A 57,671-nucleotide genomic window follows, 5' to 3' on the forward strand; every position below is an offset into this window, starting at 1 on the left:
TACGGTTTTTCCTCGTTTGTTTCACTTTTCCTTGTTTTTCGCATGTTTGGGATTGTCTCTTTTGAGGGGTTTTCAGTCTTTCGGGATGTTTTTTGACGAAAATTTAAGGTTGCTAAATGCACTTTGCACCGTTTTTAATCCCGCAGAGCCGCCAGGACGCCGAGTTTTTTACTTCCGCTTCTTCTGGAAAACCATCCCCCTAGCCCCGATAGGAGCGGAAATCCTTTTTATGGCGGGGTTCGCCGTAAAAAGATTGGAGCGCATAGCGGGAATAAGCTCCTTATTATTATTCAAATTACAAAACTTAAAACTTCGCTGCGCTCAGCATGACAAGCTCTACTTATATAGTATATATGTACAAACAACAAACCCGACAGGCTTTAGGAAGCTGTCGGGTTTTACACTATTATATATAGGTAGAAATCATTGAGATTTATTATAAAGGTATGATGTCATATGTTTTCCCTTTTTTGGCATCAAACACTATTGTGTAACCAATATTAGATTTTTGACTTTTTATATTACTATTTTTAAGTAAAAAAGGTTCTGCAGATCGCACCCTGCAAGTTCCTCCTTTATTAGATACAATTTTTACCTCACTCATTTTACCAGCGTTCCATTTGATATCCACAGTAAAATTACCTTTGGCTGTGATACCTTTTATTTCACCGTCAGTCCACGCATCTGGTAGCGCAGGAAGTAAATGTATTTCTTTATTCTGACTTTGCATTAACATTTCAATGACTCCAGCTGTTCCAGCAAAATTTCCATCTATCTGAAAAGGCGGATGGGCATCAAAAAGATTCGGATAACAACCTCCATGTCTGCTATATTCTGTATTGTTTTCTTTAGTCAATCGTAATTGATTTTTGAATAATTGATAAGCATGATTTCCATCTAGAAGTCTTGCCCACATGTTTACTTTCCAGGCCAGACTCCAACCCGTTCCGTCATCACCACGAAGCTCAAGTGTTTTCTTTGCCGCTGCCGCTAATTCTGGAGTTTTCAAAGGAGAAATCAAATTGGCCGGATGCAATGCATAAAGATGCGAAGTGTGTCTGTGATGCGGATCTTCTTCTTCAAAATCTTTATACCATTCTAACAATTGCCCTTTGCCTCCAACTTGAAACGGGAATAATTCACTTTTAGCTTTATTTATAGTTTGTCTGAACTCTAAATCGGTATTTAAAATTGTAGAAGCTTCGATTGTATTTTCAAACAAATCTTTTATAATTCCGATATCCATTGTAGAAGCGGTCGTTACGGTACCTTTCTTTTTGCCATCATAATAATAGATATTTTCTGGTGAAGTCGAAGGCATTGTCACCAAATACCCATTTTTATCTTTCTGAAGCCAATCTAAACTAAATTCTGCTGCTCCTTTTATAATTGGATATACTTTCTTTAAATATGCGATATCGCCAGTATATTCATAATGTTCCCACAAATGTCTGCTTAACCAATTGGCACCCATATACCAGTTGGCCCACATTGGATCTCCTTGTCCAAAATCACCAACAGGATTGGTCATTGCCCAAATATCTGAGTTATGATGCAAAACCCAACCATTTGCATGATAATAACTTTTGGCTGTTTCTGCTCCTGTAACCGAAACATTTTTGATGAAGTCATTTAATGGAAAAAACAATTCAGACAAGTTTCCTGATTCTACAGGCCAATAATTCATCTGCACATTAATGTTGGTCGTATAATTACTGCTCCAAGGCGCACGAAGTTTTTGGTTCCAAATTCCTTGTAAGTTTGCTGGTGCATTGTGCGTGCGTGAGCAAGAAATCAATAAATAACGTCCGTATTGAAAAAACAAGGCTTCCAATCCTGCATCTTTTTCTCCTTTTGCATATTTTTCTAATCGGATATCGGTTGGAAGATTAGCTTTACTGGTTTCTTTTTCATTTAATTTCAATGAAACTCTATTGAAGAATTTTTGAAAATCTGCTTTATGTTCTTTTAATAATGCATCGTACTTTTTAGCAACCGCTTTTTTAATCGTAGCTTCGGCAAATTTATGTTCGTCTTTTCCTTCGCTATCTGGGCATTTATCAAATCCGTTAAAACTTGTGGCTGCCGAAACAAAAAGCAGTATTTCGGATGCATTTTTAATCACTAATTTATTTCCTTCCGCAGTTACTTCACTGTCTTTTACAATTGGTTTTACAATCAATTCAAAACGCATTCCTCTACAGCCCGAAGCATCTTCATAAATAACCGGTTCTTTATTATAATCAATATAACTTGGATCAGAATGAGAAGGTGCTTTTCCTTTTAAAACCAAAGATTCATTCTCTACTAATTTTTCATTTCTTAAAAGACTTGCCGCATCAATTGTTATAGAAAGTTTCTTTACTTGATCTGCCGAAAGTTTAATGACAATACATTGCGCAGGTGCCGAGGCAAAGATTTCTCTTTTATAATTTACGCCTTCCACTTTAAAATTGGTTACCGCTAATCCGGTTTGAATGTCAAGACTTCTGTTATAAGATTCTGTTTTTTTTCCACCGAAATCCTGTTTCAAAATCAGATCTCCTAAAGGCATGAAACTTTCGCTGTAAGGCCCTTGCATGTTTTTAGTTAAGGCATTAGCTTTTTCGAAATCTTCTTTTGTTAACGCTTCTCTAATTAAAGCCAGATTCTTAAATGCATCGGGATTTACGTTTTTCTGTACAGGTCCGCCGCTCCATAAAGTAGCTTCGTTTAGTTGAATCAGTTCAGCATCAACTCTTCCAAAAACAATTGCGCCCGATGTACCATTTCCAATCGGCAATGCTTCTGTCCACTCCACAGCAGGTTTATCGTATTGCAGTTTTAAATCCTGCGCATAAACAGAAAACCCAAGAATTACAGAAATAAATACAAAAGCCTTTTTAAAGAAATGATGAAGCATATATTTTTAATTAATAATTTATAATGGACAATTTGCAATTAATTAGTTCATTTTCAATTTTAAAACCGTTACCGAATAAGCAGGAAGATTTAAATCTTGTTTTCCTTTTGTAATTTTGTATTCGCTTTGTTTTGGAGTAATTTTTTTCGGATCTGCAAATGTATTTTCGTCTTGTGTACTTGCACTTGCCAATCTAATCAAAGTTCCTTTTGAACCTAATTTCGTTCCTTTCAAATCAATATTTACTTCTTGACTTGTTGCCGCTGTATTGACCAATTTCACAATGATTTCTTTGCTGTTCACATCTTTTACGGCCGATGCGTACAAATCATTCTGACCAATTAAAGCTTTTCCGTCTTTTGTAATATTTAAAAGATCTGTTCCTTTATTGGTTGAAAACAATTGTTGTACATAATAATTGGCAGAACCATATGATTGTAAATTATTAAACCAAATCATGTCTGGTGTCCATTGCCAAGCCTCTTCATGAGCCATCAAAGGTGCATAAGAAGTTAGCTGAACCACTTCTGCATTTCTTTCTAAACCTGTCATAAAAGCAGCTTCAGAAAATGCACATTCCCAGTTATTTCTGTTGTTCGGATTAGCGCCAGAAACACTTTGTGCAGCATATTCTCCTGCAAATATTTTCGGCCCTTTTCTATCATAATTATCGTAACGTCCTGCGTTTTCTCTAAACCATTTCGGACTTTCGTAATAATGTTCGTCTACCAATTCTGCATTGAGTTTTTTAAGCTCTTTCATTGCATAGTCAAAATGCTCGCCTTTTGGAGAAGGTCCGCTTCCTGATACAATGATAATATTTGGATATTTTGCTTTTATCGCTTGTTCAAAAACTTTATATCTTTCAATATATGCAGGTCCCCATTGTTCATTTCCAACTCCGATATATTTTAAATTGAACGGTTTTGGATGTCCCATATCCGAACGGATTTTCCCCCAATTTGTAGTAACCGCACCATTAGCAAATTCAATCAAATCTAAAGCATCTTGAATATAAGGATCCAATTCGTCCATCGGAGCCAATTCTCCAGTATTGTATTGACATGCCATTCCACAACTTAAAATTGGAAGCGGTTCTGCACCAATATCTTCTGAAAGCTGGAAATATTCGTAAAATCCTAATCCGAAACTTTGAAAATAATCTGGAGTTTGTTTGTGGTTGAATTCTACATTCCAACGGTTCATCATTGTTTTTCTTTCTTCTACATTTCCAACCGATTTTTTCCATTGGTAACGATCAGATAGCGTTCTTCCTTCGACAATACAACCACCCGGAAAACGTAAAAATCCTGGTTTCACATCATCTAAAAGTTGAACTAAATCTTTTCTCAATCCGTTTTTTCTACCTTTCCAAGTATCTTCAGGAAATAAAGAAATCATATCTAAATCGATAATTCCATTTCCTTCAAAAGTCAATTTTAGTTTTGCTTTTGCTTCTGTTTGTGTACCAATAATTTGTGCAGAATAATTTGTCCATTGATCCGATTTTGGAACAATGCTCGTTTCTCCAATTACTTTTTGGTCTTTGTCTATTAACTGAATGATGATTTTTTTGATTGCTCCATTATGATTTGCCGCTTTTAAGGAAAGATTGTATTTTGCATCTTTCTTTACTCCCATTCCTCTGAAGCCTTCATTTATTAAAGTATAACCTTTGTCATTGTATATTTCTACTCTGCAAAAATTAGTATTATTAGCCGCTAATTTCATTGGCGAAGCGCTTCCTGATTCTTGGTTCATCGAAGATCTTTTGGTGTTTGGTTGTTCCCATCCCATCAAAGGTTTATCGAATTCGAACGATCTGTTTTTAATCATTTCGGCATACAATCCTCCATCTGCCGCAAAGTTGATGTCTTCAAAAAACAAACCGAACATCGTTGGCTGAATTTTAGTAACTGTTTTGGAAGCATCAACTTCCAAGGTCGTTTTTTGAGCATTTACACAAATACCGCTAAATAATAAACCTCCTATGATTATTCTAGAAATTACGTTTTTTTTCATTGTACTATTTTATATTGAGAATATACTTGCAATATATTAATTAATCCTTTTAAAGTCTATCTTGAAAGTTCCAAAAGTGTAACACTATTAGGGCTTATCGTGACTTTTATCTTTTTAAATTCTCTATTCGCTTATATTACTTTTTAACTGCCTCATATTTATTTGGAAAAGCTGCTTCTCCATCTAAATTAACTACTTTCAAAACATCAACATTTTTGCTTTCTACGGCATATTTAAAATATTCTGGTTTGTTTTTTCCCCATTGAACGGTACAATTCTGAACTTTTATACTTTCTGCCGTATCAAAATAAAATCCTGAAGTACTTCCTTTTACAAAACCTTCCACATTTGCAGGGCGTCTGTCATATAATCCGCCAGGAAAAGAAGTCGTTTTATCCATAAAAACACTTACGTTTTCAAAAACAATATTCTTGATTTTATCTTTAGATTCTCCGCTTACAAACACACCATTTTCTCCTGTACATTGAATATTATTGAAATAAATATTTTTAATTTCTCCTACTTTTCCCTCTGTTGCGCCTTTTGGAAAACGCCAATTCGCATCTTTATGATTCCCTTTTGCTCTGCTGAAAGCCGTTACATAAATTGGTTCTGCTTTTCCCCACCAAGTATCGGTGTTCAATTTGCTTTCGATAATAATGTTAGAAAAAATAACATCGCTTACTGTTCCTTCATCTCTGTTCTGAATTCCTAAAGCACGATTGCTGTTTTTAATGATACAATTATTAAAAACGACTTGTCTGATTGCATCCATATTTTCTGAACCAATTTTAATCGCACAACTGCTGCTCGTCATTGTACAATTGGTTACTGTAATATTTTCGCAAGCACCAAATTCTTCAAACTCTCTTCTGTTTTTCAGACAAATACAATCGTCACCACTTTCGATATAACAATCGCTGATTCTAACATTTTTAGAATGATCCAAATCGATTCCATCGCTGTTGCGCACTTTCAGACTGTTTAATAAAGTAATTCCACTGATGACAACATCATTGCAGCCAATTAAATGAACGGTCCAATAAGCTGAATTTCCGATATGAACATCTTTAATTCTAATATTTTTTCCTCCAATAATCGTCAAAACGTGAGGTCTTGGATCTAATACATTAAAAGGTTTCAAAATATAAGCATCATCTTCTTCTGCTCCCATGAAAGAAATTCCGTTTCCGTCTATTTTTCCGCTTCCGCTAATGGTAAAATCCTCGATATTTTCGCCACCAATCCAAATGGTTCCTTCTCCCGGATTGGTTCTAAAAGCACTTTTTGTATATAGTTTTTCATCTGGACTTGCCAATAATTTAGCGCCTGCTTCGATATGCAAATCGACTTTTGATTTCACATCAATTGGTCCAGATAGAAAGGTAAATGGTGCCGGAATCAAAACTCTTCCGCCCGTTTTAGTACAGGCATCAATTGCTTTTTGAATAGCAACTGCATCGTTGGTTTTTCCGTCTCCTTTTGCTCCGTATTTTTTAACGTCGTAAATCTTTTGTGCTGAAACAGTTAGGGAAATACAGAAAATAAGTAACGTGATTATGGATTTCTTTTTCATTATATTTTGTTTTAATCTTTATTTTGAATCTCGCAAAGTCGTTTTTTTTTGTTTCACGCAGATTTAAAAGGATTTGAGCAGATCACGCAGATATTTTATAAAAAAATCTAATCAAATCTGCCTCAATCTGCTTTATCTGCGTGAAACAAAAAACTTTTTGCCTTAGCGCCTTTATGGCCAACTCTCAATGAGCAGGTAATTCAAATTTATTTTGTTCTGGTTCTATTTTTCTTTTTAAAGCTTCAGTGTCCAAATTGCTTGACAAAACATCTTTAAAAACAATCTGATTGCTTTTATCTGATGGAATATCAATTTTTTTCATGGTTAGATTTTTAACATCATCAAAAACAAAAGCGGGACGGAAATCTTCTTTTTCTAAAATCAATTTAATGTTCTTCATTTCGATTCCGTTGACGTGGCGAACGTAAAATCCCCAAGAAGGCAATTCTCCAAACATGGTAAATTCAGGATAACCTTTTATATTTTCTTTTACATCTTTTAATCGGCTTAACGGATGATATGCCATTCCTTTTGAAGCTCTTCCTGGATATACGATTTCAATGTTTTCTAAAGTCACGTTTTCGATCAAATGTCCCGGAATTCCAGCAATCGAAGCAGGAAACGGATTGTGGAAATAATCGACTTCTGGTCCACGCATATCGTAATCAATATCAGGTCGGCCAAACGGAATTTGTGCTTTTACATTTTTAACCGACACATTTTTGATGTAACCTGGTTTATCTCCGTTTCTATGACCCAAACGAATCAATATTGCATTTCCAGTATTTACAGCTGTTATATCAGAAACTTTGATGTTTTCTATTTCTGCTCCATCCACAGATTCAATGGCGACTGCCGATCTGAAAGTGTCAAAAACTTTGATGTTTTCAATCGTTACATTTTTGAAACTTCCATAAGAACCTGTTCCAAATTTTACGGCATTGGCACTCGATCTTATGGTACAATTTCCGATATAAATATTATTGTTGTGTAATCCCGGTTCTTCAGATTTTAAACAGATTCCATCATCTGCGGCATTTACATTGCAGTTTGTGATTCGAACATTTTCGCAGCCGTCAACGTCGATTCCGTCATTATTCCAATAGGCTCTGCTTTCCACTTTCATAAAATCAATTAGAATGTTTTTGCATTCTCTAAAACACTGCACCCAACCTGGACTGTTTTTTAATGTAATATGAGTCATGGTAATCGAATCACATTTTACAAACGAAATCAATTTTCCTCTACCATCTTCTGGACGCATTCTTCTGTAATTGTACTTTGGATCAATTCGAACTCCTGTATGATGCAGACTGTCGATTGCCAAAGCCAATTCTCGTCCTTGTCCGTCTATAATTCCTTTTCCGTTTACGGCAATATTTTTGGAGTCATTTGCAATAATCAAAGCTCTAATGCCTTCATATTTTGGATAATCATCTGCATTTGTACTACCTAATAAAACTGCTCCATCTTCAAAAAACAATTCTACATTATTTTTTAAAACAATACTTCCTGATAGAAAAGTTCCTTTAGAAAAAACAACTTTTCCGCCATTGTTTTTATTAGCCGCATCAATTGCTTTTTGAATGGCTTTTGTATTTAATGTTTTACCATCGCCAACGGCACCGTATTTTTTAATATCAAAAACCTTTTGCGCCGAAACAGTCAGCGAAAGGCAAAAAATAATTAAGGTAATTATAGAGTTCTTCATGTTTTTATTTTTTTAATATCGCAAAGGCGCAGAGTCGCAAAGTTTGTTTAAAATCATAAGAAAAAACTTTGCGCCTTCGCGTCTTTGCGAGCAATAAATTATAAGCTTTTCAAAATTTTACCAGAAAACCGTGTACAAAGCCACTAAAACTCCACTGATAATAAAAGAGCCAATAATAAATTCTGATGAAACTTTAAACATCGATTTATCTACTTCAATTTCATGTGTTTTAGATTCTTCATCTGAAACTGGACTTGCCAAACTAATTCCAATCATTATAAATACGATAATGAAGAAAACGATCGTCATTCTATCTAAAAAAGGATAATCTGGGAAAGCACCTTCTGTCCACATTGGAAGAAACTTCAAAACTGCGGCAAGTGGCACGGTTAATAATGCCCCTGCCAATCCAGCTGCTGGAGTTGTTTTTTTCCAGAACATTCCCAACAAGAAAATCGCCAAAACTCCTGGTGAAAAGAACCCAACATATTCCTGAATAAATTGATATGCTTGATCTAATGATTTTAATGCCGGAGCTACAAAAGCGGCGATAATCATACAAACTACAACACACCATCTTCCTGTGCGAACTAATTTCTTTTCTGATGCCTGTGAATTGAAATATTTTTTATAGATATCTAAAGAAAAAATCGTCGAAATACTATTTGCTTTTCCTGCCAAAGAAGCTACAATTGCTGCAGTTAAAGCTGCTAACGCCACTCCTTTTAATCCTGCAGGAAGTAAATTCATTAAAGTTGGATACGCATGATCTGGTTTTAAAACACCTGCTGCATCCACCATTTCCTGTTGAAACATTCCGTTTTCGTGCATTACAAACATGGCGATCCCTGGTAAAACAGCAATAATTGGAACTAAAAGTTTTAGAAAAGCAGCAAATAAAATTCCTTTACGTGCGGTTTTTAAATCGGCTCCTAAAGCTCTTTGAACTATATATTGGTTGCATCCCCAATACGCCAGATTATTAATTAACATTCCGCCAACCAAAACCGACATTCCCGGCAATTCAGTGTAATGTGGATTGGATTCGTCTAAAATCATATGCAAATGTCCAGGCGCTTCATCAGCAATAATCGAAAGTGCTTTTAGAATATCTTTTCCAAAACCAAATTGATCTGAAAGTAAGGTTAAAGCTAAATAAGTTGTCACTAATCCACCGAGAATTAAAACGATAACTTGAAACATATCGGTATATCCAATTACTTTCATTCCGCCTAAAGTTACGATTACTGAGAACAAACTCAAACCAATAACGCAAAACTGAAAACTTACAGGCGCAATCGAAGAAATAGCCAAAGCTCCCAAATAAATAATGGAAGTAAGATTAACGAATACATAAATTAAAAGCCAAATAATAGCCATAATAGTACTTACCGTTCCGCTATATCTTTTGGCTAAAAACTGTGGCATCGTGAATATTTTATTTTTCAGATAAACTGGTAAAATAAACATCGCCACGATAATCAATGTTGCAGCCGACATCCATTCGTAAGAAGCAATTGCCAATCCGATAGCGAAACCCGAACCGCTCATTCCGATAAAATGTTCTGCTGAAATATTGGAAGCGATTAAAGAAGCTCCAATTGCCCACCAAGTAAGCGATCCTTCGGCTAGGAAATATTCGTTAGAACTTGTTGCTGCATTTTTTTTGCTTCTATAAATATACATTCCATAGGCGGTTACTATGACAAAGTAAATAAAGAAGACAATGTAATCTGCGGTTTGTAATACATTCATAATAGTGTGGTTATGTGTGGTTAGATAGTAAAATGTATTTTAAAATTTGATTGGTATCAAATCTTGAGAAACCATTTCTTTTTATATAAAAAGTACAGTAAAATGAGCTGTACGACGGTAACGGATAATGCGGCAAAAAAAGGCTGCCAATCAATCGGCGTAAAATTTATTAGTCCGCCGAAAACGTACTCTGCGGTGTGTTTAAAATCGACTAAACCTTCTGCGGCGATATAAATTAGAATAGAATTTGAACCGATTAGAATTAATGGAAATGCCCATTTATGAAAACCAAACAAATCGATAATCACATAAAAAAAGACAAAAAATAAAATACTAAATCCACCAACAAAACAAACAAAAGAACTGGTCCACAAATGTTTATTGATTGGAAAATTGATATCCCAAATTAAACCAGCAATAATCAAAACAACAGCTGTTAAAGTCATTAAAAGCAACTTTACATTTATTGAAAATGGACATTTTGCTTTTAAAAATGTTCCGATAAAAACACCCAACAAAGCTGTAGCAATTGCAGGAATTGTTGAAAATATTCCTTCAGGATCATAAACGGTACTATGCAATCTTCCAGGCAAAAACAAACGATCAATGTAACCTTCTAGCGAACCTTCTTTGGTTAAAACTCCTGCTCCAAAATGGGGAACTGGAATCCATTTCATTGCCACGTAATACCCAATTATAATCCCAAAAAACCAGATTAATTGTTTTTTAAAATCAAAATTCAAAAAGATGATTCCGGCAAAAAACCAAGCCAATCCGATTCTCCCTAAAACACTCGCAAAACGCGTTTGATCAAAACCGTCAAAGCGCAATAATCCATTTACCACAAATCCTAGAACCAATAAAATGCAGGTTCTTCGTAACATCGATATGTATATTTTTCGCTTTTCGTCTTTTGGTAAATCATTTGGAGATTTTACTCCTGCCAATTTCATTTTCTTTTCAAAAGAATACGGCATTGAAACTCCGGCAACAAATAGAAACACTGGAAAAATCATATCATAGAAGGTAATACCGTTCCATTCCGCATGATGCAGTTGCGATGACATCCAGACAAAAACGGGAATTGGAGCCGCTTTAGCCAGAGCATGAACAATATGTTCGCCGCTCATAATCCAAAACATCACAAATCCGCGCAGTGCATCTAAAGAAATTAATCTTCCACTTGTAGTGTTACTCATTTTAGTCTTCAGTTTTGGTTTAGTTTTTCAGTCACAGTCGCAGTTTTCAGTTCTAACTATGACTGAAAACCGAAACTGAAAACCGAACTTATTTAAGTTAAAGTGGTTTAATGATAAATCCGTAGCTGTATTCGCTTTGGGTTAAAGTGTATTGTTCGTGTGGTGGCAATCCCCAGCTGTTGTCACCTCCTAATCCGCGTTGGGTTAAGTCGACACAAACAACCACTTCATTTCTTGGAGTAATATCGCTGGAGTGAATGTTCTTTTTAGAAATTCCGCCATCAAAATCACTCGGATAGTTATTTAAAGTACTCATACCTAAAGCTTGCAGACCTTTTATTTCCAAGCCATTTCCATTATTGCTTGACAATTTAAACCAGCGTATATCCGTCTTGTATCCATTTTCTTGTGGGCGTGTATAAGGCACATATTGGTCTGCAACTTTACTAGTATAAATTCCTTTAAATGAAGAAGTTTTTCTGTCAGGATAATTTTCTAATGGTCCTCTTCCGTAATAATCCAGATTCTCTAGTGTATTTTTTAAAGTGAAAATCATTCCGAAACGCGGTAATTCTGGCAACGGATTATTTCCTTTTTTATAAGAAGCCTGAATCTCTAAAGCGCCATTATTTCCTAATGCGTATTTAATTGTATAATCAGAAGCAACATCGTTCAGTTTTAATTTCGCAATGATATATTTCTTGCCGTTTTCTTCTGTTTGCTGAATACTTTCTAACGAAGTATTTTTTCCAGCCGTTCTCCAAATATTCGTTCTAATCTGCATTTTATTTCCAATGTCATTATCGGTTGGCGCTCTCCAGAAATTCGGCTCCGGATATTGTTTGAAATATTCTTCGCCTTTTAAACTGTAATACGAAATCAATCCCGTCTTCTTGCTGATTTTTACGATAACATTATCAGAACTCAATACAAATTGTTCGTTTTCATCTTGAACTTTTGCTGTACTTGCTTTCTCTATTTTAACGAAATATTTACCGTCTTCAATTACAAATTGTTCTTTCGCAATTTCGAAGTTCTGAGGCAATAATTCTGAACCTGTTTTCGTATTCGCAAAAACATTCAATACATATTCTGTTCCTTCTTTTGATTCTAATTTTGGCAAATCAATTTTGAACTGTTTTTTAGATTTTGGTTCTAAAGCAATATTCAAAGTTCCTTCTTTAATTACTTTTCCATTTTCTAAAACTTCATATCTAAAATTGTATTTGTTCAGATTCGTAAATCCAAAATCGTTATTGATTTCGATAATTCCGTTTTTGAGATCAACCGCTTTGAATAAAATATCCTGATAGACTTTTTTTACTTCAAAAGCTCCCGGATGTGGTTTTCTGTCAGGAAAAACCAAACCGTTATGACTGAAATTTTCATCGTTTAAATAATTCTGACTTCCCAAATCTCCGCCGTAAGCCCAGTATTTTCTTCCTGCTTCATCAGTAGCTTCAAATCCTTGATCTACCCAATCCCAGATAAATCCACCTTGCATGTTTTTGCTTCCGCGAATGATATCCCAGTATTCTTGGAAATTTCCACTGCTGTTTCCCATTGCATGCGAATACTCACACATGATATACGGACGACTTACTTCTTTTCTTGCAGCATATTCTTTCATGTATTCAATCGTTGGGTACATTGGGCAAACTATATCTGTGTTTTCGTTTTCTTTGGCTTGTTCAAACTGAACCAAACGACTATTATCTCTCTTTTTGATCCATTTGTACGCTTCATGAAAAACAGGTCCGTTCGCACTTTCATTACCTAATGACCAGATAATGACAGATGGCATATTTTTATCTCTTTCGACAAGGCTGTAAATTCTGTCCAAATGTGCTTCTCTCCATTCTGGAAGATGACCAGGATTCGTATTTGGATTCATCCAAATTAACGGTTGACCTTCTACTCCCATTCCGTGGCTTTCGATATTGGCTTCATCCACCAAAAACAAACCGTATTTATTACACAATTTTACCCATAAAATATTGTTCGGATAATGACTGCAACGAACGGAATTAATATTCAGTTGTTTCATCATTTTGATGTCTTTCATCATTGTCGCTTCGTCCTGATAATGACCCGTTTCTGGATTATGTTCGTGAATATTAACACCATGAACCATTAATCGCACTCCGTTTACCAATAATTGGCTTCCTTTTAATTCTACTTTTCTGAATCCGATTTGTGTTCCAACGGTTTCTACAATTTCTCCTTTTGCATTTTTTAAAGTCAAAACCAAAGTGTATAAATTAGGCGTTTCGCTACTCCATAATTTTGGACTTGATACATTTTGAGAGAAATTTAAAGTCTGAGTTTTTGAAGCTTCTAAATTGACATTCACTTCTTTTACAAATACATTTTTTCCAGATGCATCAACCAATTTTGCAACCAATTTTTGGTTGTTGATTGAAGTCGTTGCCAGATTTTTTAAACTCACATCCACATTCAGACTTCCGTTTTTGTATTTGGCATCTAAATCTGGTTTGGCAAAAAAGTCTGAAATGCGAACATTGTCTGTACTGTACAAATACACATTTCTATCAATTCCAGAAAGTCGCCACATATCTTGATCTTCCAGATATGAACCATCGCTCCATCTGTAAACTTCTATGGCAACATCATTTTTTCCAGGTTTTAAATATTTAGAAATATCAAATTCTGCTGGACTTTTAGTGTTTTCTGTATAACCAACTTTTTGTCCGTTTACCCAAATGTACATGGCTGAAGTTCCTGCTTCGAAATGCAGAAAAACATGTCTACCTTTCCAGTTTTCTGGCAGCACAAAATCTCTTTTATAAGATCCAACCGGATTGTCCCAATGATTGATAAATGGCGGATTTTTTTCGAAAGGATACGTAATATTCGTGTAAATTGGCACACCATATCCGTTCAACTCCCAGTTTGAAGGCACTTGAAGCTCTTTCCAATGCGACGTACTGAAATCCGTTTTATAAAAATCTTTTGGGCGCTCGTCTGGTGTTGGCGACCAAGAAAATTTCCATTTTCCGTTTAAAGAAAAATACCACGGTGAGTTTTCATATTTATCCATAATAACAGAACTTTCATCTGCATAAGGAAGAAAAGCAGCGCGGGCTGGTTCTCTATTAATTTGAAATACCTCTGGATTTTCCCAATCGTTACGGTCTTTTTCCTGAGCCGAAACAACTGCAACACAAAGTTGTAATAGGCTTATAAAAAATATTTTGATTTTGGTTATCTGCATTATTTTGGTTTTTAGATAGCTGGCAATTATTTTTCTAACACATAGAAACATAGTTTTTCTTTGTATTAAAAGACATAAACATTTATTACAAAAAACATAGCTATGTGTGGGAAACTAGTTTCTCTAATTAATGTTTTTTATGCTCAAAAGAAAAATCTATGTTTCTATGTGTTTAAATAAAATTTTAAAACTTCAATTTTTCTGGCAAATATTTAGCAACTAATTCTTTATAATAAGGAAGTAGTGCCTGAACATCTGGTTTTACTGGAGCTTTTGTATACAAATCGTACGGATTGAATTTTCGAACCCAGTCAAACATTTCGATGTCTTTCTCATTCATTAAATGTGCGTAAGCATTTTCTTTATGCTGCGAATAAAATGAATGGTAGCGAATCATGTATAAAGCTGGATCCGGAAGATAATCTTTCATAATCTGATACAGATATTCATCGTGCCCCCAACTCATTTTCACCTTATCCAATCCGCAGTTTTCGGTGTAAACACCAAATTTGGTATTGAATCTTTCGTCTGTAAAATCTGGATTTTCTTTAAAAAATTCTGAGTAAACAATTTTATCTGAATATGCACATCCAACTGGAAATGTATCTCCTACAACCGCCCACTGTGGTTCTCCAAACAGACATAAAACTTTACCTAGATCGTGAATAAAACCTGTCAATACAAACCAATCTGGGTGACCATCTGCACGAATGGCTTCTGAAGTCTGCAAAAGGTGTTGTGTTTGGTCTAAGTCAATATCCGGGTCACTGTCGTCTACAAGCGTGTTTAAAAACTCAACAGCTTCCCAGATTGACATTTCTTTTCTATTAAATTGCAGAAAGTCTTGCTCTTTACTGCATACAAAATCATAAGTCTGATAGGTGTGGTTTATTCTATAAAACTCTTTAACTGTTTCTACTCTTTCCGAATCGACATAGTTTCTGAATTCTTCTTTTTGCTTTTCTTTTACCTCTTCATTTTCTTCAGATGGATCTGGATATCGCATTAACAAATCGTCTTCCCACTCATCTAAATTATTCAACGGATTGTCTGTGTCTATATGCTTTTTCATAATGGTAATAGTTAAAAGTTACAAGACAAAAATAGAATTACATCTCTTTTTCAAAATGGATTAATACATCAAAAACATGGATAAATTCGATTATTGTAGGATTTTTATATATTAAAAAGGATAAAATACTGTTTTTGTCATTTCGACATAACCTAAGGTTTCAACCTTTGGAACGCTCAGAATGACATCCCTTGTGTACCCAAGGTTGAAACCTTGGGCTATATTTTAATATTACTGCTAAAATCTTTGTGGAGTAATTTGTGGAGATTCCTCATTCCTCGGAATGACAAACAGTACGTAAAAAAAACTTTGTCAAAGTTTAAAACTTTGACAAAGATCTAATCCAATAGAAATTTGTGTGAATTTGTGAAATTCGTGGCAAAGAAAGAATCCCTTTAATCAATTTAATCTGTGGCAAAAAAACTAATTAATCAGCTTACTTGGCGGGAAACCAAACTGCTTTTTAAAACAACGACTGAAATACAACGGATCATTAAACCCAACTAAATCAGTTACTTCAGAAACATTGTATTTCTTCGTTTTGAGCAGTTCTGCTGATTTTTTCAAACGAATGGTTCTAATAAACTCATTAGGAGCCAAATCTGTTAGTTCTTTTATTTTTCTGTATAATTTAGAAGAACTCACACCCAGTTTATCACAAAGAAAATCGGTTGAAAGATCAACATCACTTAAATGATCGTTGATTAAATTGGTTATTTTCTCCATAAACTCTTCATCAATTGGAGAATGTGTAAGCATACTTATTTTGCTTTCTACTTCTCCTGAGAATTTCTGTTTGAGTTCAAGCCTCGATTTGATGATATTTTCAATAACCGTCTTAAGCAACAAAGGTTCAAAAGGTTTTGCTAAATAACCATCAGCTCCCATTTCATAACCTTTAACTTTGTCCATGTTTTCACCAAGTGCGGTCAACATTACAACCGGAATATGACTAATAAATTCATCATTTTTAAGTTCACGCACAAATTCTAAACCGTCCATAACTGGCATCATAACGTCTGCAACACATAAAATCGGTTTAATTTGACGACAAATTCTCAAACCTTCCTCTCCATTTTCTGCATCATAAACTTTATAATAATCCGATAAATAGTCAACAAGGTATTTCCTCAATTCACTATTGTCCTCAATCACCAATATTTTTTCTTTCATATCAGTGTTTTGAATGATTTTCTTAGCCGCTTTTTCTGGAATAAGCATACTTAGATTATCATTTTTCAAAGCATATTCAAACACTTCTTTATGTTCGTAAGAAGCACGATCAATCGGAATTTCAACTCTAAACGTACTTCCTTTTCCAGCCGTACTTTCTACAGAAATAATTCCTTTATGAATTGACACTAGAGATTTTACCAACGAAAGACCAATTCCCGATCCTGTGTTATTGTCTTTGCTGTTTGAAGCCTGGTAAAAACGTTTGAAGATTTTATCCATACTTTTTAACGGAATACCAATTCCGTCATCAACGACCTCTATCACTAAAATATCTTCAACGGTATCTTTCAGTCTGATATACAAATCGACATTCCCATTTTTATTGGTAAACTTCAAAGCATTCGACAATAAATTATATAGAATTTTGTCGTACTTATCATTATCCAACCAGCCGTTTATTTCATCATCTTCAGAAATAAAATTGAGCTTAATCTTTTTGTTATAAGCCATTTCTTTAAATGAATCAAAAATATTTTTAGAGTACGATAAAATATCGGTTTTAGTCACTTTTAGTTTTAGTTCACCCGATTGCGCTTTTCTAAAATCTAAGACCTGATTTACAAGATTCAATAATCTGCTGGCATTTTGATAAATCAGATTGTATCTGCTTTTTTCGTAATCTGTAGCATGGCTATTTTCGTCTAAAAGCTGTTTTGCAGGACCTAAAATCAGCGTTAAAGGTGTTCTTAACTCATGAGAAATATTGGTAAAAAAACGTAATTTTTCATTGTTCAATTTAACATCATGCTCTCTGTTTACCTTTTCTGTAAGCAATTCTTGTTTTAAACGAATACGGTTTTTGATTTCTTTTCTAATGAAATAAAAGATTCCAAACAAAATCGCAAAAAATAGTAGAAACGAAGTTGGCGTTAACCAAAATGGCGGTAAGATTTTTATTTTATAAGAAACCGTTTTACTCCAATATCCGTCGCTGTTGCTAGATCTTATTTTAAACACATAATTTCCAGGATAAAGGTTCGTATACTGCACAATTCTGGATGTACTATTTGCTGTAATCCAATGTTTGTCAAAACCTTCTAGCATATACTGAAACTTATTAAGCTTTTCATTTGCAAATGACGGTGCCGAAAACTGAATCGAAAAGTTGCGGTTTTTATGGCTTAATTCGATTTCATTACCATAATTCAAATCTTTAGAAAGCGGAATTTCTCCGTTGATTTCCATTTCTGGAAAAACTTCTTCGTTCTGAATTTTAAATTCGGAAATAACAGGCAATGGTGACCAATTATTTCTTTTCATTGTAGGAGGAGAAAAAGAAATAATTCCGTTTTTTCCACCTAAAAATATATTCGAATTATTAAAAAGAAAAAAACCGCTTGAACTAAAAACATCTAGTCTGTTTCCGCTGTTTACATGATAAATACTAATATCTTTTAAATTCGATTTAACAAAAGCAATATTATTGTTATTGATATTAAGCCATAAATTTCCATTGGCATCTGATAAAATATCTGTAATCCATTTTCCTGAAAGTTCTTTAAGATTTTTTACCGGTTCAAATTCATTAATTCTCGGATTGTACAAACACAGACCAAAACGCGTCGAAGCCCATATTTTACCTTTTTGATCTACTAAAACGTCACTTACGTTTTCATCATGAGGCACTCCTTTCTCTTTGATAAAAAGTGACGAATAAGTATCAATCTTTCCTGAATTGATATTGTATTTTACAACTCCAGTTTCAGTAGCAAACCAAACATTATTTTTAGCATCTCTTTCTATAGCATTAATCTGAAAACCAGGTAAAAGTTCGCTTGAAGTCTGGACTTGTAATGTTTTAGTATTCAGGATAACTGCACCTTCACCAAAAGATCCTACAATCATTAAATCATTTCCTATTTTACTAAAAGCAAAAACAGGCGATTTCTCAAATCCAACTTTAATTTCTCTGGACGAATTTGTAGCATAATTGTAAACCAGAACATTTCCATCCCAAAGACCACAGTAAAAAATTCTTCCATCATCAGAATAAATGCTGGCAATGTCTTTTCCAGTATTGTGTAATGGTGTCGAACCTTTTGTATTGGAAAGATAAAGTCCGTTGTGATAAGTTGCTACAATAATTTTCTCATCGTAAGTTTTGGCAAAACCTCTAATACGAGGCGCTTGATTGCCAATAGATCTTGAGATATCTTTATTTAAAGTAAACTGATTTTCGTATGGATCGTATTTGTCCAATCCGTCTTCAGTTCCAATCCATAAAACGCCGGATTTATCAAAGTAAAGTGATGAAATTAGGTTATCGACAAGAGAAGTATCATCAGACAAAATAGAATAATACCATTTGTAATTTCCTTTCTGAATGTCTTCCAGTTGATCACAAACTAAAAGTCCACCTAAAGTTCCAACCCAATATTTACCATCAGGAGCACGCGCAACGGAAAGAAAATACGGACCTAAAGCGCCTCTAACTTGTTTGTTTTCAATATATAAATTAACAAACTGATTAGTCGTTTTATTCAATTTATACAAACCTTCACGAGTTCCAACAAAAATATCTGATTTAGCATCTTCGTAAATGAAGTTGATATACGGATTCTTTATATTCGAGTTGGGCACAGAAAGCGTGTAATTGTTAATTCTAACAATTGCCCCTTTTGAATCCATCGTAATTCTTGCGACAGAAGATTTTTCATAACTTCCAATCCAGACGTTTCCTTTTTTATCTTCAAAAATTTCTTTGACGTATTCAAAACCTTTTAGCTTAATTTTCTCGAATCGGTTTTCCTTCAAAAAGAACAAATAAATTCCTTTTGTTTTTGTACCTACCCAGACTCTTTCGAATTTATCAACATAAACCGATCTGACTTCATCATCTGGCAAACTGTTTGGATCATCTTTTTTATGGAAAAAAGTAGTAAAAACATGTGTATCCATCTTGAAAAGCGTCAAACCTTTTCTCGTTCCAATCCACAAAAAGTTGTTTTTTTCGTCCAGTTCTAAAGCTGTGATATCATCATTGTATAATTTATTTTTTCCAGGCGTAGAACTCATGTAGTTTTTAAACTGATAACCGTCAAAACGATTTAAACCAGAGAATGTTCCAAACCACATAAAACCCTTTTTATCCTGCACAATATGGCGTACGGAATTATGAGACAATCCGTTATTATCATTATAATGCGCAAATTTTATATTCTGTGAATGTGAATAATAAAATGCCGCAAAGAATAAGAATAGAATAAAGGTTTTTTGTTTCATGGAAATAAATTATAAATGCAATTTAATCTTTTTGATTTAATAAATATCAAAATTATTTAACAGATAAATTATCAATTTTACTGTTTTTCAAATCAATCAGAAAGTGATCGGAAGGTTCACCATTCATGGTTTTACGAAATATATCTGCCCACAAAATCAGTTTTGGATCACCGGACTTTTTTAACTGCTTACAAATCAATTCGTACTGTTGTAATTTCTTCTTTCCAATTTCAGAAAAAGCCAATTCATCAGCATTTTTTAATCGGTAGAAATCGAAAATCATATCGAAACCTGTCCAAGACTCAAAATCAGAAAGTGTTAGCGAATTCTCTTTCAAATCTTCCTTTACGTCTTGCGCTTTTTTATTCATTTCTAATAAATCCCTGCCGGAAAGTCTTTCAATTGATTTTAAGAAATCAACTGGAAAATCTTCAGGCAAGAATCTTAAACGAACTAACTCTTTTAAATGCCAATTGGTAAACTCTTTATAATCTTTAGCTTTAAGTATTGCTTTATCCCAAATCGTATTGCTTTTAATATCTTTCAAGTGTGCATATTCTTCTTCATAAAAAGGAAACAAACTATCAAATTTTTCCACTTTGCCTACAACAATTGTTTCTACTTCAAGTTTATAATCAGAATGAATCGTCAATATTTTGTAAGCTGGCATATAAGCCGCAAGTGAAGGCGTTTGAATATTGAAAAGCGTATTCCCTTTTGCTGTTGTTCGAATACCTGTGTCGTTGATGTGCATGTGTCCACCAAAGTGAATCTGAATTCCGGCATCGGCAAATTGCTGCGCTACCTCTTCATCTGGAACTCTTTGCAATTGCATTTTATTAGCACCAAAAAGCTGTTTTAATTCGGGTGAAGCATCATCATTAAATTCAACCATCGGATAATGACTAAAAGCAATCAATATTTTTCCTTTTTGTTTCGCTTCCGCGGAAACCTTTTTGACCCAATTAGTTAAATGACTTTTATAAATTAGAACGTTATTATAACCTGTATTGGCTCCCGAAAAATCTTTTGGATTATTCAGTTCACCTGATAATTTCTCATTAGGAACATACGCATTCGCATCAATTGCCAAAAGCCAGATTCCTTTTATCGGTTCGACCAAATAACTTGCATCGGGAAGATGCAAATTGGTGTTTTTAATTACATACGTTCTTTTTTCTAAAGCAGATTCTTTTAGTGCTTTTTTAAAGTTATAATCTTGATAATTGTAGTTTGAAAATGGGGTTTCCCAATATAAATCGGTCTTTTTGGGAAAGAAGCCAAAATCACGCATTTCCTGAATCGTTTCTTTGTAACCCCAGTTTTTTATGTCGGCTGTAATGATGGGTTCTAGTTCCGTTTTACTTTTATCAAAATTGTTTGGTGAACTGCTGATAATCTGTTCTTTTCCGTCTTTTCCTAAAAAATCGGTTTTAACAGCATCTTGTGCAAAAGGCCTTACTACATCATGATTTCCTGTAGTAACAAAGAATGAAAGTCCGTATTTTTGTGAATATTCATTAAGAATTTTTCGCAATCCGCGAACGTGGACAGGCTGTCCATCATCGCTGAAATCACCTGGAAGTACGACTTGTTTTATGCCTCTTTTTACGATGTCATTTAAAGCTTCTAAAAAAGCAAAATAGTTTTCGTTGAAAATTCTCGTAGAATGCAATTGAGCATTCATCGTTCTGATATTGGCATATTCGCCTGTTACTGGATTCGGAATTCCCTGATAACTATTATCGTCAAATTTTGCATAAATATCTTGTAAATGAGCATCGGCTATAAAAGCAATCTGAGTTTCTTTTTTAACGTTCTGTTGCGATTTGCAAGAATTTAAAGAAAATAAAATTAAAAATATAGCCGATATTCTAAACATGTATTTTGTTTTTAATTTTATGATTACCCGTTCTTTGTCCTATTTTTAAAAATAGAAAACCTGTAAAATCAGACGCGGATTAAACAAATTCGCTAATGCGAAGACGCGGATAAAAACGGAGTTTTATTAATCTTTTTAAAAATATAAATAGATTATCCGTTTTTATCCGCGTCTTTACGAAGTAAATCTGTTTAATCCGCGTCCGTACTTAACGGATAGTTCAATTATTTTTTAATAAATGCTTCCAATTTATCTAAAGTGTTTAATTCTGTTTCTCTTGCACTCGAAGATATAATTGAAGTTTCTAAGCTTTTTGCAGGTTTTGAAATCAATAAATATTGTGTTCCGTCGTCTTTAGTTGTTTCATAATCTTTCGGATTGTACATAATTGCAGCTCCAACTTCAACAATTTCAGCAGCTACATCTTCTGGGTGTTTTCCCCAAACTGCTATGTAATTCGTTCCTTTTTTAGTGGCACAATCTTTAAAGTAATTTACTCCTGTTGCAAATTGTACTTTTTCTCCGTTTAAAGAAACTGCTTCCACTTTTGCTTCTCTTTTACCAGAAAACACCGTAACGCGAACCAAAATATCAACTTTTTTTCCTTTGTATGGAACGCCTCTCGAAATCATTTCCATCCAAGAAGTATTTTCTGTTTTTCCAACACGAGCCAAACGATTCGTTACCGGATTCAAAGGCACTACTTTTTCGCCATCCCAAAGTTTTACACCACCTAAACCTACGGTAGATGCAACTTTATAATAATCAGCTCCCCATCCTTCTTTTTGTTGTTGCGGCGTCGGGTACCAATTTGCTTTTCTTAATTCTAAACCTGGTTTTGCTTTAGAATACACATCGATTGCAACTTTATTACTAAAGTAAATTCGCAACGCCATCCATTCATTTTCAACTGCAGGTCCGTGATGTCCGATCGTTTTATATAAATCTCCTGACTCTGAGCCAATATCTGTCAGATATGTAATTTTATCAGACTTCATATACAAACTGGTGTCTGTATTATTTTGCCCGAAACAAATGCAGCTAAAAAGTAAAGAGGTTACGATAGATAATTTCATAATTTAAATATTATAGTTTAAGTGTAATTCCTGTAAATTTAAAAACAACTTTCAACAATCTACCAAGAATTCTGCCTAATGTTCAGAAATTATCATTTTATAGTGAAAATGTGATTTTTTTAAATTAATCTTCTTTCTCTTCTTTCTCTACAAATATTTTGGATTCATTTATTTTAAACACATAGAAACATAGATGTAAATATTTTAAAAGGCGTTTCACTTGCATCAATTCACATAGCTATGTGTAAAAACTAGTTTTTCTAAAAAACTCTCTTTTTATAAATTACAAGTCTATGTTTCTATGTGTTTATTATAAATCCATCTTATTTATCGATTACTTTTACCAACGTCGGATTTATTCCCAACGGATTTTTGATGATTTTGCAGATTAACGGAAACTCGGGATTTTTCACAATCCACATCTCAGTTTCATCGATTTGAGCAATTACATGCAAAGTTTCTACCGTTTTTCCATCAATTGAAATACTATTCTTGTCGTTGTTTTTATCTAAAACATAAGTCGTTTTATTATAAACAAATGAATTATTTTTCACTAAATTCTGATAGGCAGACCTTGAAATCATAAAAAAAGTTTCTGTTGCCTTTAAGTTTAGTACTGGAGCATATTCTCCCTGATTAAAACTTAGTTCAGTTCCATTTTTTAAAGCTTCAGGCAACATTACGATACTACTTTTTACACCTCTTGTTTCTAATTTGAAAGTCAATCCGTCATTTGCTAATTGAGCAATTAAAGTCAGTGTTCTGGTTTGCCCGTGAAGTTTACAGACATAGTTCAATTCTGTATTATTTTTTATTGTCGGTATGTAATTCTGAGCTATTCCTTTCTGATAAACAATGCAGAAAAGAATCATTAAAAATATATTTTTCATCTTGTTTATCCTTTTATTTTTTTGGTGGTAAAATTGTTGTTCCCCAAGAAGAAGGTTTTGAATCCATTTCTAAAATCAATTCTCCTCCGTTGTTAATATCATCGTGCATAATCCACGCTTTATTGTACGTTTTTCCGTTTAAAGTAGCCGATTTTATGTATTTGTTTGTATCACTCATTTTTTTAGTTGTGATTTTGAAACTTTTACCATTCTCTAATTTTACAACTGTTTCTTTAATCAGCGGTGTATTAATCAAATAATAAGGCTGCCCAGCATTTGGATACAATCCCATCATATGGAAAGCCAGCCAAGAAGACATTGCGCCAGAATCATCATTTCCTGGTAAACCGTCATGTTTGGTATTGAAACTGCTTTTAATGATTGTTCTAATTCTGTCACTGCTCAAATACGGTTTTCCTATCCAATGATATAAACAAGGGGTTAAAAACGATGGTTCATTGGCAACATTGTACAATTCTGAATCAAATAAAGTATTTAACCTGTTTTCAAAAGCTTTTTCTCCACCTGATTTTTTAATCAATTCTGGAACATCGTGTGGAATGCTCAATGAATATTCCCATGAATTTCCTTCGTAAAAGAAAACACACCAATGGCAAACATACCAAGGCGATTCGATAATGACTGGCGTATATTTAAAGGTTGGTTTTTGAATTTTTGATTCTCCGAAAACAACATCATCCAACCAATTCCCATTTGCATCTTTTGGCATAATGAATCCTTTTGATCCGTTATTTTCATAATCAGGACGCCATAAATTTTGCCAGTTATCGGCTTGTTTCATGTATTGATTGTACAATTCTGTTTTTCCTAAACCTTTTGCAACAACAGCAATATTGTAATCATTGTATGAATAATCAATTGTTCTGTTTCCTGCACGATCAGTACCGTACGGAACATAACCTAATTTTAAATAATCGATTAATCCTCCTCTTCCTTCTTTTTCCTCATTTCCTCCAGGTGGAACTGTAGCATCTTTGAGCATTGCTTGAAGTGCTAACTCATAATCTATTCCTTTTAAGTTTTTTACAAAAGCATCCGCAATTACAACTTCTGCGTTTGATCCTCCTTGTGTTCTTCCGTTATCGTTTCCGCTTCTTCCCTCGGGCATATAACCTTCACGTTTGTAAATGTTCAGCATCGCGTTGATTATTTCAACTTTACGCTTAGAATCAATCAACGTGATTAACGGACTTGAAGTTCTAAATGTGTCCCAAATGGTATAAAAATCATCATAATAAGGCTCGTCGTTTGTCCACAACGGATTTTCTCCTGTTCTGTCTACCGGCATAATCATGGTGTGATACAAACCTGTGTAGAACATTTTTTTATATTCTTCTGAAGTATCTGAAGAAAGCTGAATTCGGTTCAATAAATTTTCCCATTTATTTTCCAATGCAACCAGAACGTTATTAAAATTCCAATGCGGAATTTCAACTTCAATATTGTTTTTTGCTTTTAATTCACTTAAAAATGAAATTCCGATCTTGACGTTTAGCTCTTCTTTTCCAGTACTTCCAAAAGACAGTAAAGTTCCTGTCTTCTTTCCTGAATCGAATTGCGCTTTTTGATTGTTATAAAATTTTCCATCTTTAAAAGTCACATATTTCGCAATCGGCTGATCGAAAATTGCCCAGAAATACACAGTATAAGCACGACCGTTATTCCATCCTCCTCTAATTCTGCTATAACCTCTAACTTCTGTGTCCGAAACAATTTCGATTTGAGAACCTACAAACTGTTGTGCTTCTCGTGCATCAGGAATTTTCTCTTCGCCCAAGAAAAATCCTGGATCAATTTTTAACTCTTTAGATTTATTTTTTGGATATGTAAATCGGTAAAAAGATACTTTCTCGCCTGTTGTTATTTCAGTTTTAATATTGTTTTCTTTGAAAACCGTTTCATAATAGCCCAGTTTTACATTTTCTTCTGTTCTAAAAGAAGTCTGATCCATTTTGTCTAAAGCTCCAGAAAACGGCATTATCTGAATGTTTCCGTATTTTGGGCCTCCTCCCGTTCCACTCACGTGAATCTGACTAAAACCTGTTACTTCTTTTGGCATTGGCAGCCAGCCACTATTAGGACTGGAAGTACAATCTGGACTTGGTTTTACCATTCCGTAAGGACAAGACGGACCTACAAAAACTCTACCGACTCCTTCTGAACCAATCATTGGATCAACGTATTGATGAACAGTTTTCTGGGCGTAATTTTCGACGGCAAATAGAAAGCTTATCGCTAAAAAAATGATAGACTTAGGATTTTTCATTTAATGTTGTTTTCTTTAATATTTAGGGATTTGATGTACTTGACATTTCTAAAATTAATTCTCCTCCATTTGTAATATCTTGATGAGACAGCGTAAAATCTTTTACTGCTTTGTTGTTGAATTTGATGTCTTTTATATACACATTTTCAGCAGTATTATTTTGAGCCTTGATTACAAATGTTTTTCCTGAATAATATTTCGGATTTAAATCAATTGAAATTTTGTTGAAGATTGGGCTACCAATTTGATAAACGGCATCTTTGTCTGTTCCTCCGTTCATTTGAAACAACCCTAATTTTAGCAAAACGTTCAAACTTCCCATTAACCCCTGATCTTCATCTCCGTTGTAACCTGTTGCTGGCGATAATCCGCTGAAAGTTTCTTTGACTACGTTTCTAGTCCAATATTGCGTTAAATCTGGTCTTCCTAAAATTGTAAAAATATTTGAAGTCTGCATAGAAGGCTGATTTCCAAAGTTTACCGGAATTCTACTAAATTCTGGATGCAATTCTGCATCATGCGATGTACCAGAAGTGTATTTTAGTTTTTTAGCAGCTTCAAACTGTTCGTTTAATTTTGTTACGGCCTTCTCTTTACCTCCCATTAAATTGGCCAAACCAAGAATATCATGAGGTACAAACCAAGTTGATTGTGCACCATTTGATTCTATAAATCCATTTTCATATTGGTACGGATCATAATTTTCTCTCCATTTTCTTTCAACATCCTTTGGACGGATCCAGCCAATCGACGCATCAAATACATTTTGATAGTTTTTTGACCTTTTCATGAAATAATTATAATCTTCTTCATGATGTAGTTTTTTTGCCAATTGCGCCAAAGTCCAATCCTGATAAGCATATTCTAATGTCTGACTTGCTCCGTCTTCATGACTTCCGAAATTGCCATCAGGAAGCGGATACGGTACAAATCCTTTTTCTAAATAATATTTTAATCCACCACCAATACTCGTATTGTGCTCATAGCCTGCTTTTGCCATAATTCCGCCTTCCATATGTCCTTTTTTCAAAGCAACATAAATGGTTTCTAAATCTTCTTTTACAATACCTTTTTGAATGGCGCTTACAATAAATGGTGTTGCCGAAGCTCCCGTCATAACATAAGTATCATTTCCTCCCGAAGGTCCACGTGGAATAGAGCCGCCATCTTTGTAATATTGCATAAGCGAATACACAAATTCTTCCATAATTTCAGGATATACCAATCCCCATAAATTATTGATTGTCCATTGTGCGCCCCAAAAAGCATCAGAATTGTAATGATTGAATTTTGGTTTTCCATCTGCGTTTAAAGGTAAATGTCCTACCCTGAATGTGTCCCCCGTGTTATCAGGGTAGGATCCATTTGCATCACTGATCTTTTTTCTCCCTTGCAATGCATGCCACAGATCAGTGTAAAATCTTCTTTGGTCGGTTGCAGTTCCTCCCTCAATTTTTATTCTTCCTAATAAATCGCTCCATTCTTTTTTGGAGTCTGCAACTGTTTTATTGAAATCCCAACCTGGTAATTCGGTTGAAATATTGATGTTGGCATTTTCTATTGAAGTGTAGGATATTCCAACCTTCATTAATAGTGTTTGATCCTTTTCATTAAAATGAATCAAATAATTTCCGGTTGTTTGATCACGTTCTACAGAAGCAATCGCCATATTTGTTTTGACTTTAAAATATACCGTTAATGGTTTTGGACGTCTAAAATTGGCACTTAAAACCAACGACCCCGAAAGTTCATAGTCATTATATTTTTCTAATTTGCCGTTTGTGTTTTCGCAAGGTCCCAAAATGGTATTCAAATTAAAAAGAATTCCTTTTTGCCCTTTAGAAGGAAAAGTATATTTATGAAAACCAACCCTTGCCGTACTGGTTAATTCTGTTTGTATTTGATAGCGATCTAAACGCAACGAATGATATCCAGGCGTAATGGTTTCTGTTTGATGACTGAATTTAGAATAAAAGTCTTTAAAGATAGCTGCTTTATTTTGAGCTGAAATTGTTACAGGCATTACAGATACCCCTGACATCTGCCATTCGTGAACATGACTAAAACCTTTAACTGTATCTGTAGTATATTTATAACCACCACCCCAATCGCCTTTAATTTCAGTATCCGGATTTAAATTTACCATTCCAAACGGGCGACTTGCAGATGAAAAGTAAAACCATCTTGAGTTTTCAGTGTCCAACAACGGGTAAACCATATCTGAGATTTGTTTCTTATTTGAAGAAACTGATTTTTGGGCGTTGCATGACACTAAAAAAATAAGGGTTAAACTTATTACGATACGTCCTATTTTTGAGATTTTATTTAATTCCATGTATATGGCAATAATAGTTTAAAAAGTTTTTTTTTGTGTTTACTTATCATTAAATCGAACACAATGGGCACAAAAAGTACCAGAGAAATATGGACTTTAACATATTCTCATGATAATTTAACAGAATGTTACAAAGCTTAATTTTTCATTCAATTTTCCGAAACCACATTCAATTAAGCTTTGTTCTCATTCAAAAAAAATAAACTGAACTGATTCTCACGAGCAACTGAAAAAACCAGTTTTCATTTGAAAAAAAGGAGAAGAATTTTGAATCTCCTCTCCTTTTTATAAATCAATATTAAATTAACTATTTGCGTTCTAATTAAGCTTTAATCTTAGTAGCCAGGATTTTGATCCAAAGCAGGATTTAGCACTTTTGCATAAGTTGGAACAGGGAAAATACGACGATACGTATCTGCATTAGTTTTGAACCCCCATTGTCCTTCATATTTACCAAAACGAATCATGTCATTTCTGTGCCATGCTTCCCAAGCAAATTCGCGGCTTCTTTCTTGATAAAGTTCTTCTAATGTTACACTTGTCCATGCTGCCGATGTTGTACGATTCGAACGAACCATATTAACCAATGCAACTGGAGTTTGTCCTAAAGTTGAGTTTCCTCCACGTAAGATCGCTTCTGCTTTCATTAAGATAACATCTGAATAACGTAAAAAAGGCACGTCGTTATTTTGGTTACGGTTTGTTGATGTTGCATCAGGATAGAACTTAATGTTTCTGTAACCCATATTCCACGCAATTTCATCATTTCCGCAGTCAAATAAAGCTGGATTCTGGCGAAGTACAACATCTGGTGTTAAGTTTACCTGATACGTGTAAGTCGCACCACCATCTGAACCAGTATAGAATTGATCATATCCTTTTTTTGTTGTTGTAACCATTACAGGAGTAACACCATCATTCATGTATTGCAATCCAGTTAGCCATTGTTTGTTACGAATATCTGTAGCATCATTAAAATAAGCATAAAATGATGGTAAAGTACTTCTAGGTGCACTAGGTGTAAACGGAAGACCAAATTTTGCTCTTTCAGAACGAGGCACATCATAACGTGCATGATACATCTGACCATTGTAACCTACTGATGTAGCTGTAGGATCATAAGGAACAGCAAAAATGAATTCTTTCATAGCTGGACCATTATTCGGATAAAACATCTGAAGATAAGTACTTCTAGGCTCAATTAGATACAAACCTGAATTAATTACCGCGTCACAAGCCGCAATACAATCATCATTTCGCTGTGTTCCTGTATAGACTTCTGCGTTTAAGTATAATTTGGCAAGCATAGCATTAGCCGTCTGTTTATTTGGTCTACCATAAGTAGAAATTCCAGATGCGGGATTTAAATTAGGAACTGCACTTTTCAATTCTTTTTCTATGAAATTGAAAACTTCGATTCGGCTCGATCTCGGTTTAGAACTGAAATCTCCATATACTGTATCAAGTGGCACGCCTCCGTATGAATCCATCATCATAAAATAAGAAATGGCACGCATTGTTTTTAATTCAGCAATCATTGTTCTTTTTTCTGCTCCAGCTGGCATCGCAGTATTTAAAATTGAGATGGTCTGATTAGCGGTTCCAATAACTTTTTCTGCCCAATCCCAAGGACCAACTCCATTGTCTGGTGTCCAATCATGGTAATGCTGACAAGCATAACCTCTATTGTCAAACCAGTTTCCTCCACGTGCAGGCAAAATAGCTTCATCAGTAGTTAGCGTCTGTGACCACCACCAAGAAAATGAAAAATCTCCACGAAAGGCTGCATAAACTGGTCCTGTTGTTTGAATATATTGTGTTGAATTCTGAGGATAAACTTCAGGTGTCAGCTGAGTTGTAATAGGCACTTCAAGATCATCGCAAGACCATACTAAACCAGCTAAAAGAACTGGGAGACCTAAATATTTTAATATCTTTTTCATAATTTTTGCATTTAATTTTTAGAAGATCACATTTAAACCAAACATATATGTTCTGGTTTTTGGATAGAAATTATTAGAATCTACTCCTGGAGCTGTTCCTCCTTGTTCTACCTCAGGATCAATTCCTGTGTATTTGGTAATAACAAACACATTGTTAATCGTTTGGTAAATACGAATATTATTTATATACCTTCCGACTTTACCAAAATTATATCCTAAAGTCATGTTGTCTAATCTTAAATAACTACCGTCTTCAATAAAACGATCAGAATATTTATAAGAGTTAAGGTCGTTTGGTGACTCGTTTCCTGCGTCAACTAAAATATTATTGGTCATTGCTGTACTTGGTCGGAATAAATCGGCACGAGTTGCATTGAAAATTTTGTTTCCGAAAACTCCTCTGAAGAAAATACTCAAATCAAATTTTTTGTATTGAAAATTATTCCCCCATCCTAATAAAAGTTTTGGCTGTGCACTTCCTGCGTAGTGATAATCTACTCCAATTTGAGGTGTAGTTGTCAAATTACCGTTTTTGTCATAATATTGAGAAACCCCATTTTCATTTTTACCTGCATATTTCAGTGTAAAGAATTGTCCTAATGGTTTTCCTTCTTTAAAAATTTGTAACGTACTTCCTGTTTGTCCACCTCCGTCAGGCTGAACACGACGAATAGAATCTCCACCAACAAAGAATGGGCTAGTTAATTTTACAATCTCATTTTTATTATGTGCCAAGTTCAAATTGGTTGTCCAGCTGAAATCTGCTGTTTTAACCGGAGTTGTGCTCAAACTAAGTTCGATACCTTTGTTATTCATTGTTCCTCCGTTTGCTACAATTGTTCCTACTGGTACCAATACCGGATTCACATTGTAGTTGAAGATCATATCTGTTGTTTTCTTGTCGTATACATCAATAGAACCCGTTACTTTTCCTTTCAAGATTGAGAAATCAAGTCCGATGTTTGCTGTCGCTGTTTTTTCCCATTTCAAATCTGGGTTAGCAGCCTGATTTGGTCCGTAAGCTCCAATTTGCTGTCCGTTGTAATAGAAAGTTCCTAAACTTCCAGAAATAAATTGTGCTGTGTAAGCATTAAATCCAGAAGAGTTTCCTGTTACACCCCAGCTTCCACGAAGTTTCAAATCGCTAAAGAAATTTTGGTCTTTCATGAAGTTTTCTTTGTCGATTCTCCAAGCTCCACCAACAGAAGGGAAATAACCCCATTGATTATTTTTTCCAAACATAGAACCACCATCTCTTCTGATTGATCCCTGTAAAAGATATTTGTCTTTATAGTTGTAGTTTAAACGAGCAAAATAAGCTATTAAAAGTGTTTTTTGATACGCTTTACTATCTCCAAAGTTAACCACATAACCATTCACAGAAGTATAATTACTTAAAGCAAGGTTATTGTAACCTACGTTGTCTACAGGAAAATTTGTTGTTGTAGCCTGAAATCCATCACCTAATGTATTTTCTTGCCAAGAATAACCTGCAACAGCTTTTATTTTATGAGATCCAAAAGTTTTATCCCAAGTAAAGAAACTCTCAATAATGTTGTTTGTATTTTCATATGAATTTCTTAAAGCAGAACCATTTACACCAAAGTTTACCAAAGTTTTTGTCAAAGGTGGATCTGGGTTGTTGTAGAAGTTGGCACTATTATATTGTGAATAATAGCTGTCATAAAATTCACCATGAGATGTAGTTAATTTTTGGTGCGCTAAATTCAAATTATATGTAATTCCGAATGGCAGTTTTACTTCTGCTGTAAGATTACCAACAAGGTTATTTGTTGTAGTTTCATCTGTTCCATGTTCAATCAAGGCAACTGGATTAAAATATCCTGGGCTAACAAAATTTTCATAGAAACTCCCGTCTGCATTTCTAACTGGAGAAACCGGAAGATAACTTGCTGCTTGCAACAGTACTGTATTACGTTGTGGTACGTTTTGGTAATCTGTTTTTGAATTGGTAACATTTAAGCCGAATTTCACTTTATCATCAAAAGCAAATTGTTCAACAGATAAACGTGCTATGATACGAGAAAAATCACTTTTCAACATTACACCTTCTCTGTTAAGAGACGTAATACTTGCTGTATAACTTCCGTGATCTCCACCTCCACTCATAGATAAATTATGACTAGTAGATACTGCACGGTTTGGTCTCATAATTTCTTTTAACCAGTTTGTGTTTGCTCCTTTATCATTTTCCGGAGTAAAGTTCAAATTGTTTTTAGTTGTAAAAGCTCTCAACTGATCTGCATTCATCATATCCAGATTGTTTGAAACTTCTTCAAAACCAACATATCCATTGTATGCAATTTGAGTTCTTCCTTTACTTCCTTTTTTAGTAGTTACCATGATAACTCCATTTGCAGCACGGTTACCGTAGATTGCAGTTGCAGCTGCATCTTTTAAAACGTCGATCGTAGCAATGTCATCTGGAGAAATTACCGAAATATCAACTCCAGGAATACCATCAATTACATAAAACGGACCTTGAGAACTGTTTAATGTAGAAACCCCACGTAATACTACCGAAGCCGTTTTTGTTGGGTCACCACTTGATGAAATATTCAAACCAGAAACTTTACCTTGTAAAAGTTGTCCAACATCACTAATTGCACCTTTATTTAATTCTTCTGCTTTAATAGAAGTCACAGAAGTGGTAAGGTTTTTACGAGATCCTTTTCCGTATCCAACTACAACAACTTGTTCAAGATTGTTTGTTGTAGATTGTAATTTAATTGAATAATTAGACTTTGTTCCGTCTAATTTTAAAGTTTGATCATCAAATCCAATAAAAGAAATTACTAATACTGCATTTTTATTTGAAACTGAAAATTTAAATTTCCCATCAAAATCTGTCGTTACAGTATTTGTTGTACCCTTTTCGAGTATGTTCGCGGCTGGCAGAGGAATGCCTTTGTCATCTAAAACTACACCGGACACTTCTGTTTTTTGTGCCCAAGTATTAATTGAGAAGCCAAAGAAGAAGGCTAATAATAAAAGTTTAAGTTTTTCCATTGTGAAATTGGTTAATTGGTTAAATAGTATTGCCGAAATTAGTGCTAAAGAAATGTTAACAAATGGACAAGTTATTCATAAACATGGATAATTTCTATAAAGTCAACAACGGCAAGGGTTTTCAAGGTTATTTTTGAAAAATTATATAGTTAAAAACTTATTAATTAATCGATTTCGTAAAGATTTCATTTCATATTTTATGCGCGGTTTAAGGTTGTGGTTTAAGTATTGTGTTAAATTTTCTTTATATACGTATTAATTATCTGGTAAGTCTTTTTTTAATTGTTTTCTGTCCAATTAATTTCCCAATTTTTAATTAATTCTCTTTCTTTTGTTACATCAAAAGGCGCATTATTGATTGCCGATTTTTTGAATGCCTCCAGAAACATTTTCCATCTCGGCCAATAAAAACCTTTATACATTCCTTTCCAGGATCTTGAAGCATAATCATTCAAATGACCTTCTCCGCCCCAAAGTGTAATCAATGTTTTAGCATTTTTTGCATACAACTTAGAAACTGCTGGTGTATCTCCATAATCCGAAGCCGATTTTACCCATTGGTCTACATTATTTAATGGTTGTCCTGTCATCATTAAATCAATTTCCAAAACTTGTTTTTCTATCTTTTTGAATAATAAATCTCCTTTTGCAATGTCTTTTTTCTGATAGGCTCCTACACATTCCATCAACTCTTCATCAATACATAAAGAATAATAATGTCTTGAAACATCTATTAAATCGTACTGAATAAAATTGTTTTTATCATATTTCTTCGCTTCTTTACTTAAAATATCCAAAGCTTGTTTTAGTTTTTTCTTGTCTCCTGGATTTCCTTTAAATGCTGTAATGGTTGCAGTAGGACGTTTGAACAACAAATACGCTCCAGCCCTATCATTCCACCATCTTGTTTCCCAGTATTTTACATTATAAACAGATTGCAACAATAATTCCCATGCCTGAAAAACTGGCTTAGTGGTTGTTTTCTCATATCTCGCATTTAAATATTTAGTCAACCAATCGCTTACAGGCTGCTCACCTTTACTCCACGGAAGATCATAAATATATTCATATACAATCGAATTATTATTTAAACCTTCCGGCATTGCACCATAACCTACAACATTTCCTTTATGCGGATTTTTCAATAAACTCGTTAATTCATTTTTATAGAAACTTAAATCTCCATAAACAGGATTTGATCCTCCATAATTATGTACATAACCGTAAGTCCATTGTTTTCCATAAAATGCTTCCTGATTATCCCAAACTTTGTATCTATCATTGGCATAATCCTGAACCATTACTTTATCATTTGGAACTTTACTCAAAAATGCGCTTGTTGCTTCTTTGGTCCAAAATTCTTTATTGTCTCCAAAAAGCCATCCCTGCATTACCCAAGTAGCACCAGGAGCTGCTTCATTTATAGTTTCGTAAACAGCACTTCCGTAATTAGAAAGTTCTTCATATTTATTATGCTCAGATACTGGAGGTTCGATTTCGTTAAAAGAATCAGCCAGATAGAAATTAGATTTTCCGTACGTTTTGGTATAAATTTCGATAAAACGTTTCCCTATTTTTTTAAAAAGCGGATCTTTTGAATCCAGTAGAAAAGTACTCGCAAAACCTCCGCCTGACCAAGATTTTAATTCAGTGATTTTCGCTTCAGGATGTTTTTCGGCGAAAGCCTTAGGAACATAACCGCTAAAAGCAGGTACAACTGGATGCATATCTAACGCTCGCATTCTTTCCAGAATTTTCTTTTGAAGTTCTTCTTTTTTAACAAACCATTCTTGTGGTAGAGGTCCTTCTAAACTATTAATATTTCCCATACGCTGCCAAGGTAAAAATGCTGGTCCGGCAAAATGAGATTCCAACTGATTTTTTGTTAAACCATATTCTTTCCACAATTCCTGCCATACCGCTTCCTGACCTTCCATTGCTGTTGGAAGATTAATTCCGTGAAGGGCCATCCAGTCAATTTCCTGCTCCCAGCGCTTCCAGTCCCACCAAGGAGTTGTGTAACCAAATGTACAAGCATTTAAGTATTCTCTATATTCAAAAGGCGTGTCTCCCTTTTTTGCATATTTAGGCCATGTTTTCGGTAGATTAATTTTATTTCCTTCCCAGCTTACTATTGCGGCTCCTATATCTCTCAGAAAATTGTAAGCTGCATAACAAATTGCAGTATTATTTGAGCCTTTAATTTTTACAAGATTGCTCGTTGTTTCAATTTCGAACCAATCTTTATGTTCGTTTTTGTTTTCGATAATGGTTAATTCGAATTCATTGGCACGATTACCAATCAATCTTTCTATTACTTCTGATGCCGTTTTAGTTCTTTCATCGCTTTTGCAATATCCTTTGCCTCCAAAAAGCAGGAATGCAAAAATGAGCATAACCGCTTTTAAGAAATCGCCATTTACGATTTCAAAATTCATTCTTTTCATATTCTCCTATTTAATAAATTATAACATATTATTTGTAACAAAAAACAAGGGAGATTAAACATCGAATTAATCTCCCTAACTAATAAAAACTAACAAAATATTTACTAATCAATAAACCTCGTGATTTTTGTTTTTCAAACCCAATAATTGAGTTTTGAATTGAAGATAAAATTATTTAGAATGTGAATTATAGAGATGGACAGATTATTCAAAAGAATAGACAGATTATCCATATGTGTCTTAAGTACCGATTTTATTGGCTTTTTAGAAAAAAAATATAATACGAACAAAAAGAGCTTCAATAATATTGAAGCTCTTTTTTATCTATAAAATAGTTGTTAAAGAATATCTATTTGAATCAGGATGGTTTAATGATTTCTTTTAAATAAGGTTTTTTAGAAGATAAAACTCCAATTATTTTATTGACTTTTCGCCATTCAAATAAATGAATAAAAAAAACACCAATCTTCAGTAATCCTTTATTCGTGATCAATAATGCACCCAGTTGTTCCATTTCAGAATCTCTTTGGTTAATAAAAGTTTCGCTTTCGGATTTCTCTTTACTTATTAAATCGGTTGCAAAACACCATGCACCATCACGAGCATTGCCCAAACTGAACTGAACGAGCAAAGAATTCGATTTATTTCCCGTTAAGCCAATGAGCGATATTAGCGGAGAAACTATATTTAATTTATTAATGACACTATACGTTAATGAAGACAGAATATTATTTATCGCATTATAATCTCTTCGAAGCTCATCGATACTGCAACCATTATCGTTGGCTTCTTTGACAGCGATTCCTAAATCGTAATTGATATGCGCATTCATTCCTAAAAATAAATGCTGCAGAATTAATATGGACGAATTTTCACTGCTTTCAAAAGCGATTTTCCAAGATTTTGAAACCTTTGTACTATTTTTATCAATCTTCCATTCATGAAGAGCATATAAATATCGATTTGCGAACAAAACATCGAGTAATTCCAATCTTTCAGGATTCTCAAAAAGTCTGTTTTGAATATCTTCATCTACTTTTAAAGTCACTTTATGATATAGAGCAGCAAAATAGCCCAGTCTGCTGTTTGTTGCTTCTGCTTCGGTAATAATTGCTTCCAAACAAGACAAAACTTCTTTAATCGTATTGGCAGGTACATATGGTGTCATAAGAGAAAGATTTAATAAATTTTATTAATAAACAAAAAACAACACACTAACAATCAACAGAATAAATATATAGAATATTTTTTCAGATAAATTTGATTTTATTACATGCTCTTATTCGCATCCATAAATTTAGTGATCAAGGCTATTATGGTGACAATACTTCCACCCATCGCTGCAACCTGATCATAACTGTCTTTATTGAGATACATTAATAATAATAAAGCGCTAATCGCGATAATAAACAATGGAAATTTAAACCTGTTGTAAGTACCATCTTTGCTTTCATTTTTAAATTCTTCTATGAATGATTTACTTTTGCCATGCGAAAGAACAAAAAATCTAAAGCTCGCACTCATCATTTTTAGTCTTCCCGTTGTTTTATCAATATCGATTATTCCGCATTCCATAAAGCTGATTACTGTATCTTTATTTTTATAATTTACAAAATAATCTTGTGCAAAATCATATAGTACATATTGAGTCTCGTGCGGTAAAGAATTCCAAATCTCATTGTATATTTCATAAAAATTCCTTTTATAATAGTTTATCATAAAGTTCCTTTTTACAAGTTCAGGTATTTCATTGTTTGTATCTGTTTTAAAAAATTTATTTATAGTGATGTCACGATCAGATTGATCTTCCAAGGGCAAAATATTATTTTCTAAAGCTAACTTTTTGCGATAATCCTGAATCAGGCTTTTAATATCACTGATATTCATTATTTGTATATAAATATCCTCTTTCTTCAAGATTTTTTTTTGAGAAAGAAATATTTCCTTCCAAGAAACCTGCATCAAATCATAAAAGAAAAAACGATTGCTGTAATAGTTTATTAGTTGATAGGATATAACAGGAAGAAAAACAAATAAAAAAATAAAAATCATAACGATAGAACGAATATTTTCCTTCTGAAGAATTGCATGTGAACTCAAAAAATATTCATCTTTTAATGCACTAAAGAAAGTGAAATTATTAATTTCATATAAAGCCGGACGATTCAAAAAATCAAAATCTGCTTCCTGCATTACAGAATCTTTTCCCTCAACTTTAAAAAATGGAATTTTCAGCGTATGAAAACCGCTTTGATAGGCTTGTATATTATTTGCTCTTTTATCATTTGTTTCTTTTATCGACGTATTGTAAAATCTTGCAAATTCATTTATTTCGCTCACATAAAGTGAACTAATTAAAATCAAAGGAAATATAGTGTATTGAAAAACCAATCTGGCTGTCAAAAAAGAAATAAAGGAAGTTCTACTAACACTTTTGTTACTTTCATCTTCTGTATTTTCTCCTTTTTTAGTTTTGAAATTTTTATAATAAAAAATCAAAATGAGATGCATGCAAAACAGAATAAATACAGCAAACCATAGGGTACTAAAACTAAAAACTAAAAATGGTATACTAATTCCTAAAATCAAAAAAACTATAATACTTTTTACAGCATATTTAAAGTCTAAAATTCTTGTATTTAAAGAGATTACATTTAAGAAAGCCAAGTTATATCCAAGTAGCACGCAGAAAACAAAAGCTACTGAAGGAGAAGAGTTTAAAGAAACTAAAAGTGCTAAAAGAATTGAGACACAATTGACCATAAACAATTTTTTATAATCCGAAGTCCTGCTTTTATTAGGAAATAAATACCAAAAATGTCTATTTGAAAATATACTGATTTGACTACTATAAAGTATAATTGAATACATATAATTGAGTAACAACAGAAAGAAACCAAAGAAAATAGAAATAAGGAATCCGTTGGTAAAAGTATATATGGATAAACGATTGATGTGGGTTAGATCCCTAATTCCAAGAATATATATCGGAGAATCGATTGCTACATCTAATTTTTCTGCGCATACCTGGTAGGCTTTTCCCTGAAGTACCATTTCAAATGTTTTGGGTATTACTCCCGATAATGTACTAATAAGTTCAAAATTATTTGGAGAATCATTTAGTACATTTTGAAATAGGCTGTTTTTAGAATCTTCATGCATTAAAACGTCTCCAGATCTATCTACTATCATATAACTTGTTCGAGGAGGTAACTTTATATTTTTAGAAAAATATTCTCTGAAAGCGGTGCCTTTTATACCAATAGAGTCAGGGTCTACATTTTTCATACCTAATGAATCTATATCTGCGTAAATCCACTGATATTTATTTTGTTCTCTAGAAAAAACAGCCGTCAAATATGTTTTGATTTTTCTGTTTATGTTTGGATAATATTTATTTTGAGGTTGAAGCACTTTAAAATACATTCTGTCATCAAATTTTCGTCTTAATTCTGGATTTGTAGCGCTTAAATATTTTGTAATTAATCCTTTATTATCCATTCTGAAAAAGACATCTATATTTTGAAGTTCTTTACTATTTTCATCAAAATAAGACTTACTAATCGCAAATTTTTGATTTCTTAACAGACCATCACTTTTAGAGTCAGAGTTTCCATCTAGTGAAATACTATCCGAGCCCTTTATAAAATATATCTTAGCATACTTGTGTTCTGTTTTTTTCAACTCGATCTCAAAAGCCGATGTGTACCTTAATTTTTTAGTATTATTTATTTGTTTAGAAAAACAACTATCAATACGATTAACCAATATTTTCAAATCTTTGGTATTGTTTTCTTTTAAAGTTTTATTCCATAACGCTAAGAGAGCAAACACTGTTAAAACTGCACTCAATACTCCAATTGAAAACACCACACCTACAAGATCAAGCTGACTTAATCTCTCATTTTGACTACTAATAATAGGTTTGATAAAATTAATTCCTAATATTAAAATGATGACAGAAACAAGACTGAGAATTAATATAGGAGAATCAATTTGTCTTGCATTGGTCTCAAAATAAGAATTATCAATTCCTACCGCTAAGAATATATTATGATCCGTTTGCGGAATAACTATCTGATTGGTGTAAAATCGTTTTGAAGATTTTTTAAAAGTTATTGGGCCGCTTCTTCTACTATTATCGACTAAACTATCCTGATCACTTAGACTTATATTTTCAGATATAAATGATTTATCAACCCTACATTTTCCTGACTCTACAGGACAAATATAAAATGAAGTGAAAAGCGTTGTCGAATTAATTTTGTTTAAAAATTTGACTAGATCGATGCTAATAACATCCGGAAATACGGTGTCCTTTTTTTTAAAACCTTTAAATCTATCTTTTATTGAACTAGAAATAGTAATAGTTCTTGATAACTCAATTTTCCCATTTTTAACCGATTGGAAACCATATCTATCAATTTTAATATTGTCAATATAAATATCATCAGCCCCCTTAAATTTAGAAATATCTAAAGTCCGAAATTTGTTATCACTAATATATTTTACCTGATCATCTATATAGACAAGCAATTGTTTTTCAATTCCTTTTAGAATTGCAACATTTTTTTCATCTTCTCTTGCTTTATTTTTAGGAAGTATGTAACTAAGATAAACCAAAACCAACAAAGCGATAAACAGCACCGTGATGATTGAGGAACTATGTCTTTTGAAAGATTTACTTTTAGACGGATTTTCCATTTTATGTCATTTTAGTTGATCTTGTATTTTTCAATTCAATTTTTATTGAAATAACATAACCAAAAGACAATGGTAAATTTGACAGAGAAACTTAAAAACGATATCCACCAAAAGAAATATTGCCTTAAAAACGGTTAGTAAACGGCATGTATTCTTTGCATACAAAATAAATATTCTGTAGTGCAAATTTCTATTTCAAATACTGTGGGGAGATATTTTATAAGCCTGAGTGAAAATAAAAGGAGTATAATTAGATTTTTAAATCTGTTAGATCGGCTTGGCGATTACCTCACTCAAAATAAGTAATCGTAAATTATTATATTGCAAATATAATTTTTTCATCAAACACCACAACAGGTATAACTACTTATTTTTGTGATAGATAGCACTTTAAAAACAAATAAGCCTTCAATTAAATTGAAGGCCTATCAGAAAAAAAACAATTAAACACATTTTTATATTTTACTTATAACCTTTTCAGGATAATCAGTAATAATTCCGTCAACTTGAAGCTGAATCATATTGTCAATAGCTGTATCGTCATTTACTGTCCACGGAATAATTTTCATTTTTAGAACTCTTAAAGAATCTACCGCTTCTTTATTGAGAAGTTTATAATGCGGACTATAAATCTCTGGTTTAAAATCAAGAACCGAAAGATTCTTAGCAATAGCACCTTCTCCAACCAAATAAGCTAGTTTTATTTTTGGAAATTTTTTGTGCATTACATTTAATACCGTCGGATCAAAAGACTGAATGTTTATTCGCTTTTCGATACCTTTTTCTTTAATGATTTGCATTACCATTTGAGTAAAAACTTCCGGTTCTGGCTGCCTTTTTCCATAATCCGCCTTTTCAGATTTGATTTCGATATTGTATCGAATAGGTTTCAAATTGTTTTTAGCAATATATTCTTCTACAGTATCAATCATCTCTGACAATAATGGTTTATACGTTTTTTGTTTCTGCTGCATCGGAAAACTGGAATTTCCTCTGGAACCGCCATCAAACGTTCTTATACTATCATACGTCATTTCGTAGAGATTATAGCTCTTTTCTTTTTCTTTTGAAATTGGTTGTCCTGCAAAATCTAACATATATTGCGAAGACATAAAAGGCTCGTGAGAAACGACCACTTTTTGGTCTTTAGAAATTACAACATCCAATTCCAGAACATCAACACCTTTTTTTAGAGCGCTGATAAAAGCAGGAATCGAATTCTCTGGAAAATTCCCGCGGTCGCCTCGATGACCTTGTACCTCAATTTTTGAAGTAATTGCTTTTTGACTTCCACAAGAAGATACCGCCAAAACTGCTATTAAAACACAATTTATCTTTTTGATTTTTATCATTTTATGAAATCGATTATTTTACTTTATCTATTCTGTAAGTTGTATTTGCGGTATGTGTTTTACCGAACATATCAGTCGCTTTAATTTCGATAGCATGCTCTCCAATCGCAAGATCCGAAGGGATATTTCCTCTCCATACGTGCGTGCTTTTTTCAGGATCTGATGAACGTTTTCCTGGCATTAGCACTTCTGATAATTCCCATTCATAAACCAATTCTACGTATGATGGATCTTGAACTTCAACGTATTCCATTTCTTTCCATTCTCCTTGATCTACGCGGTAAACCACTTTGTCTTTTTTACTTCCCATAAAGAAATTGGCAAATACTCCAGACTTTGTACGTTTTGCTTTTGCCACTACTTTTGGAGCGAAAACTTTCATTTGATAATTTTCTGGTTTTCCTGCCACTTTGTAATCCACTGTATATTTGTTTCCATTGAAATGAATGAAAGCATAACCTTTTGGCGTTCCGTCTCTCATAACAGAAATTGGAATTCCTTTTTCATCCAGTTTTCCAGAATACCAGTCACCTGAAGTTGTTCCGATATTATAATGATGATGTGGCGTTTCTTGCAACCAACCATCTTTTTTATCAAAGAAATCTTGTCTTTGCAAATGCGTATGCGCTGAAAGAGAAAGTGTATTTGGGAAATCCTTCAACAATTCAAATAATTTTTGACGGTCCTCATCTCTAAAAGAATCATCTTTAGCATCAGGCTCACTTATCGGAATATGGAAAGCCAAAACGATTAAATTATCTTTTGGAACGACTTTCAAATCATTTTCAATAAATTTTAATTGCTCTTCTGTAAAACCTCCCCAATATCCTTCATGATCTCTTGGGTCTGGATACAAAACATCATCCATTACAATAAAATGCACTTTCCCATAATTGAAAGCATAATTGGCTGGACCAAAATGAGCTTCGTAAGTTTCATCGGCTAAATTGTCTGCTTTGGCATCAAAATTTAAATCGTGATTTCCTAAAAGGTTATACCACGGAATTCCGACTTTCTTCACTGCCTGAATATACGGATTGAACAAACTCAAATCATTTCCAACCAAATCTCCCATACTTAACCCGAATGGGATGTTTTTAATTCCTTCAACTTCAGCAACAATTCCTCTTGTAAAAAAATCAACTTCTTCTAGTGTATAAGGTTGTGGATCTCCAAAAATAAGCGCTGTAAAATCAGTAGTTTCTTTTTGCGGAATCAATCCAAAATCTACTGATTCTGGAAGTTTTCCTGTTGGAGCCACTCCTTCAAACTTACCTTTTGGAGAACCAGCTGGTTTATGATTGTAGAAAAACTGAGGCAAATTATCTTTATTAACCTGAATTTTATAAGCCGACGGTTTGATTACCGCAATAATAGCGTCGTCTTTTAACGGAAGTTCGTAGTTTCCTTTTTTATCTGTTAAAACCACTTCACGACCATTTGTAACAGCCACATTCGCAATTCCTTTTTCCTTTTTTTCTTTTTTACCGTTCTGATTTACATCTTCATAAACGATTCCTTTTACAGTTGTCTGTGCGGTTAAAACACCACAAAACAAAACTGCACTATATATAAATGTCTTTTTCATTTTTTAAAATTATTTATCCCACCAAACTTTAGTATTGATATTATCACCGCCAACCATCTCAACAGCTTCTAAATAATTTGCGTTATTTTTAATCTGCTGATTATCTGGGTAAGTAAATCTAGACGGCATAACTCCGTCATTAAGCATTGCCGTTGTTGTTGGTAACACAGGAAGTCCTGTTCTACGGTATTCAAACCATTGCTGATAATCTGTAAAATACAAAGCGTAGTATTTCTGCAACATGATTCTTTCTAGTGTTCCGTCATACTTTGCTTCTGCTTTATCAAAATACGTTGCAGGAGTTGTGGCTTTCAATTGCTCGATTCCTGCTCTAACCCCTTTCTCGTAATGGCCTTGCGCATCTGAAATAAGACCGCGTTGCGCTAATTCTGCTTTGATGAATTCAACTTCAGCATACGTTAAAATTAAAATCTGCATCGGATTTTGCACTTGCGTATTCAAAAGTGTCGAAGCATTGTATTTAAACTGAGAATCTGCACCTGCATAAGCACTTGTGATTCCTTTAAATCCAATTGGTGCATTGGTAACCAAAGCTGTCGCTCCTGTTGCAATGATCGCTCTTCTCGGATCTTCAAGCGTATTTAAATTATCAATAAAGAATGAAGCCATTTTAATATTCAAATTAAAATCTTGAGGTCTTCCCCACGGAGACATATTCGGAGAAACTCCCGTTACTTTCAAAATAGCACCTTCAGCTGTATTGGTAAAAACAGGATAAACTTCTGGATGATCTGCCATGTAAGCCAACTTCTGAAAAGCTCCTGTTTCTGTTCTGTTTGAAACTCTTAGCAATAATCTCATCAATAAAGAATTTGTAAACTTCTTCCATTTCAGAACATTGTTTTGAAACAAAATATCTTCGGTATAAATCATGGCTTTACTGGTATCGTAAAGCGTATTGGCTCTTTCTAAATCAGCTAAAAGTGTTTCATAAATAAACTCTTGTTTATCGTATTTCGGATATAAAATTCCGTCTTCACCACGCACTGCTTCCGTCATCGGAATTGGACCAAAAAGATCGGTAAGATTAGCATATACCAAAGCATTTAATGTTAAGGCAACTGCTTCATAATTAACGTCTCCAGCTTTTACAGCAGCCATTCTCATTTCTCTGATGTTAGAAAGCCATTTGTAATAGTTATTCCAAGCCGAATTACCAATATTATTGCTCACATCATAACGATGCAAACCTCCTGTAATACTTGGAAAAGGAAGTGAAACCTGCATTAAATTGAACGTAACATCTACACTTTGACTTGCATTCTGCGAAGCCACTCCATAAATAATCGGGTTCAACAATGTTCCTGGACTTATTTCTGTAATCAGATTGGGATTTTCGTTAAGTTCTTCGAAACCTGATGAACAAGAAATCGTCATTCCTGTTAGTACTAGAAGTAATGCTGTAATTTTTATCTTTTTCATTGTCTTATTATAAAGTCAAACTTAAATTAAAACCATAAGTAGCTGGCGAAGGCATCTGCCCCATTTCGATACCTGGTAAAATAGTGTCTCCGTTTAATGCTGCTGTTTCTGGATCGTAAATTGGGAAATCTGAAACGGTTGCTAAATCTCTTCCGAATAAAGAAAATTGAAGCGATTGCAATCCTGTATTTTTCAACCATCTTTTTGGAAGATTGTATTGAAGACTGATTTCACGAAGTTTTCCAAAAGAAGCATCAAAAGAGTTCGATTCGATATTTGCTCTTCGGTAATAACGACCGTACCAATCTGCAGTTTTTACTTGTTTGGTGTTTGGAGCATAAGTTCCATCGGCATTTTGAACTACACCTTCACCAATGATGAAACCCGTTTCTCTACCCAAATTATTTGAATTTAATTTTCCTTGTTCAGAAAGTTTGTGGTGTGTCTGAGAATAAATAATTCCACCGTACTGACCGTCTATAGTTACATTCATGGTGAAATTTCCAATTGAAAAACTATTCGTTAGACCACCTTTCCATTTTGGACTTGCATCACCTATATATTGTATTTCTTCTGGGTAAGCTGGAAGACCTGCGCTATCGTACACAATTTGTCCATCAGGAGATCTTACGAAACCAAAACCATAAATAGCACTTGTAGTTCCGCCCACTTTTGCAATAATAGAAGCTGTTCCTCCTGTACCGATTATCTGTTGTCCATCGATTCCTTCTGGTAATTCCATTACTTTATTCCAGTTGCGAGACCAGTTTATAGTCGAATTCCATTTGAAATTTTCACCGTCAATAATTTTTCCGCCAAGAACCAATTCGATTCCACGGTTTCTTACTTTACCTCCGTTTAAAACGGCTCCGCTATAACCTGTAGAGAAATCCATCGGAATATCGATAATTTGATTCTTCGTTACACTTTCGTAAACGGTTGCATCAGCTGTAAGTCTGTTTTTAAACATTCTGATTTCAAAACCAGTTTCAAAACTTGTGGTAATTTCAGGTTTAAAATGATCATTATATAAAACCGTTAAAGTCTGCGCAGAACTTGGGAAAGCACTTTGCCCGTAATATTTTTGCGTTTTATAAGGCTCTGTATCATTTCCAACTTGAGCAAAAGAAAGTCTGTATTTTAAGAAATCAATTGCTTTAGGAAGGGTAAACATTTCAGAAATAACCGCACTCGTGTTGATGGACGGATAAAAGAATGAATTGTTTTCTACCGGAAGTGTACTTGTCCAATCGTTTCTTCCTGTCACGTCAACAAAAAGCATATCACGATACGACATTGATATTAAACCATACAAACTGTTCATTTTTTTATTAGCATCACCCAAAGTCAAAATTGGTGCGCTAGAACCGTTTGAAAGTTTGTAAACTCCTGGAACAACCAAACCTGTTACTTCAGCTTCTGTTCTTCTGTATTTATAACTCATCGCATTTCCTCCAGCTGAAGCCGAAAGCGAGAATTTATCACCGAAATCTTTTTTATAAGAAAGTAAAAAATCTGAGTTGATTTCTTGTTTGAAAACATCTTGTCTTTCGTAAAAACCTTTTGCATATCTGTTGATGCTGTAAGGTCTTTTTTGCTCTCTCGTCTGATTGTAAGTATTCATAGAAGAACGCAACATCAAATCTAAGTTTGGAGCTAAATTGATATTCGCAAAAATATTCCCGACAATTTGATCACTGTCTAAGGTATTCGTAGCTTCATACGCAATCAAATAAGGGTTATCGATAAAAGAGCTAAAAGGGTGCAATTGTGCAATCTGTTCTTTGCCTTTTTCCCAAATCGGACGATACCAATCTAAATCAATATTAGGCTGTTGGAAAATCATGAAATAAGCGATAGATCCATTGTTATATCCTGTAGAAGGCAAATTGTCACTATTTCTGGTATTATAATTTACAGATGTTCCTAGTTTAATTTTGTCAGATACCTGATAATTAGCATTAACCGCCGCTGTAACTCTATCAAAACCAGTATTCGGCATAATCCATTCATTCTTCTGATTTCCTAAAGAAAGACGCATAGAACCTTTATTATCTCCACCTTGAATAGAAATATTATTATTTAAAGTCACACCTGTTCTCCAGAAATCTTTTCTGTTATCTCTATAAGATTGCCAAGGACGTCTTTCTGGCGATTGTCCTTCTACAACAGGATCATATTGGTAAAAATTCTGTCCTGCAAAAGCGGGTCCCCAAGCACTACTCGTACCGCTTGTCGAAGTTCCATCTGCAGAATTTCCATAAGAATAATACTGATTTCCTAATGCATCTGGCGAATTTCCTGTTCCTTGTCCATAACTATATTGATAATCTGGCCATCTTTGAATAACATCAAAAGTAGCTCCTGTGTTGAATGAAATTCCTAGACCTTTGTTTTTCTTTCCTGACTTTGTAGTAATAATCAAAGCACCGTTTGCCGCACGACTTCCGTAAAGCGCAGTTGCACCTGCACCTTTAAGAACGGTTACCGCATCGATATCATCTAGATTTAGATCAGAAATTCCGTTACCGTAATCAATTGGAGAATCTTCTCCCATATACGCACTTGTAGAACCAGAAGTGGTCATTTCGGCATTTACCGGAACTCCATCAACCACAATAAGTGCATAGTTCCCTTTTGGACTTAACGATCTGTTTCCTCTAAGAGTGATTTGTTGTGAATTTAAAGGTCCTGAACCTGTAGAAGTAATACTTAAACCTGCCACTTTTCCTTTCAGACCAGACGACCAGTTATTTGGTCTTCCTTGAGATAAGTTTTCAGATTTAATGGTTTGCTGCGAGAATCCTAATTTTTTTTCTTCTCTTTTAATTCCCAACGCCGTTACGACAACTTCGTTCAACTCACTGGTACTTGGTTTCAATGTTATTGTAATTAGACTAGCACTTGCGTTAACTTCCTGAGAAATATATCCCATATAAGAAACAACCAAAACAGCAGAAGAACTTACAGCAAAGCTGAAATTACCTTCCATATCGGTCATTGTTGAGGTTTTTGTTCCTTTTTCTAGAATTGTAACTCCTGGCATTGGCATACCGGTTTCGTCCAATACTTTTCCGCGAACACTCATTTGTGCACGGCCACTGTGCGTAACAGTAATCGTGTTGTTTAGTTTTCTAAAAGACAATCCTGTTTTTGAAGCAATTTTTGTCAATACTCCGTCAAGACTTTCTTTGTCTGCATAAATAGAAATACGTTGAGAAGTTGCAGATATTTTTTCATCAAAAACAAAAGTAAAAGTCGTTTTCTGTTCTACCGCTTTAAAAAATTCAGTGATTGTCGCATCTTTTAAATTTAGGCTTATTTGCACATCTTTGGCAGATTGTCCTAAGGCAAATCCGTTAAAGGAAAAAAATAATAAAATCATTAAGTAAAGATTTTTCATCTTGATATACTTATTGAAAAAAAATTGTAGTTTCGTGTTCATTACTATTAGGCTATAAATTTTATTTTTAGTCTGTTCTAAAATGCCCGTTTCCGTTGCACCGGAGGCGGGTTTTGTTTTTTTCTGTTTTTTTTTATGATGTCTTTTTTCTTATAGTAATTTGGTTTTTAGTGGTGTAATTTATTTTTAGTTGTTTCAAATAGGCAATACTCTCCAGAACATTCTCTAGCTTTTCATCTTTAAACTTTCCTGAGATTGTAAGATCATTTAGTTCTTGATCTTCAATTGTAATATCTACATTGTACCAGTTTTCAATAATTTTAACCGTTTCAGAAAGCTTGGTGTTTTTAAGAATAATGGTATTGCTGATCCAAGCAATTTTATCATCGCTGTTTTCGGTAGAAATCTGTAAGTCTGAATTCTTGATCAAATCGGCTTGTTGGTTTTTCGTGATTTGAACTTTTTTGCCAGTTGGCGAAGTCACTTCTACTTTTCCAGTAATAACACTTACTTTGGTGTCATGATGGTTATAAGAATTAATGTCGAATGAAGTTCCTAAAACTCTAACTTTTACGTCGTGAGTTTGTACAACAAAAGGTCTTTTAACGTCTCTAAAAACTTTAAAATACGCTTGTCCAACAAGTTCTATATTTCTTGTTGTTTCAAATTTTTCAGGATACGTAACACTACTGTTAGAATTTAAGACAATGACACTTCCGTCTTCAAGGAAAATTTCTTTCTTTTCTCCTTTAGCCGTAACCTGCGTAATTTCTTTTGGTTTGAATGCAAACTTAGCTACCGAAAAAGCAACTGTAAGTCCGGTTACTAAAACTGCCGCAACTTTTAATGCTTTTCTAATTGAATATTTTTTTGGTTGAACCTGCAATTCTGAAAATATCTTATTTAGAATTACATCACCTTTTTCATCAGATAGTTTATTTTCTATATCTAATGTTTGATCCTGCATCTTATCAAAAAATGCTTCTACAGCAATTTTTTCTTCAGGCGTGCAAGTACCTTTTTCGTATTTTTCTACAAGAAGCAGAAAGGATTCTTTTTTCAAAATAATATGCTTTTATAAACAAGTCACATTTTTTGAATCGAACAAGTAGTCGAAAAAGCAGGCTTAACGTTTTCTTAAAATCGGTGTTTTTTAATTAACATAAAAGAATGCTGCCCAGTAAAAAAGAAGATAATTATAAGATGCAGAATTTAAACGAAGCTGTTTAAGCGCGTTGCTGATGTGTTTTTCTACAGTATGAATAGACAGGTTTAATTTTGCCGCAATTTCAGCATTCGTAAAATGTTCAATTCTGCTTAACAGAAAGACTTCACGACATTTAGGAGTTAGTTTATCAATCTGATCATTGATATTTTTCTCAAAGTCAACATATTCCAAATCGTTGATTGTAAAACCAGGATCAGGAATAGTTTCTAATACTTCGATATGCTGCTGATCGAATTTTAAGTTTCGAATCTGATTCGCAATTTTATATTTTACTGCCCTAAAAAGATAAGCTTCAAGGTTTAAGATTACGGTACTACTTGCATTTTTCCAGAGACTGATAAAGATTTCCTGAACGATATCTTCGCAAACTGCTTCATCTTTATAAATCTTAAAAGCATACGAATAAAGCTTTTTCCAATAACGGTTAAAAATAATTGAAAACGCAGCATCATTCCCTTCAAAAATTAATTTCTGAAGTTCATCGTCAGTCATTTTCAAAAGGTTTCTTTCCATCTTAAATTGTAAAAAGCAAATGAAAAACAACAGACAAAAAATACCTAAAAAGTTAATTTAACTTTGTGTTAAATTAATTATTCAAAAATAGACCTTAAGCTTAAAAAGTTCTCTACAGGCCTTTAAAACAGGAATTTGAGAATTTTAAAATCTTATTTCAAACTTTTTTCGGGATTTTACAACATAGCAGTACATAGACAGTTTTTTCTTTCTTTACTTTTTAAAATCGGATAATTAATACAAGTTTCACCACTTTTCCAAAAAGCTTCATCATGATTTTGATAAACAAAAAGGGCAAAATATTCCATAGATATTTTACCCTTTCGGTTGACAATAGGAAATGAACTCAATAAACTTCTATTTCTCCAATTTTTAAAACTGATTCAGGAATTTCACTTTCAATAAGTAAACGAATTTTAGAAGATTTTACCAGATCAAACGAGATTTGGTTTGCTGTATTTGTTTTTAATTTACTGAAAGACGAAATAATTCTCCATTGCTTATTTTCGTCTGGAATCGCAATTTTAAAAGTTTGTTCCGTAAACTTGTTGTCTGGTGTATCCAAAACTGACAGAACCATTTTATGAAACTCTTTTGTCGTTCCAAAATCAATTTCTATCCAATTTTCTTTTCCTGCAAAAATCTTCGTTTCATAATAATTTCGAACATTGTCAAAATACCAAATTCGACCATCATTTAACTGATTTAAAACTGTTGCATCAGAATTTGAAGTCATAACTTTTGGAAAATCTTTTCCTTTGATATTTACTGCCAAATTGATTTCTGATTTTGAAGGCTGATCAATTTCAACTGAATTCGAAAGATTAATGACTTTTTTTCCTAAAAAAGAAGGTTTCAAAACCATTTTTCCATCCACATAGACAGATAATCCTTTTCCTTTTTTATATCGATTTCCTGTTGCATCATACAAAATAGTCAGGTTTTGATTGTGATAACGAATGTTTTCCAAACAGAAATACTTTACGTTTTCTGTAACAAGCGGATTAATTTCTAATTTATTTCCCTCCGAAGGTCTGATCCCGCATAATCCTGTAATAATTAAATCATTAAATTCGGAATGATTGTAATGCTCACTTCTTTGATCAAAATCGGCAATTGCCCCTTTTTGATCTGGATAATAATTTTCTAGAATATTCAGTTTTCCTTCTTTATAATGTTGATCGGCATATTGTTTCAGAATTTCCCAATAATCTTTCTTTGAAATTTCTTTCTGATTATAATTGTTCAGCAAATTCGCCATTCCTAACAAAACCTGAGTCGTTTGATACGGCCAACTTGGACCGTTCCATTGGCATTCTTTTGTACCATTTGGTCCAAAGCGGTATTGTTCCATATAATATTGATAAGAAGGTTCAACCGTTCGCAATCCGAAAGTACCACCAAAATTTTTCGGCGAACGCAAACGCGACCAAGCCGAATTGTATTTCTCGGTATCATCTGGCAAATTGTAAACCCAAGGCACAAAACCAACCAACTCACGCCCACGAATAAAATCCCAATATTTTACAAAATCATTATTGACTTTGAAACGATCTGTAAAATGTCCTAAAGTTGGATTCCATAAATTATCTTGAAAATTTTGCTTTTGTTCTAATGCTTTCTGCTGATATTTTTCAGCTAATTTTTGATCGCCTTTCAATAAAGCAATTTTAGAAATCGCCAAAGCATTCGCATACATATAACTGTTTATCGAAGGTCGGAATCCATCACCGCCTGTGAAACCATCTGTTCCTCCGCTGGCATCAATTGAGGAAATGGTATTTTCTGTCGCATCCATAACGGGTTCCACAAAATAGAGCTTTTTCGAAGCATCATAATGATCTTGCCAATCGGCATCAATTTTCATCATTGACGGCAATTGTTTGACTATAAAATCTTTGTCACGATTGATCATGTAATTGGCATAAGTTGCATCAGCAATCGATTCGGTATAACGGCGATTGTTCCCGCCATGCTGATACATAAAATCAATATAATTGTTCATGTACAAACGGTCTTTGAGCCATCTTCCTTCGTGAATATGAAAAACCGTTGCCGCATTCAACGTATTATAAGGTTTATGATCCCAACTCATGGCATTCAAAAACTCGGTTACTACATAACCGTAATCGCCTATATTTCGCAAATGTGCTTTGTAAACTTCCCAACGGTAATAATATACATCTTCTATTTCTTGGTCTGAGATTTCAAAAAACGGAATGTTTTTCAAATACCAATCGCTGTCATTTCCATAATGATAAATGCTTTTTTTATTGGAATCGATAAAATGAGTTTCGTTTTTTTGTGCCAAAATCGGCTTCGCAAGCAGTAGAGAAAACAGCAGAAAATAATGTCGCATAAATTAAAAGTCTTTACACTCTGCGCAAATTTTAAACACATAGAAACATAGTTTTTTAAACGCATAAAAGGCGTTTCACTAACATAAATTCACATAGTGCTATGTGTTAGAAACTAGTTTCTTTCTACAGTCTTTTACAAAAAGAGAAAATCTATGTTTCTATGTGTTTAAAAAAAATACACGCAAAGAGTTTTATTGGTTAAAAGGGTTTATCGTCCAGCAAATAAAGAAATTATAATTTTTTAAGGTCAGACAAAAAATCTCAATCTTTCTCCAATTAGTCTCAGATTGATTTTTATTCAATAAAAAAGCCGTTTAAACGATAATGCAACGGCTTTTAAATTTTCTTTTAAAATGAATTCTAATTATTCTTTACTTCGAATGAATTAAAAATACTAGTACTATTTTCTCCTTTTGAAACAATTCCGATTCGGTAACCCATTCCCCAAGGCGCATACTTATCTGGATTAAAACTTACTGAATCTATCTTTACCCAATCTCCATTTTTCTCTTTATAATAGAATTCTAACGTTTTGGCTTTTTCTAAAACATTCATTTTCAATTCGACTTCACCAGAAAAATTCTTATCCATTTGTTTTACAACCTGATAACTATTTTCTAAATTATTGAAGATCTTGATTCCGCTTTTCGAAACTGAAACTCCAATTCCTCCTAATTCTCCCGGCCAAGTACTTTTATAAATCGCTCCGCCTAAAGCAATTCCCGTTTCAGCATCTGTAATTTGTACCGAAGTATTTACCGTAAAATCAACCGATTTGATATATTGTCCCAAAAAAGTTCCCAAATTATGATTTTCGTTCGAAGCTTTTAATTCCAAGCCATTTTTGAAATTCAATTCTGGTCTTTCTTTTTTTGAAGGCCATTGCCAAGCCAAATTCAGCTTTTGATCTTTTCTAAAATCATCGCTAAAATCCAATTCCGATTTTGGTCGATTTGCTGTAATATTGTTGCGTAAAATCGGCCAGCCGTCTTCACCAGCAACCAATTCTTCAATTACACCTTCTCTGCCTACATATACATCATAATCCATATTGAAGGCATGATACAGCATAAACAATCTTCCTTCTTCGGTCGTAATTACCGTTCCGTGACCCGGACATCTCCATTTTTCATTGCTCACCATAATCGGATTTTGAGGATATTTTTCCCAAACACCGCTTTCTAAACTTTTGGTTCTTGCAATTCCTGTTTTGTAATTGCAACGTGCGTCACAACAACCTCCAACCGCGTATAAACTATAAATATAATCTCCGAATTTAAAGAAACACGCTCCTTCTACTAAAGCGGTTTCCCAAGGCTGACTATTGGTATAAACCTTCTTTTTTGTGCCTAATAATTTAGTTCTGCTTTCATTGATTTCCTGCATCCAAATCCAAGATTCTTTGCCACAGCCGTTTCCATCATTTTTCCAAAAAGCATAAATTTTGCCGTTGTCTTCCATTTCAAAAGCGTCGATTGCGCCACAATCATCTTCAATAATTACGGGACCATTATCTGTAAATTTTCCGGTTTCAATTTTAGAAGCATCAATCCAAGCTGTTCCGCATTGCAATCCGGGATTTCCTTTTGTGAATCGGTTATGAGCGGTGTAATATGCGTAAATTTTGTTTTGTTTTTTGTCGTATGCCAATTCCGAAGCCCAGAAATTATTTTCGCCCCATTGGTCTTTCATGTCTTTAAAACCTTCAGGAAAAACATGATTAACCAATTTCCAATTTTTCAAGTCAGTCGATTTGTAAATGGTAAAATATGGTGCCCATTCATTTGTTGTTGAAGTCGCATAATACACATTTCCAACTCGAATAATCGACGGATCGGGATTATCTCCAGGCAAAGCTGGATTGACCAATTCAAAAGATTTTGAACTTGAATTAGTTGTTATAATTTGTTTTTTACTGCCACATGAAAAAAGCATCAAGACAGCAAAAAATGAGATTATATTTTTCATTATTGTAATTCGTTTAAAAAAATTATTGTTTTTGAATAATCGGCCAATCATCATTTTTCCAATTCAATTTCAGATTTGATAAATACCAAGATTTTCCATCTTTAGTATTATTTCCTTGATAAAAAAGCCAATACTGTCCTTTTTTATCTTTGTAAACATCCGGATGTCCCGATTCGGCAGAATTCCACGTTCCTTCTTTTCCATTTTCTAAAAAAGGTTTTACGCCATTTCGTTCCCAATGAATTCCGTCTGTACTTCTGGCAACACCAATTTGTTGTGGTTCATTATTATAAGCTCCTGCATAAAACATGTACAAATATTTCCCTTTTTTGATGCAGGAAGCGCCTTCCACACAATTTTTTTCCCAATCCAAAGTCGGTTCCATTACCGAAGTATTCGTCAATTGTGTCCAATCTTTTTTATTGAAACTCGTTTTAATTGGTGCCGAAGCAACGCCTTGTTTCTGAATTTTATACGAAGAGTCACGAGTAGCGAAATACAAGAAATATTTTCCTTGAAATTCAACCACTTCAGCATCAATCGCGCGTCCGCAAGTCCAATCGCCGGTTGGGCTAAAAATCGGATTGGTTTCGTTTCTTTTAAAATTAATTCCATCAGTCGAATAAGCGTGGCAAATGGCATCTTTTAAACCATTTCCATACGTTTGATAAAACAAATGAATCGTATCATTTCGAACCAAAGCACCCGGCGCGCACAACCCGTTTTTCTCATATTCTGCACCCGAATTGATTTCGCCCGCTTTTTTCCAATCTTTTAAATTGTCGCTTTTCGCAATCCCAATATGCCAACCCGACATGTCTTTTCCCGGAATCGAATAATACATCCAGTAACTTTTTTTGAAGAAAACTATTTTCGGATCTTTCGCCACAGGATTCCCAGAAGAGGTATCTGTAAAATACATTTCAGGTTTTTGCTGAGCAGAACAAGAAATTCCCCATGCTATAAATACGCAGATAAAAAGTATATTTTTCATATTTCATTTTTTAGAAAATTCTTTTCAATTCAATTCCGTTTAGAATCGTTTTACCCGTTTTTTGTTTGAAATCAACCTGAATTCCTTTGCCGTCTTTTACGAAAATCGTCGTTTTCAAATCAACCGCTTTTTCAGGTTCTAAATAATTATTATTTCCAAAGTTTTCCAGAAATAGTTGTCCGTTGATCAAAACATCAAAAACTCTAAAGGCTTTTTCTTCTTTCTGACCTTTCTCAGCTAAATTATATGCCAGTGCTTCTCTTGTATTTCCAGAAACCAACTCTGCAAAATAAAGAGTCAATTCATATTTTCCGTCGGGAACATCAAAATTAAAAGCTTCAATTCCTTCTCTTTGTGTTTGATAAATTGGATCATTTTCTGTTCCTTTTATCAACTTATTGGTTCCATACGGAATCTGAGGATTTCCACGCATTTTATACGCTTGTCCTCCAACATAACCCCAGCTTCCTTTTGCATAAACTTGTTCTGGAAGCCAATTTTGCTGTGTCAATTCTTCCGTAAATTGTCTTTGGTCGCCCAAACTGATTCTGATATTATCAAACGGATATTTTTCACTGTTTAAATTTGGTGCATAAAGTGTAAAATGAATTGATGCAAAATCTTTTACGCTTTCATTTGAAGTTGAAAAAGCTTCCACAATATTATTTCCATTTTTAAACGGAACTTTAAATATAGTGGAACCTTCTTTTGTTTTCTGACTTCCTAAACTTTGCCCATTTATTTTTAAAGTAACTTCATTTTCATTTGAAAAAACTTCTAAATCTTGATAAAAAGCCGATTCATTTTCTGAGCTCAAAACTCCGGAACGATTCGTCCAGTTTTTTGATCCAATGCTTACAATCGGTTTTTTCGACAATCTTGCTTGATAAAAATAATAGGCATCTTTTGGAATTCTGTCCCAGGAGACAATCCCTTTATTGTTCATGTGCGGCCAGCTTTCTGCGCGTCCTTCAGAATTGAATTCGACTAAATTCCAAATCGTTCCTCCGGCAACATAATCCAAATTTTCAATTGCATTCAGATAATGTTTATGATATAACATGGCATAATCCATCGTTTTATCAAACTTCTTCGGATTATCAGATCGCATTCTTCTATCGGCATCGGCGCCGAATTCGGTAATTACCATTGGTTTATCTGGCAGTACTTTGTGATGATTTTCAAGAAAAGTTTCCAAACCGCTGAATGTATCATTGTACCATCCGTGATACAAATTCCATCCTACAATCATCGGAATTTTGGTCAATCCTACCGAATTATACAAATCAAAAGCACCATGATTGGGCAACATTGTATAACGTGACGCATCTTCTTCGCGGGTTACATTTTCCAGTTTTTGTGCCAATGCAGCAACATTTTTATAATAGGTTTGTCTTTCGGCAGATTTTTCATCGTATCTCGGACGAAGCAGAACTTCGTTCATATATGCCCAGACAATTACGCTTGGATGATTAAAATTCTGGCGAATCATTTCACGCTGCATTTCGATACTGTTCTCTTCAAAAGCTTTGGTCTCAGTAATTCTGTTCACTTCGGGAGTTTCTACCATTGCTAAAAGCCCGATTCTATCGCAAGCTTCTAACACAGCTGGATCTTGTGGATAATGTGCCACTCGAACAAAATTTCCGCCCATATCTTTAATCAACTTCATGTCTTTTTCTGCCAAAACATCTGGCAAAGCATTGGCCAAATCTTTATAATCCTGATGGCGGTTTGCTCCTATTAATTTCATTGGTTTTCCATTTAATGAAAATCCTTTGTCAGCGGTAAAAGAGAACCATCTGAAACCAACTGGTGCAGCAAACAAATCCAATTGCTTTTTTGTTTTTTTATCTAAAATAACTGAAACCGCCTTATACAAATATGGATCCTCCGGCGACCATAATTTAGGATTCTGAATCGGTTTTGAGAGCTGTAAAAAGTCTGTTTTTGAATTGGGTTTCAATTTTAAATTAGAACTTAAAGTAAAGACCTCTATATTATTTTTATCCAATAATTTAGTAGATATAATTACCTCTTTTTCTGATTTAGAATTATTTTCAACAATACCTTTAAGTTTAAGTTTAGATGATGTTAATGAAACATCTGGTGTAGTAATAAATACTCCTTGAGAAGATCTATTTGTCATGTCAAAATGAACTTCGTTGGAAGCGATCAAATAAACGTCTCGATAAATGCCGCCGTAAAAAGTAAAATCGGCATCAAGAGGTGGAATATCTTCGTTGTAACTATTGTCTACTTTTACCACAATTTCATTTCCTTTTTCAGGATTTTCGA

At 33.9% G+C, this 57,671-nt stretch carries 29 protein-coding genes and 1 pseudogene (1 of these 30 running past the window's edge); all 30 read right to left on the minus strand.

Translation table 11 applies throughout. From position 1 onward, the window contains the following. Positions 1-436: 436 nt before the first annotated feature. Positions 437-2,902 (minus strand): glycoside hydrolase family 95 protein, encoded by a 2,466-nt coding sequence (locus tag K6T82_RS21890; RefSeq protein ID WP_223710684.1) that lies wholly within the window; start codon positions 2,900-2,902, stop codon positions 437-439. Positions 2,903-2,944: 42 nt separating this feature from the next. Continuing rightward, entirely contained in the window at positions 2,945-4,924 is a 1,980-nt protein-coding gene (locus K6T82_RS21895) for an alpha-L-arabinofuranosidase C-terminal domain-containing protein (RefSeq protein ID WP_223710686.1), read from the minus strand. 136 nt (positions 4,925-5,060) lie between these two features. Then, on the minus strand, positions 5,061-6,500 hold the full coding sequence (locus K6T82_RS21900; RefSeq protein ID WP_223710689.1) for a glycoside hydrolase family 28 protein: 1,440 nt from the start codon (positions 6,498-6,500) through the stop codon (positions 5,061-5,063). Positions 6,501-6,684: 184 nt separating this feature from the next. Further along, the gene (locus K6T82_RS21905; RefSeq protein WP_223710691.1) at positions 6,685-8,211 is read right to left on the minus strand and encodes a glycoside hydrolase family 28 protein; all 1,527 of its coding nucleotides are present in this window, start codon (positions 8,209-8,211) and stop codon (positions 6,685-6,687) included. A 117-nt stretch (positions 8,212-8,328) separates the two neighbouring features. Next, complete coding sequence (locus K6T82_RS21910) at positions 8,329-9,966, minus strand: sodium/sugar symporter (RefSeq protein WP_223710693.1); 1,638 nt, start codon at positions 9,964-9,966, stop codon at positions 8,329-8,331. 56 nt (positions 9,967-10,022) lie between these two features. After that, positions 10,023-11,165: an acyltransferase family protein gene (locus K6T82_RS21915; protein WP_223710697.1), complete on the minus strand. Its 1,143-nt coding sequence runs from the start codon at positions 11,163-11,165 to the stop codon at positions 10,023-10,025. Positions 11,166-11,262: 97 nt separating this feature from the next. After that, positions 11,263-14,400 (minus strand): beta-galactosidase, LacZ type, encoded by a 3,138-nt coding sequence (lacZ, locus tag K6T82_RS21920; protein WP_223710700.1) that lies wholly within the window; start codon positions 14,398-14,400, stop codon positions 11,263-11,265. A gap of 184 nt (positions 14,401-14,584) precedes the next feature. Continuing rightward, positions 14,585-15,472, minus strand: a complete 888-nt coding sequence (locus K6T82_RS21925; RefSeq protein WP_223710702.1) for an inositol oxygenase family protein — start codon at positions 15,470-15,472, stop codon at positions 14,585-14,587. Positions 15,473-15,895: 423 nt separating this feature from the next. After that, entirely contained in the window at positions 15,896-19,930 is a 4,035-nt protein-coding gene (locus K6T82_RS21930; RefSeq protein WP_223710705.1) for a hybrid sensor histidine kinase/response regulator transcription factor, read from the minus strand. Between the two features lie 52 nt (positions 19,931-19,982). Further along, positions 19,983-21,812, minus strand: coding sequence for a metallophosphoesterase family protein (locus K6T82_RS21935; RefSeq protein ID WP_223710708.1), 1,830 nt, complete (start codon positions 21,810-21,812; stop codon positions 19,983-19,985). Between the two features lie 224 nt (positions 21,813-22,036). After that, positions 22,037-22,888: a DUF4861 family protein gene (locus tag K6T82_RS21940; protein ID WP_223710711.1), complete on the minus strand. Its 852-nt coding sequence runs from the start codon at positions 22,886-22,888 to the stop codon at positions 22,037-22,039. Between the two features lie 323 nt (positions 22,889-23,211). Further along, entirely contained in the window at positions 23,212-23,778 is a 567-nt protein-coding gene (locus K6T82_RS21945; RefSeq protein ID WP_223710713.1) for a hypothetical protein, read from the minus strand. A 13-nt stretch (positions 23,779-23,791) separates the two neighbouring features. Continuing rightward, positions 23,792-26,065 carry a GH92 family glycosyl hydrolase gene (locus K6T82_RS21950; RefSeq protein ID WP_223710716.1) on the minus strand — a complete coding sequence of 758 codons (2,274 nt, stop codon included), beginning with the start codon at positions 26,063-26,065 and terminating at the stop codon, positions 23,792-23,794. 22 nt (positions 26,066-26,087) lie between these two features. Then, positions 26,088-28,400 carry a GH92 family glycosyl hydrolase gene (locus K6T82_RS21955; RefSeq protein WP_223710720.1) on the minus strand — a complete coding sequence of 771 codons (2,313 nt, stop codon included), beginning with the start codon at positions 28,398-28,400 and terminating at the stop codon, positions 26,088-26,090. Between the two features lie 335 nt (positions 28,401-28,735). Then, the gene (locus K6T82_RS21960) at positions 28,736-30,343 is read right to left on the minus strand and encodes a RagB/SusD family nutrient uptake outer membrane protein (RefSeq protein ID WP_223710723.1); all 1,608 of its coding nucleotides are present in this window, start codon (positions 30,341-30,343) and stop codon (positions 28,736-28,738) included. 18 nt (positions 30,344-30,361) lie between these two features. Next, positions 30,362-33,373: a SusC/RagA family TonB-linked outer membrane protein gene (locus K6T82_RS21965; RefSeq protein WP_223710726.1), complete on the minus strand. Its 3,012-nt coding sequence runs from the start codon at positions 33,371-33,373 to the stop codon at positions 30,362-30,364. A 278-nt stretch (positions 33,374-33,651) separates the two neighbouring features. Beyond that, complete coding sequence (locus K6T82_RS21970) at positions 33,652-35,820, minus strand: alpha-N-acetylglucosaminidase (RefSeq protein WP_223710729.1); 2,169 nt, start codon at positions 35,818-35,820, stop codon at positions 33,652-33,654. A 358-nt stretch (positions 35,821-36,178) separates the two neighbouring features. Next, on the minus strand, positions 36,179-36,988 hold the full coding sequence (locus K6T82_RS21975) for a DUF5995 family protein (protein ID WP_223710732.1): 810 nt from the start codon (positions 36,986-36,988) through the stop codon (positions 36,179-36,181). Positions 36,989-37,089: 101 nt separating this feature from the next. Then, positions 37,090-40,524 carry a hypothetical protein gene (locus K6T82_RS21980; RefSeq protein WP_223710734.1) on the minus strand — a complete coding sequence of 1,145 codons (3,435 nt, stop codon included), beginning with the start codon at positions 40,522-40,524 and terminating at the stop codon, positions 37,090-37,092. A 455-nt stretch (positions 40,525-40,979) separates the two neighbouring features. Continuing rightward, positions 40,980-41,876 carry a glycerophosphodiester phosphodiesterase family protein gene (locus K6T82_RS21985; RefSeq protein WP_223710736.1) on the minus strand — a complete coding sequence of 299 codons (897 nt, stop codon included), beginning with the start codon at positions 41,874-41,876 and terminating at the stop codon, positions 40,980-40,982. Between the two features lie 13 nt (positions 41,877-41,889). Then, on the minus strand, positions 41,890-43,464 hold the full coding sequence (locus K6T82_RS21990; protein ID WP_223710739.1) for a calcineurin-like phosphoesterase C-terminal domain-containing protein: 1,575 nt from the start codon (positions 43,462-43,464) through the stop codon (positions 41,890-41,892). A 9-nt stretch (positions 43,465-43,473) separates the two neighbouring features. Next, the gene (locus K6T82_RS21995; RefSeq protein WP_223710742.1) at positions 43,474-44,907 is read right to left on the minus strand and encodes a SusD/RagB family nutrient-binding outer membrane lipoprotein; all 1,434 of its coding nucleotides are present in this window, start codon (positions 44,905-44,907) and stop codon (positions 43,474-43,476) included. A gap of 7 nt (positions 44,908-44,914) precedes the next feature. Next, on the minus strand, positions 44,915-48,310 hold the full coding sequence (locus K6T82_RS22000) for a SusC/RagA family TonB-linked outer membrane protein (protein WP_223710744.1): 3,396 nt from the start codon (positions 48,308-48,310) through the stop codon (positions 44,915-44,917). 133 nt (positions 48,311-48,443) lie between these two features. Continuing rightward, positions 48,444-49,373 carry a FecR family protein gene (locus tag K6T82_RS22005; protein WP_223710747.1) on the minus strand — a complete coding sequence of 310 codons (930 nt, stop codon included), beginning with the start codon at positions 49,371-49,373 and terminating at the stop codon, positions 48,444-48,446. A 90-nt stretch (positions 49,374-49,463) separates the two neighbouring features. Further along, positions 49,464-50,051 carry an RNA polymerase sigma factor gene (locus tag K6T82_RS22010; RefSeq protein ID WP_223710749.1) on the minus strand — a complete coding sequence of 196 codons (588 nt, stop codon included), beginning with the start codon at positions 50,049-50,051 and terminating at the stop codon, positions 49,464-49,466. Between the two features lie 176 nt (positions 50,052-50,227). Beyond that, a pseudogene (locus tag K6T82_RS22015) lies at positions 50,228-50,323 on the minus strand (GNAT family N-acetyltransferase); the annotation flags it as partial. Positions 50,324-50,397: 74 nt separating this feature from the next. After that, entirely contained in the window at positions 50,398-52,410 is a 2,013-nt protein-coding gene (locus tag K6T82_RS22020; protein ID WP_223710751.1) for an MGH1-like glycoside hydrolase domain-containing protein, read from the minus strand. Positions 52,411-52,771: 361 nt separating this feature from the next. Continuing rightward, complete coding sequence (locus K6T82_RS22025; protein WP_223710753.1) at positions 52,772-54,379, minus strand: glycoside hydrolase family 43 protein; 1,608 nt, start codon at positions 54,377-54,379, stop codon at positions 52,772-52,774. A gap of 22 nt (positions 54,380-54,401) precedes the next feature. Next, positions 54,402-55,373 carry a family 43 glycosylhydrolase gene (locus K6T82_RS22030; RefSeq protein WP_223710755.1) on the minus strand — a complete coding sequence of 324 codons (972 nt, stop codon included), beginning with the start codon at positions 55,371-55,373 and terminating at the stop codon, positions 54,402-54,404. A gap of 10 nt (positions 55,374-55,383) precedes the next feature. After that, a protein-coding gene (locus K6T82_RS22035) for a glycoside hydrolase family 2 TIM barrel-domain containing protein (protein WP_223710758.1) crosses the window boundary here: on the minus strand, positions 55,384-57,671 show its 3' portion. 403 nt of this gene lie beyond the right edge of the window; only the last 2,288 of its 2,691 coding nucleotides appear in the window; its start codon lies off the right edge, out of view; its stop codon occupies positions 55,384-55,386.

Origin of the sequence: Flavobacterium potami, assembly GCF_020026915.1 — a bacterium.
GTDB classification, from domain to species: domain Bacteria; phylum Bacteroidota; class Bacteroidia; order Flavobacteriales; family Flavobacteriaceae; genus Flavobacterium; species Flavobacterium potami.

What these genes read in the sequence shown, in the direction of transcription:
- K6T82_RS21990 (WP_223710739.1), bottom strand. Translation starts at nt 43,464, where the DNA reads ATGAAAAAGACATTTATATATAGTGCAGTTTTGTTTTGTGGTGTTTTA.
- K6T82_RS21915 (WP_223710697.1), bottom strand. Translation starts at nt 11,165, where the DNA reads ATGAGTAACACTACAAGTGGAAGATTAATTTCTTTAGATGCACTGCGC.
- K6T82_RS21965 (WP_223710726.1), bottom strand. Translation starts at nt 33,373, where the DNA reads ATGGAAAAACTTAAACTTTTATTATTAGCCTTCTTCTTTGGCTTCTCA.
- K6T82_RS21950 (WP_223710716.1), bottom strand. Translation starts at nt 26,065, where the DNA reads ATGAAAAATCCTAAGTCTATCATTTTTTTAGCGATAAGCTTTCTATTT.
- K6T82_RS21940 (WP_223710711.1), bottom strand. Translation starts at nt 22,888, where the DNA reads ATGAAATTATCTATCGTAACCTCTTTACTTTTTAGCTGCATTTGTTTC.
- K6T82_RS21970 (WP_223710729.1), bottom strand. Translation starts at nt 35,820, where the DNA reads ATGAAAAGAATGAATTTTGAAATCGTAAATGGCGATTTCTTAAAAGCG.
- K6T82_RS22000 (WP_223710744.1), bottom strand. Translation starts at nt 48,310, where the DNA reads ATGAAAAATCTTTACTTAATGATTTTATTATTTTTTTCCTTTAACGGA.
- K6T82_RS21910 (WP_223710693.1), bottom strand. Translation starts at nt 9,966, where the DNA reads ATGAATGTATTACAAACCGCAGATTACATTGTCTTCTTTATTTACTTT.
- K6T82_RS21960 (WP_223710723.1), bottom strand. Translation starts at nt 30,343, where the DNA reads ATGAAAAAGATATTAAAATATTTAGGTCTCCCAGTTCTTTTAGCTGGT.
- K6T82_RS21900 (WP_223710689.1), bottom strand. Translation starts at nt 6,500, where the DNA reads ATGAAAAAGAAATCCATAATCACGTTACTTATTTTCTGTATTTCCCTA.
- K6T82_RS22010 (WP_223710749.1), bottom strand. Translation starts at nt 50,051, where the DNA reads ATGGAAAGAAACCTTTTGAAAATGACTGACGATGAACTTCAGAAATTA.
- K6T82_RS21905 (WP_223710691.1), bottom strand. Translation starts at nt 8,211, where the DNA reads ATGAAGAACTCTATAATTACCTTAATTATTTTTTGCCTTTCGCTGACT.
- K6T82_RS21980 (WP_223710734.1), bottom strand. Translation starts at nt 40,524, where the DNA reads ATGGAAAATCCGTCTAAAAGTAAATCTTTCAAAAGACATAGTTCCTCA.
- K6T82_RS21985 (WP_223710736.1), bottom strand. Translation starts at nt 41,876, where the DNA reads ATGATAAAAATCAAAAAGATAAATTGTGTTTTAATAGCAGTTTTGGCG.
- K6T82_RS22030 (WP_223710755.1), bottom strand. Translation starts at nt 55,373, where the DNA reads ATGAAAAATATACTTTTTATCTGCGTATTTATAGCATGGGGAATTTCT.
- K6T82_RS21995 (WP_223710742.1), bottom strand. Translation starts at nt 44,907, where the DNA reads ATGAAAAAGATAAAAATTACAGCATTACTTCTAGTACTAACAGGAATG.
- K6T82_RS21935 (WP_223710708.1), bottom strand. Translation starts at nt 21,812, where the DNA reads ATGTTTAGAATATCGGCTATATTTTTAATTTTATTTTCTTTAAATTCT.
- K6T82_RS21945 (WP_223710713.1), bottom strand. Translation starts at nt 23,778, where the DNA reads ATGAAAAATATATTTTTAATGATTCTTTTCTGCATTGTTTATCAGAAA.
- lacZ (WP_223710700.1), bottom strand. Translation starts at nt 14,400, where the DNA reads ATGCAGATAACCAAAATCAAAATATTTTTTATAAGCCTATTACAACTT.
- K6T82_RS22020 (WP_223710751.1), bottom strand. Translation starts at nt 52,410, where the DNA reads ATGCGACATTATTTTCTGCTGTTTTCTCTACTGCTTGCGAAGCCGATT.
- K6T82_RS21930 (WP_223710705.1), bottom strand. Translation starts at nt 19,930, where the DNA reads ATGAAACAAAAAACCTTTATTCTATTCTTATTCTTTGCGGCATTTTAT.
- K6T82_RS22025 (WP_223710753.1), bottom strand. Translation starts at nt 54,379, where the DNA reads ATGAAAAATATAATCTCATTTTTTGCTGTCTTGATGCTTTTTTCATGT.
- K6T82_RS21925 (WP_223710702.1), bottom strand. Translation starts at nt 15,472, where the DNA reads ATGAAAAAGCATATAGACACAGACAATCCGTTGAATAATTTAGATGAG.
- K6T82_RS21955 (WP_223710720.1), bottom strand. Translation starts at nt 28,400, where the DNA reads ATGGAATTAAATAAAATCTCAAAAATAGGACGTATCGTAATAAGTTTA.
- K6T82_RS21975 (WP_223710732.1), bottom strand. Translation starts at nt 36,988, where the DNA reads ATGACACCATATGTACCTGCCAATACGATTAAAGAAGTTTTGTCTTGT.
- K6T82_RS21890 (WP_223710684.1), bottom strand. Translation starts at nt 2,902, where the DNA reads ATGCTTCATCATTTCTTTAAAAAGGCTTTTGTATTTATTTCTGTAATT.
- K6T82_RS21895 (WP_223710686.1), bottom strand. Translation starts at nt 4,924, where the DNA reads ATGAAAAAAAACGTAATTTCTAGAATAATCATAGGAGGTTTATTATTT.